The sequence below is a fragment of the Aeromonas mytilicola subsp. aquatica genome (assembly GCF_044336385.1).
Lineage (GTDB): Bacteria > Pseudomonadota > Gammaproteobacteria > Enterobacterales > Aeromonadaceae > Aeromonas > Aeromonas rivipollensis.
Map to the genome: position 1 here is coordinate 1,880,622 of NZ_CP172298.1, position 57,209 is coordinate 1,937,830.

Consider the following 57,209-nt stretch of genomic DNA (forward strand, 5'->3'; position numbering starts at 1 on the left):
GCTTCAACCTGGCGACGGGGCTGCTGCTGAACTCGACCCAGCTCAGGGTCGGCCGCTACCCGGTCGAGCGGGAGGGCGAGGGGCTCGCCATCCTCATCCCATCCCGGGAGGTCAGCCCATGCTCACCCTGACCATGACGGATCGCTATCAGCGGGTACGAACCCTGGCCCCCGGCATGGCGGTCAGCATCACGGTGGCGGCCGCCGCCACCTTCCTGTCCGAACACTACGGCGCCCCCGTGCTGCTGTTCGCCCTGCTGCTCGGCATGGGGCTGAACTTCCTCAGCGCCGAGGGGACCTGCAAGGCGGGCATCGAATTCACCGCGCGCAGCGTGTTGCGGATTGGAGTCGCCCTGCTCGGCATGCGCATCACCCTGGGCCAGATCGCCGAGCTGGGCTGGATGCCGGTGCTGCTGGTGGTCACCCTGGTGGTGGTCACCATCAGCCTCTCTGTGGTGGCGGCCAGGCTGATGGGGTTCCAGCGGCTGTTCGGCATGCTGACCGGGGGGGCGACCGCCATCTGCGGCGCCTCCGCCGCCCTGGCCCTGGCCGCCTCCTTGCCCAATCACCCCCAGAAGGAGCGCGCCACCCTGTTCACCGTGATCGGGGTCTCGGTGCTCTCCACCCTGGCGATGATCCTCTACCCCATGATCGCCCGCTTCTTCGAGCTGACGCCGGTGGAGGCGGGGGTCTTCCTCGGCGCCACCATTCACGACGTGGCCCAGGTGGTGGGGGCCGGCTACAGCATGTCCACCGAGACCGGTGACGTGGCGACCGTGGTCAAGCTGATGCGGGTCGCCATGCTGCTGCCGGTGATCCTGGTGGCCGCCATGATCACCCGCAGGCAGGGGGCGGATCCCGCCTCTGGCAAGCGTCCGCCCCTGCTGCCCCTGTTTGCCGTCGGCTTCCTGGTGCTGGCCTGCATCAACAGCACAGGCTGGGTGCCCGTCCCGTTGCAGGAGGGAGTCAACGGCCTGTCACGCTGGTGCCTGGTCATCGCCATCGCCGCCATCGGCATGAAGACCCAGCTCAAGGAGCTGGCGGCGGTCGGCATCAAACCCATCCTGCTGATGGTGGGGGAGACCGCCTTCCTGGTCGCCCTGGTGCTGACCCTGATGCATTGGGGCATCAAGCCTTAGGAAGCCCATGCATGCCGAATCAAAAAAACAGCCATAAAACGAACGCGCCCCTGTGGCCAACGGACTAGCCAGAGAGCAGAGAGGTAGTTATGAACAAGGTTTATCCCAGCGCCCAGGCCGCCCTGAGCGGCCTGGTGCAGGACGACATCACCATAGCCTCGGGGGGCTTCGGCCTGTGCGGCATCCCCGAGCGGCTCATCGAGGCGCTGAAGGGGAGCGGCAAGGGCGGCTTCACCATCATCAGCAACAACTGCGGGGTGGATGACTTCGGCCTGGGGCCGCTGCTCCACAGCCGCCAGATAAAGAAGATGATCTCCTCCTACGTGGGGGGCAACAAGGAGTTCGAGCGCCAGTACCTCGCGGGGGAACTTGAGCTTGAGTTCACCCCCCAGGGGACGCTTGCCGAGAAGCTGAGGGCTGGCGGCGCCGGCATCCCCGCCTTCTTCACCCGCACCGGTTACGGGACGCTCATCGCCGAGGGCAAGGAGACCCGCCAGTTCGACGGCGAGTGGTATGTGATGGAGCTCGCCTTGACCGCCGACATCGCGCTGATCAAGGGGGCCAAGGCCGACAAGGCGGGCAACCTGATGTTCAACAAGACGGCGCGCAACTTCAATCCGCTCTGTGCCAAGGCGGGGCGGGTCTGCGTCGCCGAGGTGGAGGAGATAGTCGAGGTGGGGGAGCTGGCCCCGGACGAGATCCACCTGCCTGGCATCTATGTGCAGCGGCTGGTCTTGAACCCCGACCCCGAGAAACGCATCGAAGTGCGCACGGTGAGAAGCTGATTGCGCAACGCTCATGCCCTGCAGGGATGTGCCGCGACAGGCACTCCATCCACTTTATTTTGAAATGTGCATCGACCTGTGCACAGTGAGAAAGGACTTATCACATGGCCTGGACCCGTGAAGAGATGGCGCAGCGCGCCGCAAAGGAGCTGCAAGACGGCTTCTACGTCAATCTGGGGATCGGCCTGCCTACCCTGGTGGCCAACTACATCCCGGACGGCATGGAGGTGTGGCTGCAGAGCGAGAACGGCCTGCTCGGCATAGGCCCCTTCCCGAGCGAGGCCGAGCTGGACCCGGATCTCATCAATGCCGGCAAGCAGACCATCACCACACTGCCCGGCAGCAGCTTCTTCGACAGCGCCGAGAGTTTTGCCATGATCCGCGGCGGCCACATCAACCTGGCCCTGCTCGGGGCCATGCAGGTCTCCGAGCGCGGGGATCTCGCGAACTGGATGATCCCGGGCAAGATGGTCAAGGGCATGGGGGGGGCCATGGATCTGGTGGCCGGTGTCAAGCGGGTGGTGGTGCTGATGGAGCACTGCGCCAAGGGGGGCGAGCACAAGATACTGGAGTGGTGCTCCCTGCCGCTGACCGGGGTCGGGGTGGTGGATCGCATCATCAGCGATCTCGCCGTGCTGGACGTGACCCCCGGGGGCCTTCGCCTGGTGGAGCTGGCCCCCGGCATCGAGTTCGAGGCGCTGCAAGCCGCCACCGGCTGCGCCATAGCGCGCTGACGCTTAGCCATCCACGGGGAGGGGCGCTCGCGCACTCCCCGCTATTGTTTCTCGCCATCTACGTCTCTTGCCCCTTGGCTATCCTGCACAGACCCGTCGCCTCCCGCTTGTCTCCATCTCCTGTTCCCTTCGCGGCTTTTCTGTCGCCCGGATCACGGTTCTCAGCTGAACAAGGGCTGTATGGGGTCGGTTGTCGACGAGCGAATCCCGCGCCAGCCGCGGGATGCAGCCGCTGTCACCAAATGAAAAGTGACTGACGTTCAATGGCAAGCGCGCCCCTGGAGCTAGGCCTTACAGTCGGCACTAAGAACACAGAGCGCACTCGGACAAGCGAAACAGGGGGGAGGCAACCGGCCAATGGCCAGCTTGCCAAATCCGGCGAAACGCCCCGGTCAGCGCCATAAAAAAGCCAACGGAAACGGCAACAAAAATAACAAAACGACGACAACACTCGGAGAGACTGTAATGGATTACAAGCACACGAGTCATGGTTGCGGTGCCCTGCGCCTCAGCCTGCTGGCGACGGCCATCGCGGCCGTCCTCATGCCCAGCGTTCAGGCGGTCGAAGTCGACACCCAGAGTGAAGACTGGTCCGTTCGCTTCGACAACACCGGCAAGTTCAACTACGGCATGCGCACCGAGAGTGCCGATGAACGGATGCTTGCCACCCCGAACAACAACGACGGGGACTACAACTTCAAGGATGCCGGCGATACCGTCACCACCCGCTTCGATCTGCTGACCGAGCTGGATGTGGTGAACAAGGGCAACACCGGCTTTCGCATCAGCGCCGCCAGCTGGTATGACTATGCCTACCGCGACGTCGGCGCTGACGAGAACCCCTTCATCAACGGCAACAGCGCCAGCTCCGGCATCGTCGGGCTGCCCCCGGTGGCGGGCAACCGTCATCTGAGCGACTATGCGGATCGCTACTACCATGGCCCCTCCGGCGAGCTGCTCGATGCCTTCGTGTTCCACAACATGGAGGTGGGTGACGAATCCCTGCTCGGGGTCAAGATAGGCCAGCACAACATCTTCTGGGGGGAAACCCTGCTGAGCCCGGTGCACGCCCTCAGCTATGGCCAGTCCGGCCTGGATCTCGCCAAACTTGCGGCATCCCCGGGGACGGAAGCGAAAGAGCTGTTCGTGCCCCGCAACCAGATCTCCGCCTCCTTCACCCTGAACCCGGAGTGGACCTTCGCCGCCCAGTACTTCCTGGACTGGAACGCCGCCCGCCTGCCGGAAGCCGGCACCTATTACGGCAGCTCCGATCTGGTGGGCTTCGGTGCCCAGTCCTTCCTGCTGGGCCACACCGGCGGGCCGGGGCTGGCCGGACCGAGCGGCACCCTCAGCAACATTCGCCGGGGGGATGACCTGGAGCCGGGCAAGCACGGCGACTGGGGCATCATGGCCAAGTGGTCCCCCGAGGCGCTGGATGCGACCCTGGGGGCCTTCTACCGCCGTACCGCCGACATCCTGCCCCAGGCGGTGCTCGATGCCCGTGGCATGACCATTCGCGGGGCGGCGCCCCTGCCGGCCGGGGCCGTGCCCAACCTGCGCCAGTCCATCGCCAACACCAGCTACGCCCTGGCCTATGGCGACGACATCGACATCTTTGGCCTCAGCCTCTCCAAGGATGTGGCCGGGGTGAGCGTCGGCAGCGACCTCAACTATCGCCAGCACATGCCCCTCTCCAGCATCCCGGCCCTGCTCAGTGCTACTGGTCCCGGGGGACTGGCCAACGGCTTCGGGATCCCGGCGCCCGTGCTCGGTCCCCGTCATCCGGACACCGGGGTGATCACCGATGACTCCGATGGCTACAGCGCCACCGGCGATACCCTGCACTGGACCCTCAACGGTCTGATGACCTTCGCGGACACTGCGTTGTTCGACGGCGCCGCCCTGCTCGGGGAGCTCTACTACAGCAACCTGCTGAGCCTGGATGACCACAACAAGGCGCTCTACAAGGGAGAAGATAGCTATCAGGGCATCGACAAGCCCACCCGGGACAACTGGGGGCTGGCGGTCAACTTCACCCCGACCTGGTATCAGGTCCTGCCGGGGGTCGACATGAACATGCCGCTCTCGGTGAACTGGGGGCTGGCGGGCATCTCCCCGGTCCAGGCGGGCGGGGCGAAAGACACCGGCAGCTATGCGGTGGGGCTAGGCGCCACCCTCTACAACCAGTACTTCGTCGATCTGAAATACGTGGACTCCTTTGGCAAGTCTGCCGAGTGCAATGACGGTGCCGTGGACGGCGCCACCCCCAATGCCCTCGATGGGGCCCAGCGCAACACCTGTTATGCCGGTGGTTACGCCTCCTTCTCAGGTGGCGGTGCCACCACGGAAGACAGAGGCGCCATCTACCTGACCCTGAAGACCACTTACTGAGTCACCTCAAGCGACCGAGTCGGAGAACGAGATATGACATTCAACAAGACCATGCTGGCCGCCTCCCTCACCCTGGCCCTCGCAGGCCAGGCACTGGCCGCCGTCTCCAGCAGCGAAGCCGCACAGCTCGGCACCAGTCTGACCCAGGTGGGCGCCGAAGCGGCCGCCAATGCCGATGGCAGCATCCCCGCCTACAGCGGGGGCCTGACCACGCCCCCCGCCGGCTTCAAGGCCGGTGACAGCATGCGCCCGGATCCCTATGCGGGTGAGCAGCCGCTTTTGGTCATCACCGGCAAGAACGCGGCCCAATACCAGGGGGCACTGACAGCCACCACGGCGGAGCTGCTCAAGCGCTTCCCGGACTTCAGGGTGGACCTCTACCCGACCCACCGCAGCGTGGCGCTGCCACAGGCGGTGCTGGACAACACCAGGAAGAACGCGCTCAGCGCCACCACCCTGGCGGGGGGCATGGCGGTGGACAAGGTGCTACCGGGCATTCCCTTCCCTATCCCCAAGAGCGGGGCCGAGGCGATGTGGAACTTCCTGCTGCGCTACCAGGGGGTGAACATCGCCACCAAGTACGACTCCTGGAACGTGGACGCCGCCGGCACGGCGGCCCTCTCCACCACGGGGCAGGCCTTCATCAACTACGCCATCTACGAGGACATGAATAAGCCCATCTCGGCCAAGGACACCTACTACCAGATGAAGCTCCATTACACGGGCCCGGCCCGTCGCGCCGGCGAGGCCATCATGCTGCGCGATGCTGCCAACCCCCTGGAGCAGCCGCGCAAGGCCTGGCAGTACCTGCCTGGCCAGCGCCGGGTCAAGCTGGCACCGAACCTGGCCTACGATACCCCGAATCCGGGCACCTCGGGGGCGGGCACCTATGACGACGTCTTCGTCTTCAACGGGGCGCTGGACAGATTCGACTGGAAGCTGGTGGGCAAGCAGGAAATGATAGTCCCCTACAACACCTATCGGCTGACCTATCAGCCCGATGCCAGGGCGCTGACCACCCCCAACTTCCTGTCACCGGATCACGTGCGCTGGGAGAAGCACAGGGTCTGGGTGGTGGAGGGCAACCTCAAGGCCGGTGAGCGCCACATCTACGCCAAACGCCGCTTCTACCTGGACGAAGACAGCTGGGTGGCGCTGGCCTCCGATCAGTACGACGCCCGTGGTCAGCTCTATCGCGGCTCCTTCGCCTTCCTGAGCCAGAGCTACGACAAGCAGACTCCGGACGCCACCCCCTTCATGATCTATGACCTGGTGGCGGGCACCTACAACATCAATGGTGTGGTGGGCCCCTACGGCGGCATCAAGTACGGTGCCTCCCTGTCCAAGGCGAAGTGGTCGCCGGAGTCCCTGGCTGGCGCCGGGATCCGCTAGCCGTAACAGGAGTCCGGTTCGTCATTGATGAACCGGACTCCTCGATGTTGGCGTCGGGCGCCTTTTGGCATCCCGCCGCCCTCTGAGACAAGGACGTGGTATGGGTTCATTCAAGACGTTGGCGCCATTGATCTGCTGCGCCCTGCTGATGCAAAGCGCAGGGGTGACAGCCGGGCAGGCGACCGATTATGTGGACGTGCTGGACCTGCCGGCCAAGGCGAGCGCCCTGGCCCAGCGCAGCCCCCTGCTGGATCTGACCCGTGCCGGGTCGCGGCTGGTGGCGGTGGGGCAGCGGGGTCACATCCTCTATTCCGACGATGAGGGGCGGCGCTGGCAGCAGGCCAGGGTGCCGGTGAGCTCGGATCTGAACGCCGTCACCTTCCCCACCCCCGAGCAGGGTTGGGCCGTGGGGGGGGATGGGGTGGTGCTGCACAGTCAGGATGGCGGTGCCAGCTGGCAAAAACAGCTGGATGGCCGCCAGATTGGCGGGCTGGTGAGCGCCTTCTATGCCGCCAAGGCCCGTGCCGAGCCGGACAACGAACAGTGGGCTGCGCTGGTGGAAGAGGGCCAGCGCCTGGTGGGGGAGGGGGCCGACAAACCCCTGCTCGACGTCTGGTTTGAGGACGACAAGGTGGGCTACGTGGTCGGGGTCTTCAACCTGATACTGCGCACACAGGATGGCGGCCTGCACTGGACGCCGATGCAGGATCGCACCGACAACCCGGATGGGCTCCATCTCAATGCCATAGCCCCCGCCGGTGACGCCCTCTATCTGGTGGGCGAGCAGGGCCTGCTGCGCAAATGGGAGCCGCAGACGCAGCGCTTCGTCTCACTGCCCAGCCCCTATGACGGCAGCTTCTTCGGCCTTATCGGCCGCCCGGATGAGGTGATCGTCTATGGCCTGCGGGGCCATGTCTATCGCAGCACGGACGGAGGCGAAAACTGGACCCGGCTCGTGAGCCCGCTGCCCATCAGCATCAGCGCCGCTATGCAGGGGGCCGATGGCCAGTTCCGCCTGTTTACCCAGGCCGGCCATATGCTGCTGCAACGGGGCAACGCGCCGCTGACCCTGGCCCCCCTGGCCGAGCCATCGCCGGTGGCGGGCGCCGCCCTGACCGCAGATGGCACCTTGGCGCTGGTGGGCAGCCGCGGGGTGCGCACCCTTGGCGTCAAATAAGGTTTGTCAACGCAGGCCGTCACCGGATGACGGCCCAATAACGATAACGAGGATCCAGACATGGGCCATGTGAAGCAAGATTCGATGCCGGTGATCCGCGAGCTGAGCGCGTTCGACAGGCACTCCGGCAACCTGCTGGAGCGGCTGGTGTTCAACCACAGGGCGCTCTTCATGCTGGTGATGACGCTGGCGACCCTGGTGCTTGGCTACATGGGCGCGACCCGTCTGGCGCTGGCGCCCAGCTTCGAGAAGATGATCCCCCAGAGCCAGCCCTACATCAAAAACTTCCTGGAGAACCGGGACTCCCTGCGTGGCCTCGGCAACTCGGTGCGGGTGGTGGTGGAGAATACCCGGGGGGACATCTTCGACCCCGACTATCTAAGCGTCCTCAAGCGGGTCAATGACGAGCTGTTCCTGACCGAAGGGGTAGACAGGGCCTGGATGAAGTCCCTCTGGAGCCCGGCGGTGCGCTGGACCGAGGTGACCGAGGAGGGCTTCCAGGGCGGGCCCGTGATGCCGGATGCCTATCAGGGATCGGCCTCTGACATCGAGCAGCTGCGCCAGAACATCAACAGAGCCGGCATAGTCGGCAGTCTGGTGGCGAGCGATTTCAAGTCCAGCATGCTGATAGTGCCCCTGCTGGACAAGGCCTCTGTCACCGGCAAGCCCCTCAATTACCATGACTTCTCCCAGCGCATCGAGGCGCTACGCAGCCAGATTGAGTTCGAAGGCGCCCCCCATCAGGCGGGGGAGGAAGGGACGGGCCAGTACAAGATCCGGGTGATCGGCTTTGCCAAGCTGGTCGGCGATCTCATCGACGGCCTCATCCAGGTGATCCTCTTCTTCGCCCTGGCGGTGGCGACTTCGCTCCTCATCATCTTCCTCTACACCCGCTGCGTGCGCAGCACCCTGCTGGTGGTGGGCTGCTCCCTGGTCGCCGTGATCTGGCAGCTCGGCATCATCGCCTGGCTCGGCTACGCCATCGATCCTTACTCTGTGCTGGTGCCCTTCCTCATCTTCGCCATCGGCGTCTCCCACGCGGCCCAGAAGATGAATGGCATCATGCAGGACATCGCCCGCGGCACCCACCGCCAGATAGCGGCGCGCTATACCTTCCGCCGCCTCTTCCTCGCCGGGGTCACGGCGCTGCTGGCCGATGCGGTGGGCTTCGCCGTGCTGATGCTGATCGACATCCCCGTCATCCAGGATCTCGCCATCACCGCCAGCATAGGGGTGGCGGTGCTCATCTTCACCTCGCTGCTGCTGATGCCGGTGGCCCTCTCCTATGTGGGGGTGGGCCGCAAGGCGGCCGAGCGAGCGCTCAAGATAGACACCCACGCCGCCGCCAATCAGGGGTTCGGCAGACTCTGGGCACTGCTGGATCGCTGCACCGAGCGTAAGTGGGCCACAGTGGTGGTGATCCTCGGCCTGGCGATGGGCATAGGCGGCTACCTGGTGAGCCTGCAGCTCAAGATTGGCGATCTGGACAGCGGCGCCCCCGAGCTTCGCGCGGATTCGCGCTACAACAGGGACAACGCCTACATCACCAGCCACTACGCCCTCTCGAGCGATCTCTTTGCGGTCATGATCAAGACGGCGCCAGAGGGGTGTCTCGACTACCAGACCCTGATCCTGGCCGATCGCCTGGGGTGGGAATTGCAGCAGCATCCCGGGGTGCAGGCCACGACCTCGCTGGTCAATGCGGTGCGCCAGATCACCGCCGGCACCTATGAGGGCAACCCCAAGCTCGCCAGCATCCAGCGCAACCAGAACGTGCTGAACTATGCCGCCCAGCAGGCCTCGGTCAACAGCCCCGAGCTGTTCAACACCGACTGCTCCCTGATGCCGGTGATAGCCTACTTGAAAGATCACAAGGCCGAGACCCTGAGCGGCGTGGTGGCCATCGCCGAGCGGTTTGCCCGGGAGAACAGCACGGCGGATCGCCAGTTCCTGCTGGCCGCGGGCAGTGCCGGCATAGAGGCCGCCACCAACATGGTGGTGCACGAGGCCAACCGCACCATGCTGCTCTACGTCTATCTGGCGGTGACTCTGTTCTGCCTCATCACCTTCCGCAGCTGGCGGGCGACCGTGGTGGCGCTGGTGCCCCTGATGCTCACCTCTGTGCTGTGCGAGGCGCTGATGGTATTCATGGGCATAGGCGTCAAGGTGGCGACCCTGCCGGTGATTGCGCTGGGGGTCGGCATAGGGGTGGACTACGCCCTCTACCTGCTGAGCGTGCAGCTGCACCATCAGCGCCAGGGCATGTCACTGGTGGACGCCTATCGCCAGGCCGTGGCCTTCACCGGCCGGGTGGTGGGGCTGGTGGGCATCACCCTGGCCGCCGGTGTGGTGGCCTGGGTCTGGTCCCCCATCAAGTTCCAGGCCGACATGGGCATACTGCTCACCTTCATGTTCCTGTGGAACATGCTGGGTGCCCTGATAGGGGTGCCTGCGCTCTCCTACTTCCTGCTCTCCGGGACGGGGGCTGTGCCTGCCCAGGCGCGGGAGCGGCAGGAGGGGGATGCCAAAGACGGGGTCAAGCCCTGCCGGACCCCGGTGGGGGCCGACGTCAGCTAGCAATAGCCGTGACACAGGGAAAGGAAAAAGAGAAGGGAGGCGCCATGCCTCCCTTCTCTCGTCTGGCGAATGGCGCCAGTAGTCAACCGTAGGCGAGGCCGGCGCGAGCGGGTTGGGCCACCTTGGGCACGCCCTTGTGGCGGGAGCGCCAGGTGGCCGGCGGCATGCCGAACTGGGCGCTGAACCAGCGGGTGAAGGAGCTCGGCATGGAGTAGCCCAGCATGTCGGCGATGTGGCCCAGCGAATAGCCGGAGTTTTGCAGGTAGCGCATCACCAGATCCCGGCGAACGTCGTTGACCAGCTCGCTGAAGGTGGCGCCGCTCTCTTCCAGATGGCGCTGCAGGGTGCGCACGTTCATTCCCAGGGTGCGGGCTATCTGCTCTATGGTGGCGCGCCCCATGGGCAGCAGCAGGTAGATGGCCTTGCGCACGTCCGTCATCAGTGATTGCTGGGTCTCCACCAGCAGGGTGTCGAGGTACTGGCGGGCATGACGGGCCATGGCCTGGTTGGCCAGAGGGTTCGGAATGTCCAGATCGGCGGCCTGGCAGACGATGCCGTTGAACTCGCTGCCAAACTCCAGCTTGCAGCCGAACAGCCGCTTGTGGATGGAGAGATCCGCCGGCGCGTCATGGGTGAAGTTGACGCTGATGGGATGCCAGTTGGCGCCAACCCCGACCTGGGCAGCACAGAAGCGATACATGACGCCGACCGCGAGCTCGGTGGCCTGGCGCGAGGGCATGGGGGCGTCCGTGATGATCTCCTCGCGAATGATCACCGCCTTGCCCGCCTCTTCGATGAAGATGGCCAGGGCATTATTGAACAGGTGAATGTACTGCACTATGACCTGCAAGGCCTCGCGCAGGTTGGGCTGATAGCTCAGCAGCAGGCTGACCTCGCCAAAGTCCGACAGCTGGCGATGCTCCGCCATGCGCAGACCCAGGCTCTGGCAGTTCCCGGTACGGGCGGACAGCTCGAGCAGGTTGACTATGGTGGAGACGGGGATGCGCTGATTGGGCACATCCAGAATGGAGGCGCTGAGGCCGGCTTGCGACAACAGGCTGGGGGTATTGAGGCCCAGTTGGCGGGCGACATCGAGATAGTTGGTGAGGGTGGCGGCTCTGGCAAGGAGGGTCATGATGCAATTCCCATGGCGACAGCTCATCTGCTGGTTGCTTGTTGTTAACTGGTTTTTATCATTTCGTTTACAAATTGGAAAGTGCTTATTAACTGATCTATTAGTCGCAGGTGCCATGTGATGACCTTGCGTGCCAGCCCGTCTCATGGCCTTTCGAGTCCGACGCTCTCCCACTCCGTGGCGCTCATGGCGCCAGGTGACTGTCATATAAAGACAACTCCATGGCATCCAAGGTAAAGCAGTTGGGAGCCTGGCACCTTACTGTGGTCTTGATGTCATCCGGCCGTCGCCGGGTCACCTGAACAGGGGGAGAGAGATGAAGGCATTTCAGCCCGAGGCCACAGTACTGATAGTGCCCGGCCTGCGTGACCATGTGGCGGATCACTGGCAGACCCTGCTCGCCGAGGGGCTTGAGAAGGTGGTGACAGTGCCGCCTTTGACCTCGGACAAGCTGAGCTGCCAGGCCAGGGTCGAGGCCATAACGCAGGCGCTGGCGCGCATCCAGGGCCCGGTGATCCTGGTGGCTCACAGTGCCGGGGTGCTGATGCTGGCTCACTGGGTGGCGCAGCAAGGCGCTGCCCGCCATCGCCACCCCATCCGGGGCGCCCTGCTGGTGACGCCGCCGGATCTGGATGCCAGCTGGCCATCCCATTACCCGAGCCCGGAGGCCATGCAGGCCGGAGGCTGGCACCCGCTGCCCCGCATGAAGCTGCCGTTCCCGAGCCTGGTGGTGATGAGCCACAACGATCCCCTGGCGAGCCCGGCGGCCGTGCGTGCCCTGGCCCAGGACTGGGGGAGCGAGCTGGTGGACGCCGGGGCCGTGGGACACCTCAACCCGGCGAGCGGATTTGGCCCCTGGCCCCAGGCCGAGGCCTTGCTCGGGCGTCTCGACGCCCGCTAACCCCATTGCGAGGGAGGGATGCCTCCCTGCGCCCAGACACGAATCGGAAGGAGTCCGTATGGTGAAGACAAGGATCATACCGCCAGCCCAGGGAGCCCATGCCTATCCCTTGCTGATCAAGAGCCTGCTGCTGTCCGGGGTGCGCCAGCACCCGGGCCGGGAAATCGTCTACGCAGATCGGCTGCGCTATGACTATCGCACCCTCAACCAGCGCATCCAGCGCCTCGCCAACCTGCTGACGGCCTCGGGCATAGGGCCGGGGGACACGGTCGCCCTGCTGGACTGGGACAGCCACCGCTCCCTCGAGTGCTTCTTCGCCGTGCCCATGATAGGCGCCGTGCTGCACACGGTGAACGTGCGCCTCTCGCCGGAGCAGATCGCTTTCACCATGCACCACGCCGAGGATCATCTGGTGCTGGTCCATGACGACTTCCTGCCCATGCTGGAGAGCATTCAGGAGAAGCTGCCCACGGTGCGCGGCTATATCCGGCTGACCGATGGGGAGCAGCCCTCCACCACACTGCCCCTGCTCGGGGAGTACGAGACGCTCTTGGCCGGGGCGGACGACCAGTTCGACTTCCCCGATTTTGACGAGAATTCGGTGGCGACCCTGTTCTACACCACGGGCACCACTGGGGATCCCAAGGGGGTCTACTTCAGCCACCGCCAGCTGGTGCTGCATACCCTCAACGAACTGGGCACCCTGGCGGCCCATGCGGGCCAGTCCCTGCTCTGCTCAGACGACGTCTACATGCCCATCACCCCCATGTTCCACGTCCATGCCTGGGGCGTCCCCTATGTGGCGACCATGCTGGGGGTGAAGCAGGTCTATCCGGGGCGCTACGAGCCGGACAAGCTGGTACGGCTCTATCGCGACGAGGGGGTGAGCTTCTCCCATTGCGTGCCGACCATATTGCAGATGATCCTCGACTGCGAGGAGGCGGCAAAGACCTCCCTTGCGGGCTGGAAGATGTTGCTGGGGGGCAGTGCGCTGCCGCTCGGGCTGGCGACCCAGGCCCATCGACAGGGGATACTGGTGCACGCCGGTTACGGCATGTCGGAGACCTGCCCGCTGCTGTGCGTGGTGCACCTGGCTCCCGAGGAGCTGGCGCTGCCCATGGCCGAGCAACTGCCGCTGCGGATCCGCACCGGCAAGCCCATCGGGCTGGTGGACTTGCGCATCATAGATGAGCAGGGCCGGGCGCTGGCCCACGATGGCCAGACCATGGGGGAGATAGTGGTGCGTGCTCCCTGGCTGGCCCAGGGCTACCTGAAAGAGCCGGGCAAGGGGGCCGAGCTCTGGGAAGGGGGCTGGCTGCACACGGGGGACATGGCCTCCATCACCCCGGACGGCACAGTCGAGATCAAGGATCGCATCAAGGATGTGATCAAGACAGGGGGCGAGTGGATAAGCTCCCTGGCGCTGGAGAGTCTCATCAGCGCTCACTCTTCCGTCCATGCGGTGGCCGTGATCGGGGTGCCGGACCCGCAGTGGGGAGAGCGCCCTTTGGCCCTGGTGGTCGGCAAGGAGGGGGCGCATCTGGATGCGCAGGCCATCAAGGCTCACCTGCAGGGGTTCGTCGACAGCGGTCGCATCAATCGCTGGGCCATACCGCGCCAGATCCGCATAGTGCAGGAGATCCCCAAGACCAGTGTCGGCAAGGTCAACAAGAAGCTGATCCGGGAGCGTGAATGCCATCCGGCGGTGGAGAAGTGAGGCCGCCGTCATAGATCCAGAGGACGGCCTCTCAGTCATCCCCACTGTCTGAGGGGCCTTGTTGGCCGGGCTGCCATGGCTTGACTACGATAACTGAGTTATCACACAAGAGGCGTGCGCCATGAACAGAACCCAGATTCATCTCGTTGATGAAGAGGTGGATTTTCCGTCCAGTGAACAGTTGGTTTCCACCACGGATCTGCAGGGGGTCATTACTTATGCCAATGACCACTTCTGCCGGGTGGCGGGATACAGCAGGGCAGAGATGATAGGCCAGCACCACAACATGGTTCGTCATCCCGACATGCCCAAGGCGGCCTTCGCCGATCTCTGGGGCAAGCTGAAGCAGGGCAAGCCCTGGCGCGGCATGGTGAAGAACCGCTGCAAGGATGGTCGCTACTACTGGGTGGATGCCTATGTCACCCCCATCTTCGAGCAGGGGCGGATAAGCGGCTATCAGTCGGTGCGCAACCGGGCCGAGCCCGGGATGAAGGCCGTCGCCGCCCGTACCTACGGGCGATTGAGGGCGGTGGAGCGGGGGGAGCGCAAGGCGGGACTGAGCCTGCGCCCCGTCCGTCATGGGCTGGCCATCGCCGGGCTCCTGCTGATGCTGGCGGCGAGCGCCTATCTGACGGGGCCCCTGGGGGCCCTGTTCATGCTGCTGCCCCTCTTGTGGCTCGGCCTCCTCTATCGTCACACCCTGATCACCACCCCCCGTTACCTGAGCCAGCTGGGCGAGGAGTACGACAGCCTGACCCGGCTCATCTACTCGGGGGATGAACCCAGCGCCATCGCCGATTTCCACATCAAGCTGCTGCAGGCCAGGATCCGCACCGTGCTCGGGCGGGTGGACGATGCCACCCTCTCCCTGCAGGATCTGGCGGTCCATCTCAAGACCGCCTCCAGCGAGACGAGCGCCGACATCGCCGAGCAGGACATCCAGACCCAGCAGGTGGCGACCGCCATCACTGAGATGGCGGCGACGGCTCACGAGATAGCCCGCAACATCCAGGAGACCGACAACCAGATTGCCCAGGCCAAGGTACATTGCCAGCACACCAATCAGCAGCTGGAGGATACCCAGCACAGGGTCACCGAGCTGGCCACCCAGGCGGAGCACGCCTTCACGGCGGCGGTGGCGCTGGCAGAGGAGTCGGATCGCATCGGGGTCCTGATGAACGAGATCCAGGGGATAGCGGACCAGACCAATCTGCTGGCCCTCAACGCCGCCATAGAGGCAGCCCGGGCGGGAGAGCAGGGACGCGGTTTCGCCGTGGTGGCGGACGAGGTGCGCACCCTCTCAACCCGGACCCACAAGGCGACCGAGCAGATCCAGGGCAGCATAGGGCAGATCCAGCGCACCCTGAATGGCTGGAAGGGGATGATGCAGCAGAATCTGGAGCAGACCCAGTCCTGCGTGACCCTGACCCGGCAGGGCTCACAGAGCCTGCATCAGGTGCTGGCCGAGATAGAGCGGGTGGTGGATCTGTCGACCCAGATCTCGGCGGCGGCGGAGGAGCAGCAGGCGGTGGTGGAGGACATCAGCCGAAACGTCAACGCCATCTCCCAGCACTCCCACACCAACAGCAACAAGATGCACGACATGGATGCCTCGAGCGACATCCTGCTCACCAAGGCGCGCCAGCTCAAATCCCTGGGGCAGACCTTCGGCTGACGCCCGCGTCGAGCAGGCACAAGATGACAACAAGGCCACCCCGGGGTGGCCTTGTTGCATGACGCGTCCTGTGGAGCCGTGGCGCTTAAGCCGCCATCAGCTCGTCTGCTCCGCCAGCGCAATGAAGCCGCCGCTCTTGTCGCAATACATGGCCCTGTCCGCCTGGATGAGCCATTGCTCCGGGCTCCAGCCACTCTGGTAGTGGCTGACCCCTATGCTGATCCCGACCTGCATGGCCTGGCCATTGACCACGAAGGGGGCCCGCATGGCGTGCCGGATCACCTCGGTCACATCCTGCGCCTGGGAGCAACTGTAACCGGGCAGCAGCAGGATGAATTCATCCCCCGCCAGCCGGGCAAAATAGCACTGGTGGCCGATGGCGTCATGGAGCCGGTTGGCCAGCTGGCAGAGGATGGCATCCCCCTGGCTGTGGCCGAAGTTGTCGTTGATGCGCTTGAAGTCATCGAGATCGCAAAACAGCAGGCAGCCGGGATCCTCGAGCTGCACTTGCTCCTGCAACTGCTCCATCAGGCTAAGGCGATTGGGCAGGCCGGTGAGGGGATCTATGCGGGCCAGCTGCAGTATCTCCTGCTCGCGCAACTTGCGCAGTGTCACCTCCCGATTGAGCCGCTTGTTGCTGACCAGCAGATAGAGGGAGAGCAGCAGGATGAGGGCGCCGACCCCCAGGCTCAGCAAGAACCAGGGGCGCCAGAAGATCCACTGCGCTGAAGGGGCCTGATAGAGAAAACGGGTCAGCGGCACCGCCCTCGGGACCAGGCCTATCTCGACCAGCTGCTGCATGATGTGGGCGAAGCGATCCGGATTCATATACCCGATCTCCACATAGAGCGGCTGTATCATCTCCTTGCTCATCTGCAGCTCGTACTCCATGTGGGCCTGACTGCGGTTGACGGCATACTCCTTGCGCAGCAGGTCGATGGCCTCGGTCGGGTGGGCGAGGGCGTAGCGCCACCCCTTGAGGCTGGCGGCCCGAAACTTTGCCACCCGCTCCGGGTTGGTGCGCTCCTCGTTCTGGGTGGTGAACAGGATGTCGCTGTAAAAATCGATGCCGTAATTGCGGGGGTTGATGACGGAGACAGAGACGCCGTGCTCCTCCAGATAGAAGGGCTCGTTGCTGAGATAGGCGTTGAAGATGTCGATCTTGCCGGTGATCAGATCGTCTATGTTGACCGAGGTGGGCACAGGGATGAGCTGGCGTTCGTGCAGCCCCTGATAGTAGAGGGTGGCGAGCAGTTCGGCATCCTGATGGCCGGGAAACATCATGATCCGTTTGCCACGCATGTCCGCAACGGTGAGAATGCCGCTGTCGCGACGGGCCAGGAAGATGGAGGGGGAGTGCTGATAGACGCAGGCGAGCGCCAGCAGGGGTTCGCCATTGACGTAGCTGGTGAGCACCTCTGTGTTGCCGACGCCAAAGTCGGCGCGCCCGCTCAGCACTTCCTGTACCGGGCTTATCCCCTTGCCGCCCGGCCTTATCTCGACATCCAGTCCGGCATCGGCATAGAACCCCTTCGCCTTGGCCATGTGATAGCCCACGAACTGGGGTTGATGCAGCCAGCGCAACTGCAAGACGACCCGATCCGGAGGCTCATGGGGACGGTCACTTGCCAGGACAGGGGAAGCGTAACTGGCGCCAAGCAATAGCAGCCAAAACAAGTATCTCTTCATCCGTGCGATTCTTGTGCTGAGGATCCATGGGGTGGCCAGCAGGCCCGCATTCAACTTGTTAACAAATCACATTCTAAAGGGTTATAGATGTACCGGATACAGTTGCAGCACAAAGATTTCATGGTGATCAACAAGGGCCCAGGCCTTGGCATGCATGACGAGGGCGGTGAGCCCGGGCTCGTCAACCGGCTGCGCACCGAGACCGGATTGACACTCTACCCCGTTCATCGCCTCGACAAGATGACCTCGGGGCTGGTGCTGCTGGCCCGCACCCCGGAGGCGAACCGGGCACTCAGCATGGCCTTTGCCGCCCGGGAGGTGAGCAAGCAGTATCTGGCACTTTCGGATCGCAAGCCGAAGAAGAAGCAGGGCTGGGTCAAGGGGGACATGGAGAAAGGGCGTGGCGGCAGCTGGATGCTGGCCCGCACCCAGGAGAACCCGGCCATCAGCTGGTTCGATTCTGTCTCGGTGCGAGAGGGACTGCGGCTCTATCGCATCAAGCCCCAGACCGGCAAGACCCACCAGATCCGGGTCGCCTTGAAAAGCATTGGCGCCCCCATCCTCGGGGACGATCGCTACGGCGGCACGATCGCCGATCGCGGCTATCTGCACGCCTGGCGCCTGCAGTTTACCCTGGCGGGGGAGGCCTTCGATCTTGTCTGCCCGCCGGATGAGGGGGATCTGTTCCTCCTGCCCGAACTGCACACCGCCATCGCGGGATTGAGCGAATGACAAGCACCCGTGGGGCGCCCGGCCCGGGCTGGATCCTGGCCGACTTTGACGACACCCTGGCGCCGGGGGACAGCCACGCCGGCTTGCTGCGCTTCATCCTGCGCCGGCGCCGCTGGCCACTCCTGCTGCTGCCGGTGATCGCACTGGGTGGCCTGGTGTATCTGGTGCCCCGCCTGCGGCGTCAGGGAATTTCGCTTATCTGGTGGGCCATCACCCTGGGGCTCTCGCCGCTGGGTTGGCGCCAGCTGGTGCGGGCCTATTGCCACACCCGGCCCGGGCTGTTTCGGGAGGCCCGCTCCCTGCTGATGGCCGAAAGGGCGCGCTGCTGGGTCATCTCCGCCAGCCCCCGGGCTTTGGTCCGGGCCCAGCTCCATCGACAACTGCCACGGCTTCCCCATCGCATCACAGGCTCGCGGATGGGCTATCGCCTCGGTGGCCTGGTGCCGCGTTTTTATTGCCACGGCCGGCACAAGATCCAGCCCGAGATCCGCACCCTCAGGGTGACGCTGGCCTTGAGTGACAGCCTGCACGACTTGCCGCTGCTGGCGCTGGGGCAGCAGGCCTGGTTCATCAACCCGACCGCCCGCAGGTTGCAACAGGCCAGGGGCCACCTGCCCCATCTCGAGGTGAAAAACTGGCACCTGTAAGGCAAAGCTGACAGCCCGGCGGAGCGCCGTGGGGCTGTCCGCAAGGCTCAGGCTGCAATGTCACAATCTATTTACATCTTCTGACGGCGGTCCTCGCCAAACTATCTGAAACCCGCCTCTTCTCTTCTGCCCCGCCCCTGCCTCTAATGAAACAAGTTATTAACAATGCCGTCTGGGCTGCCTGTCGAGCCTTGTCGGCGTGACCCGTTTCGTTATCAGTCCATCGCAAGGAGCGCATCATGACGACCTCTTCTTCCCCTTCCCACAGCATCAATCCCCTTGGCACCGATGGGTTCGAATTCGTCGAGTACACGGCCCCGGATCTCAAGGGCATTGCCGCCCTCAAGGCGCTGTTTGTGTCGCTCGGGTTTGCCGAGGTAGCCAGGCACAAGCACAAGCAGTGCTGGCTCTACCGCCAGGGGGACATCAACTTCGTGGTCAATGCCGAGCCCCACTCCCAGGCGGAGCAGTTCGCCAGCCTGCACGGGCCCAGCGTCTGCGGCATGGCATTTCGGGTGAGCGACGCGGGCCGCGCCCAGCAGTACGCCATGGCCAAGGGGGCCAAGCCCTTCGTCGGCAAGATAGGGCCCATGGAGCTCAACATCCCCGCCATCTACGGCATAGGCGAGAGCACCCTCTCCTTTGTGGATCGCTACGGCGAGCAGGGTTCCATCTATGACGTGGACTTCGTCTTCTACCCCGACTGGCAGGCGCGCATGGCCGAAGTGGATGCGGGGCTCTATGAGATCGATCACCTGACCCACAACGTCCATCGCGGCAACATGGACCTCTGGTCCAATTTCTACGAGCGGATCGGCAACTTCCGGGAAATTCGCTACTTCGACATCGAGGGCAAGCTGACCGGGCTGCATTCCCGCGCCATGACGGCCCCCTGCGGCAAGATCCGCATCCCCATCAATGAATCCTCCGACGACAAATCCCAGATAGAGGAGTACCTGCGCCAGTACAAGGGGGAGGGGATACAGCACATAGCCCTGGCCTCCAGCGACATCTACCAGACCATCCGTACCCTGCGTGGTCGCGGCACCGGCTTTATGCCGACCCCGGACACCTACTATGAGAAGGTGAACAGCCGGGTGGCGGGGCATCAGGAGGATCTGGAGGCACTCAAGGCGCTGCGCATCCTGATCGACGGCTCTCCGACCAAGGACGGCATCCTGCTGCAGATCTTCACCGACACCGTCATAGGCCCGGTATTCTTCGAAATCATCCAGCGCAAGGGCAACGAGGGCTTCGGCGAGGGCAACTTCCAGGCACTGTTTGAATCCATTGAACTGGATCAGATCCGTCGTGGGGTGCTGAGCGGGGCCGAGCAGGGCGAGAAGAAGGGGGAGCCGAGCGATGCGTAACGGGATGCGAGCTCGTCGGCCGGTATCTATTTCATGGGAGGTACAGAGCCATGCGTAACTGGATCAGTTTTCCCCACCGGGAGGGGACCCACTCCCGCCAGGCCCACGCCGATCTGCCCGAGCAGGCCATCTACGAGCGCGAGCTGGGGCGCAGCGGCTTCTTCGGCCCCGCCACCCACATGCACCACAAGCATGCCCCCACCGACTGGAGCCACTGGGAGGGGCCGCTGCGGCCGCGGGCGTTTGACTTGAACGGCTTGCAGGAGGAGGTGAGCTCCCTCTCCCCCTGGGTGATGCCGGATCTGCTCAGCAATCCCCACTGCCGCTACCGGATGTGGCGCCTGACCGAGACAATGCCGTTTCTGGTGCGCAACGCCGACGGCGACGAACTGCTCTTCATCCACGAAGGGGGTGGGGACTTCTACTGCGACTACGGCCATCTCACGCTGAAGGATGGGGACTATGTGGTGATCCCCCGTGGCACCATGTGGCGCATCGAGCCCACGGCGCCGCTCTTCATCCTGATGATAGAGGCGACGGAGGACAGCTATCAGCTGCCGGACAAGGGGCTGGTGGGCAACCATGCCATCTTCGATCCAGCGGCGCTGGAGGTGCCCGCCATCAATGAGCGCTTCCTGGCCCAGCAGGACGAAAATCCCTGGTCGCTGCAGGTCAAGCGCCACGATCAGGTCTCTGTCATCACCTGGCCCTTCAACCCCCTGGATGCCCAGGGCTGGCACGGGGATCTCTGCGTGGTGCGCCTCAACTGGCGGGACATCCGCCCCCTGATGAGCCACCGCTACCATCTGCCGCCGTCGGCCCACTCCACCTTCGTGGCGAGCCGCTTCGTCATCTGCACCTTCGTGCCGCGCCCCATAGAGAGCGATCCCGGGGCCCTGCGGGTGCCCTTCTACCACAGCAACGACGACTTTGACGAGGTGCTCTTCTACCACGGCGGGGACTTCTTCAGCCGGGACAACATAGAGCGGGGCATGGTCACCTTCCATCCCGCCGGTTTCACCCACGGCCCCCATCCCAAGGCCTTTGCGGCGGGGCAGGCCCACGCCAAGACCTTCACCGACGAGGTGGCTGTGATGCTCGACACCCGGGATGCCCTCGGGGTCGGCCAGATCTGCGAGGGGATAGAGAATCCCCACTATGTTTCCAGCTGGCAGCGACCAGACGGTACCCCCGGCAAATAAGGAATTCGATATGAAATTGGCAACTTTGAACAATGGCAAGCGCGATGGCGCCCTGGTGGTGGTCAGCCGGGACCTGACTCGGGCGGTGGCCGTGGCCGACATAGCCTCCACCCTGCAAGGAGCGCTGGACGAGTGGAGCGATCTCGCCCCCCGGCTGACCGCCGTCTATCAGGCCCTCAACGACGGTGCCTGCCCAGACACCTTCCCCTTCGATGAGACGGCCTGTCTCTCCCCGCTGCCCCGCGCCTACCAGTGGGCCGACGGCAGCGCCTACGTCAACCACGTGGAGCTGGTGCGCAAGGCGCGCGGCGCCGAGATGCCGGACAGCTTCTGGCACGATCCCCTGATGTATCAGGGGGGCTCCGACAGCTTCCTGGCGCCGCGCGGCCCCATCTGCATGGGGTCTGAGGAGTGGGGCATCGACTTTGAATCTGAAGTGGCCGTCATCACAGACGACGTGCCCATGGGCACCAGCCCGCAGGGGGCAGAGGAGCACGTCAAGCTGCTGATGCTGGTCAACGATGTGAGCCTGCGCAACCTCATTCCCGGGGAGCTCGCCAAGGGCTTTGGCTTCTTCCAGTCCAAACCCTCCAGCGCCTTCTCGCCGGTGGCCATCACCCCGGACGAGCTCGGCGGCGACTGGCAGCAGGGCAAGGTGCATCTGCCCCTGGTGACCCAGCTCAACGGCGCCCTGTTCGGGGAGCCGGATGCGGGGCTGGACATGACCTTCAACTTCTTCGAGCTGATTGCCCACGCGGCCAAGACCAGACCCCTTGGCGCTGGCTGCATCATAGGCTCGGGCACCGTCTCCAACTACGACAGAAGCCGGGGATCCTCCTGCCTCGCCGAGCGGCGGATGCTGGAAATTATCGAGTCAGGTCAAGCCACTACACCCTTTCTGCGCTTTGGTGATACAGTGTCCATCGCGATGCAGGATCGCAATGGGATGAGTCTGTTTGGCACCATTTTGCAACGGGTCACGCAAGGGGGCGCCAGCCAGACGAGCTAGGAAAGCCTGGGCCGGCCAAGGTCGGCAGGCGACACGGCAGGTGGCACACACCTGCCACCATAGGGACATAATATGCTGCAGTTGTTTGGATATTGGCGTTCATCGGCCAGCTTTCGCGTACGTCTGGTGCTGCAACTCAAGGGACTTGGTTATGAGCAGCATCCGGTCAATCTGAGACAGGGTGAGCAGAAAGAGAAGGCCTATCGCCGGGTCAATCCCCAGGGGCTGGTGCCTTTTCTCATCGACGGGGATGTGCAACTGGGTCAGTCGGTGGCCATCATGGAGTACCTCGACGAGACCTATCCGGCCTACCCCCTGATGCCCTCCGCCCCCGAGGAGCGGGCCAGGGTGCGCCAGATAGTCAACATGATCGCCTGCGACACTCACCCCCTCAACAACCTGAGGGTGTTGAACTACCTGGAGCAGGAGCTGGGACAGAGCAAGACGGCGCGCGATGCCTGGTATCGCCACTGGATTGACGAGACCTTCACCGCCCTGGAGCAACTGCTGATGACCACGGCTGGCGTCTATTGCGTGGGCAACGAGGTGACCCTGGCGGACTGCATGCTGGTGCCCCAGGTCTATAACGCCCGCCGCTTCAACATGACGTTGGACGACTACCCCACCATCGCGCGCATCGTCGCCAACTGCGAGCAGTTGCAGGCCTTTATCAAGGCGGCCCCCGCCAATCAGCCGGATGCGCAAGCCTGAGGTTCAATACCCTCAACCAGTGTTAAACAACAAAGGCCCCGCTTCGTCAGCCGACAGTGTGGGGCCTTCTCATCTTGGTCGGCGCTTGTCCCTGGCGCTGACAATGGTCGATAAAGCTGCCGAATGTCGCCTCGTCGTAGCGCTTTCCCTGCTCCAGCAATCCTGTATTGAAGGGCTCCAGCAGCCAGCTCCTGGCATCCAGCACGTAGAAGTGAGGCGCCCCAACATACTCGGGCCCCCGATCCAGGAAGCGGTTTATCTCCTGACACCCGCTGCACCACTCGCCCCTGCAATAGCTGTCCTCTCATAGTCTCTTTCCTGGGGCGTTTTTGTTGCTTCCAAGCCGCCACGAACTCTGTCGCCAAGTGGCAAGAGTGGCGGGTGATATGCGAAAAGCCGGAGCGAAAGCGGAGGGGAACCAAAAAACAAAAGCCCCTCGAAAGGGGCTTGGTTATCTCGCAGTGAAACTGTCCGCTGGGGTTATCAGTAGCTCTGTTGGTGGACGTCCATCACGGCGCGACCGGAGGGGTCGGCCATTTCCTTGAACTTGGCATCCCATTCCAGCGCTGTGGGCGTGGAGCAGGCGACCGACTTGCCATAGGGCACTGTGCGGGCGGCGGACTCCAGCGGGAAGTGCTCGTCGAAGATGGCGCGGTAGTAGTAGGCCTCCTTGGTGAGCGGGGTGTTGATGGGGAAGCGGAATGCGGCCGCCTCGAACATCTGATCCGTCACCTCGGTCTCGACCATGGCCTTGAGACTGTCAATCCAGGAGTAGCCCACGCCGTCGGAGAACTGCTCCTTCTGACGCCATGCCACTTCGTGGGGTAGCAGCTCCTCGAAGGCTTCCCGCAGGATATGCTTCTCGATCTTGCCGTTGCCGCACATCTTGTCGGCAGGCTGCAGGCGCATCGCCACATCCATGAACTCCTTGTCGAGGAAGGGCACGCGACCCTCCACGCCCCAGGCGGCCATGGACTTGTTGGCCCGCAGGCAGTCATACAGGTGCAGGGAGGCCAACTTGCGCACGTTCTCTTCGTGGAATTCCCGGGCGTTCGGCGCCTTGTGGAAGTAGAGGTAACCGCCGAACAGCTCGTCCGAGCCTTCTCCCGAGAGCACCATCTTGATGCCCATCGCCTTGATGTAGCGGGCCATCAGATACATGGGGGTGGAAGCGCGGATGGTGGTGACGTCATAGGTCTCGAGGTGATAGATGACGTCCCGCAGGGCATCTAAGCCTTCCTGCACGGTGAAGTGGATCTGGTGGTGGATGGTGCCGAGGTGATCGGCCACCTTGCGGGCGGCGGCGAGATCTGGCGACCCTTCCAGGCCGACTGCGAAGGAGTGCAGCTGGGGCCACCAGGCTTCGCTCTTGCCATCGTCCTCTACCCGGCGGGCGGCGTAGAGCTTGGTGATGGCGGAGATGACGGAGGAGTCCAGACCGCCGGAGAGCAGCACGCCGTAGGGCACGTCACACATCAGCTGACGCTTGACCGCCGCTTCCAGCGCGGCTTTCAGCTCGGCCTTGCCGCTGACGTTGTGCTCGACCGCACCGTACTCCATCCAGTCCCGTTTGTACCACTGTTTGAGCTCGCCATCCTTGCTCCAGAGGTAATGTCCGGGCGGGAAGGTCTCGACGCTCTTGCACACCGGCACCAGGGCCTTCATCTCGGAGGCGACATAGAAGTTGCCGTGCTCGTCGCGGCCGGTATAGAGGGGGATGATCCCCATGTGGTCACGACCAATCAGGTAGGCATCCTGCTCGGCGTCATAGAGGATGAAGGCAAAGATGCCGTTGAGATCGTCCAGGAAGGCGGGGCCCTTCTCCTTGTAGAGGGCGAGCAGCACCTCGCAGTCGGAATGGGTCTGGAACTTGAAGTCGACCTTGAGGTTCTTCTCGAGTTCCTTGTGGTTGTAGATCTCGCCGTTGACGGCCAATACGTGAGTGCGCTCGGGGTTGTAGAGCGGCTGGGCGCCATTGCCCGGATCGACGATGGCCAGGCGCTCGTGCACCAGAATGGCCTTGTCGGAGCTGTAGACGCCGGACCAGTCAGGCCCGCGGTGACGCAGTCGCTTGGACATCTCCAGGGCCGATTTGCGCAAGGCGGCGGAGTCGGTCTTGATGTCCAGAATGCCGAAAATAGAACACATTGGCGGTAATCCTCTTGATTTTTATATGAGCCCCCCACGTTTGGGCTCGAAATTCCATTTACATTCCTCGCCAATCACAATGCCTAGCGGAAAACCCTTTTGCAAGCGGGAAAACCGCAGAAAATCATGCCGCCAACGTCAAGTCGGCGGGTGAGAATGGTGTCAATAAAGGGCGGGTGCTTGACGTGCGCGTCAGGTCGCGGCGGGTTCGAAGATCACATAGAGCTTGCGGCAGGCCACCAGGGTCTCCCACTCACCGACGAAGCCCGCTGGTATGATGAACTGATCCCCTGGTTTGAGGTGCAACTGGCCCCCCTGGCCGTCGTGGATCCGCGCCTCGCCCTCCAGCAACTGGCAGTATTCGTGCTCTGTGTAGTGCACAGCCCAGCGTCCCGGCTCGCAGGCCCAGAAGCCTACGTGAAACTGCTGGCTGGGGTCCGAGTAGTGGTTCCAGAGGGTCTGGCTCGGGTTGCCGGCCCGGATCCGCTCGGGGGCGGGCATCAGCGGGGTGGGGGATACGGGGTGCTGATCCAGCAGGATCCAGTCGTTCAGGCTCTTCATGGTGCGTCCTTGGGGTGGCGAGGGGAGCGTCCTGCTCCCGTTTAGTTTGTTTAACAATGTTGCGCTTACGTTAAACGATGTGTGCCACCTTGCCAAGGGGGAGCCGATGAGGGGGATCAGACGATATCGATGTCGACCACGGAGTCGAAGATGTGGTTCGGTCTGAACGGCATGCGGTCTATGTCCGCCACCTTGCTCACCCCGGAGAGCACCAGCACCGTCTCGAGGCCGGCCTGGAAGCCCGCCAGTATGTCGGTGCGCAGGTTGTCGCCGATGATGATGGTGTCGTCGGAGTGGGCCTCCATCCGGTTCAGCGCCGCGCGAATGATCCAGGCGCTCGGCTTGCCCACGTAAAACGGCTTCTTGCCGGTCATCCGTTCTATGGGGGCACAGAGCGCGCCGCAGGCCGGGTGCATCATGGGGCCGTGGGTATCGGGGTTGGTGGCGATGAAGCGGGCACCCTGATCCACGAACTTGGCCCCCAGCTGCATCATGGTCCAGTTGTAGTTGCGAGTCTCCCCTACCACCACGAAGTCGGGGTCTATGTCGGTGATGGTGAAGCCGGCCTTGTAGAGCTCGTGGGTCAGGGCCCCTTCGCCTATCACATAGGCCTTCTTGCCATCCTGGCGCTTGAGAAAGTCGGCGGTGCCCATGGCGGAGGTATAGAAGCACTCTTCCGGCACCTCGATCCCGGCGGAGCGGAAGCGGTTTTGCAGATCTTTCTGGGTCTGGGCCGGGTAGTTGGTGAGGAACAGGAGCTTGCTGCCCTGCTCGATCAGGCGGTGAACGAAACGGTCGGCGCCGGGCACCAGATCGTTGTTGTGCAGTATGACGCCGTCGATGTCACAGATGACGCTTTTCTTCATGGAAACTCCTTGTAGGGGGAGGTGGTTGCCAACCTCGAATGTCTTCAATCACTTATGGCTTTTTTGTGCCGCCATTATAAGGCGCTTTGATGACAAGTCTCCCCCGGCGCGCCAGATGGGTGCACAATGACGGCAGAGGGAGGGCGCCGCTGGTGCCTGGACTGCCTGATCCATCAGGCGCTGACGATGGAGCCGTCATCATGGAGAACTTTATTGCCGGCTTGCCCAAGCTGGAGCTGCACCTGCATATCGAGGGCACCCTCGAGCCCGAGCTGATGTTTGCCCTGGCCAGACGCAACGGGGTGACCCTGCCCTGGCCCGACGTGGAGAGCCTGCGGGCCGCATATGAATTCGACTGCCTGCAATCCTTTCTCGATCTCTACTACCTGGGGGCCAGCGTGCTGGTCACCGAGCAGGACTTCTTCGACCTCACCTGGGCCTATCTTGAACGCTGCGCCGCCGACAAGGTGGTGCACGTGGAGATCTTCTTTGACCCCCAGACCCACAGTGCCCGGGGCGTGCCCTTTGCCACCGTGCTCGGCGGCATCGAGCGGGCATTGCAGCAGGGGGAGCGGCAGCTTGGCATCAGCTGGCGGCTCGTCATGAGCTTTTTGCGCCACCTGAGCGAAGAGGATGCCTTCGCCACCCTGCGCGAGGCCGAGCCCTATCTAGCGCGGCTGCACGGGGTCGGCCTCGATTCGGGGGAGCTTGGCAATCCGCCGGCCAAGTTTGCCCGGGTCTTTGCCCGGGCGAGGGAGCTGGGGCTGCCTGTGGTGGCCCACGCGGGGGAGGAGGGGCCGGCCGACTATATCTGGCAGGCGATTCGGGAGCTGGCGGTGCGCCGCATCGATCACGGGGTGCGCTGCGCCGAGGATCCCGAGCTGGTGCGCTACCTGGCCGACACCCGGCTGCCGCTCACCGTCTGCCCCCTCTCCAACGTGCGGCTCAAGGTGTTCGGCACCATGGCGGATCACAATGTGCTGACCCTGCTGGAGCAGGGGCTCTGCGTCACCATCAACTCGGACGATCCCGCCTATTTCGGCGGCTACCTGGGGGCAAATTTCAGGGCCCTGGCCGACGGGCTCGGCGCCACGCGGGAGCAGCTCTGCCGCCTCTCCCTCAATGGGGTGGAGGCGAGCTGGCTGAGTCTTGCCGACAAGGTGAGGCTGACCCAGGAGATCAGGGGCTATGGTGCCTGCCACGGGGTAGCCCTCTACTAGGCATCGGAGGTGCAAATAGCGCGCGCCCGCCGATGAGGGCGGGCGCGCTGGGCTATACCGGTTGCCAGTCTCAGGCAGGCTGCGACGCTGTCTCGGCCTGATAGACGGGGTAGTCGATGAGCCCCTGCTCGCCGCCGCCAAACAGGGTGGCGGGATCATGGGGGGCAAAGGGATAGCCGTGACGCAGCCGGTTCGGCAGATCCGGGTTTGCCACGAAGGGGCGACCGAAGCCAATCAAGTCGGCCCAGCCCGCCTGCAGCGCGGCTCTGGCCCGCTCACCGTCATATTTTCCCGCATAGATGAGGGTGTTGGGGAAGGCATCCCGCAGCCCTTGCTTGAAGCCCTCCGCCATCAGGGGGGCATCGTCCCAGTCCGCCTCGGCGATATGCAGATAGACGATGCCTATTTCCCCCAGCAGTCTGGCGGCGGCCAGATAGGTCTCCTGCGGATTCGCATCCACGGTACCGTTGAGGGTGGTCAGCGGCGCGAGACGCACCCCGACCCGGTCAGGCCCGATCTCGTCACTGACCGCCTCTGTCACCTCTTTCAGGAAGCGCAGCCGGTTCTCCAGGGAGCCGCCGTAGTTGTCGGTGCGGGCGTTGGATTCGGAGTCGAGGAACTGGTTGATGAGGTAGCCGTTGGCGGCGTGCAGTTCTATGCCGTCAAAGCCGGCCTCCATGGCATTGCGGGCGGCCTGGCGGAACTGGCCCACCACGGCGTCTATGTCGGCCTGGGTCATGGCACGGGGAGTGACTGTCTCCACAAAACCGGGGGCGTCGCTGCCGTTGTCGACAAAGACCTTCACCCCTTGCGCCTTGATGGCCGACGAGGAGATGGGCTGGGCGCCGCCTATGTTGTCCGGGTGGGTGACCCGGCCCACGTGCCAGAGCTGGGCAAACATGATACCCCCCTTGGCGTGCACCGCATCGGTCACCAACTTCCAGCCAGCCACCTGCTCGGCGCTGTGGATGCCCGGGGTCCAGGCATAGCCCTTGCCCAGGGGATCTATCTGGGTGCCCTCGCCTATGATGAGGCCGGCGCCCGCGCGCTGGGCGTAATAGGTGGCCATCATGGCGTTGGCCACGTCACCGGGCTGGCTGGCGCGGGAGCGGGTCATGGGCGGCATGACGATGCGATTGGAGAGGTGCAACTGGCCGAGGCGAAGGGGGCAGAACAGGGGATCGTGGTTCATGGTGAATTCCTCGTGTTGGGATGGAGGCGACTCTAGAGGGGATTGTCATTGTGAAAAAGAGGGGTAATTGCAGAAGAGAATTGCCATTGGCACAGCAATGGGCCCGAGGCCATGAAAAAGAGGGCCTTTTGGCCCTCTTTTCAGTGTCGCGGCAGATCAGGCGACGCTGACGCCTATCGGGGTGACCCGCACCCGCTCTATCCGGCGCTCGCTCACCGCCAGCACCTCGAAGCAGAGTTGACCCAGGCGCAGTTGCTGGCCGCTGGTGGGCAGGCTGCCGAAGTGGGAGAGCAGCATGCCCGCGAGGGTCACGTACTCATCGCTCTCGCTCACCAGGCCGTCATGGCCCAGGGTCTGCTCTATCTGGTGGATGTTGGTGCTGCCGTTGATGAGCCAGCTCTCCCCCTCCTGGACTATGTCAGGGGTCTCATCCTCATCCGGCAACTCGCCGACTATGGCCTCCAGCAGATCGTGGTTGGTGACCAGCCCCTGGATGATGCCGAACTCGTCCGCCACCAGAATGAGGCTGCCCCTGGCCTTGCGCAGCTCCGCCAGCAGCCGGATCACGTTGATGGTCTGGGGCACTATGATGGGGTCGTTCTGCTTGGCGAGCTCGGTCAGGGGCTGCCCCTCGTTGAGGGCAAACAGCAGATCCCGTGCCTTCACCACCCCGATGATCTCGTCCAGCTCACCGTCGCAGACCGGGAACAGGCTGTGGGGGGCCCGCTGCAGCAGGGCACGGATCTCGTCCGGGGAGTCATTGACGTCGATCCACTCCATCTCGGCGCGGGGTGTCATTATGGTGCGGATGGAGCGCTCGGCGAGCGACAGTACCCCGGTCACCATGTAGCGCTCCTCTTCCCCGAAGCTGATGGGGCGGGGGGCATCCTGCTCCTCTTCCTCATCCTGCTGCGGGTGCTGGTTGGCCCGGCTGCCTCCCATCAGTTTGAAGATGGCAGCCGTGGTGCGCTCGCGCAGGGGCTGCCTGGATTCGTGGCGCTGGGCACTGCGCTGGGCGAGCTGGTTGAAGAACTCGATGAGCACAGAGAAGCCGATGGCCGCATAGAGATAGCCCTTGGGAATGTGGAAGCCGAAGCCCTCCGCCACCAGGCTGAAGCCTATCATCAGCAGGAAGCTCAGGCAGAGCACCACCACTGTGGGATGGGCGTTGACGAAGCGGGTCAGGGGCTTGGAGGCGATCACCATCACCACCATGGCGATGGTCACGGCCGCCATCATGACGCCCAGGTGTTCCACCATGCCGACCGCTGTGATGATGGAGTCCAGGGAGAAGACGGCATCCAGCACCAGGATCTGGGCGATCACCACCCCGAATCCGGCATAGACACCGGCCGGGCCCTGCTCCTCCGGCTTGGCCTCCAGCCGCTCATGCAGCTCTGAGGTGGCCTTGAACAGCAGGAAGAGGCCGCCGCCCATCAGGATGAGATCCCGACCCGAGAAGGGGTGATCCCAGATGTGCAGTATGGGGGTCGTGAGAGTCACGAGCCAGGACATCACGCTCAGCAGGGCGAGGCGCATGATCAGGGCCAGTGAGAGGCCGATGAGTCGGGCCTTGTCCCGCTGGGCAGGGGGCAGCTTCTTCACCAGGATGGCGATGAAGACCAGGTTGTCTATCCCGAGCACTATCTCGAGGATGATCAGGGTGAACAGACCGACCCAGATAGACGGGTCCAGCAAGAATTCCATTAGGATGACCTCAATAAAAACAGACGCAGTGGATGTCGGTCACGGCAAGGGGCCGTGGCAGGGCAAGGCTCGGGTGTTTTCAGAGGCGCTGGTTGAGCAGGTACAGATAGGTTTTGATGGGGAAAAACGAAGGGCTACTTCGGGGGTTGTCCATGATGGGCAATAAAACCTCGGGTCAAAAGTGAGCCCTGATGATAACGGCTATCGCCGATTTGGCAAGCGCCGGGCGCACAAGTGGTGGCGGAGCATCGGGTCTAAGGGGGCGCCTGCGCTGCTGGTCGGCCCATGGAGAGTCTCTCGCCATATGGATGAGGACAGGCATAAGACGCAGGCGCTGTATATATCCGCACCTGGCCAAAGTGTAACAACCTATTTCAGGTACCTGTCATTTGGTGCTTGTTTTAATAAATGTCAGCTCATTTGGTTATATAAGGGGCGCGAACAGGTAGCGGCTGTTTTTGGGGGGCGGCGGCAGGGGGAGGTTATTTGAAGGGAGGCTGATGCCTAAATATAAAGATTCGAACCTGAAGACAGGGGCGTTGGCGTCTCAATATAAAGAGTTTTACATGAAGACAGGGAGGCATTGCCTCCCTGTCGGTCAATCCCGTCATGTCACGGGGATCTCATATTGAAGGGTGCGAAACCCCTCATTGGCCCGTGTAGGCGGCGCCCTGAACATGACCCTTCTTGTCACTGAGACAGGACCAGGGAGCATCGGCACCCGGCACCTTGATGGTGACGCCGACCCCGGCTTCGGAGTCCATCACGTCAGTCACCTGAAGCTGAGCCTGGGGCACGTTCGTCTTCTCGGAGACTGCCTTCAGACAGGCTTTCTCCGCAGGGCTGGCAGGGCTTGCCGAGGCCGCAGGCGCTGCGGATGTGGCTGCGGGCTGACAGACGCCCGAGCCTTGCTTGCTGTTGTAGGAGACATCGTACTGGCCCCCGGTGTTGCTGATGGAGAGGGTGACACCCGCGCCCTTGGCCTCATAGAAGTTGTCGTTGAACTTCTTGAGCTTGGCCTCCTTGCCATTGATATAAACGGGGCCACCCTCATCGCTGTGCATCTGGATCTTACCCGGGCACTCGTAATTAAGCTGGGGAAGGGCAGCACTGGCCGTGCCCGCCATGGTCAATGCAAATACTGTGATCAACACCTTTTTCATGGGACTTACCTTAACTGTTTAACAAAGTGGAATAAGTGTATTTGTTTTTATTGTTTGGTGGATAACAACATCACTGTATTTCGGCGCGCAGTCTGCCGTTTGTCCTTGGCGAAAATAAATAGCTGGCCTACTTAATTTTAGCAACGAAATTTTCGTAACTTTTTGTGCTGCTGAAAATGGTTATTGATTCAAGGGACTCGACAAACGGTTTTCCCTGTAAATAGTTTAAAGATTAAAAAAACAGAGCAATAACGGGCAGGAGAGGGGCAGCGAGAGTGACGTAGGAGAAAGTAGCTGGCGGGTTGCCGGAGGCCCTGTTTGGGACATTTGTCACGCGGGGCGACGGGGCCCCGCGTTGCATCAGGATGGCAAGCGCCGGATCAGAGCCAGCGTTTCTCGCGGGTGAAGCAGACCGAGAGCCAGGCATCCCCCAGGGTATCGCCGAGGCGGGACCAGAGCTCCTGGCGCAGGGCATCCTGGCGCTCTATGGGCCACTCCTGATCCGGGGCCACCAGTATGTTTAATTCCAGATCGAAGCGGCGGCCGCTTTTCGCCAGATGGCTGTAGCACTCTATGCCATGGCGCTGGCGCAGGGCGTCTATCTCGCGCTCGACCCGCGCCGAGACATCCCCCTTGGGGGCGATTTTCAACACTTCCCGCAGGTTGCGGCCGAGCACCTTGATGGGGATCAGGGTGGCGCACAGGGCGAGCAGGGTGACCAGCAGGGGGTCTATGTAGCGGTTGTAGTGGCCGTAGCCGAGGGCGTCGAGCCCGATGGCGACCACGAAGCCGATGAGCAGGGTGGCGCTGAGCAGGGTGTCGACCAGCCACTCCTTGGAGTCGACCCGCACCAGTTCGGAGTCGATACGTTCGGCGACGCCCGCCTCGATCCGGTAGATGATGGCGCAGAAGAAGGTGCAGACGGCGGCGTAGATGAGGGCGTGGCCGAGATCTATCTCTCGTCCCCCTTCCAGCAGGGAGGTGATGCCGCTATGGAAGGCGCCGAGGCAGAGCAGCAGTATGATGGTGCCGTTGATGACGTTGGTGATGGGCTCGAAGTGGGCGTAGCCATACTGGAAGCGCGCGTCTGAGGGGCGGGTCACCAGGTAGGCGGTGATGAGTCCAAGGCCCGTCATGCCCATGCTGAACAGGGTGAAGATGCCATCGAGCATGATGGCGTTGGAGCCGACGAAGAGACCATAGCCGATCCCGAAGATGGCGAAGCTGATGCAGCCGAACAGTGACAGGGTCAGGGCCTGTTTCTCGGTGCGAACCAGCGTACTGATAACATGGCTGTAATGAGCCATAAAAGTCCTCCTTTCAAATGGTGAAGATTGAACGCGCAAGCGGTTTTCTAGCTGATATACTGCCCGCTCACATGTGAGCGGACTGGCCCCATGGCTCTAAAACAAGAGCGCCCCGAAGAGGCGGAAGGCCAGTCGTTGTCGCCGGAATGCCGGCATCAAGCAAAGGATGGGAACAAGGATTCATGATCCCGAGACTCGATTACCAGGACAGTTTGTCACCTACAACCCTGCAGTTTCTTGAGTTGCTGGCGCGATCAGCATTTCGTGGTGATATCGAAAAGTCTTATGCAAGCCGGTTGGCGATGGCGACGGATAACAGCGTCTATCAGGTAGTACCTCAGGCGGTTCTCTATCCGCGCAGCGCGGATGATATTGCGGTGATGCTCAAGCTGGCTCAGGGGCCAGAGTACGCCACCTTGAGTTTCTTCCCTCGCGGCGGCGGCACCGGCACCAATGGCCAGTCCCTGGGCGGCGGCATTATCGTCGATCTCTCGCGCCATATGAACCAGATCCTGGAAATTAATCTGGAGCAGGGCTGGGTGCGCGCCCAGGCCGGGGTGGTGAAGGATCAGCTCAACGCCTACCTCAAACCCCACGGCTACTTCTTCTCGCCGGATCTCTCCACCTCCAACCGCGCCACCCTGGGCGGCATGGTCAACACAGATGCCTCGGGGCAGGGGTCACTCGTCTACGGCAAGACCTCGGATCACGTGCTCGGCCTCAAAGCCGTGCTGGAAAACGGCGACATCATGGCGACCGAGCCGGTGAACGGCCAGCGCCTGGCAGACAAGCTGGCCCTCGAGAGCCGCGAGGGGGAGATCTACCGCACCCTCTATCGCATAGGCCGCGAGCGGCGCGCCGACATAGAGGCGACCTTCCCCAAGCTCAACCGCTTTTTGACCGGTTACGATCTCAAGCATCTTTATATTCCCGAGAGCGATACCCTGGATGTGAGCCGGGTGCTGTGCGGCTCTGAAGGGTCGCTGGGCTTCATCACAGAGGCTCGCCTCAACATCACCCCCATTCCGCGCTACCGCACCCTGGTCAACGTCAAGTACGACAGCTTCCCATCCGCCCTGCGCAATGCCCCCTTTATGGTGGAGGCTCACGCCCTGTCGGTGGAGACGGTGGACTCCCGGGTGCTGGGGCTTGCTCGCGCCGACATCATCTGGCATTCGGTCAAAGAGTTCATTCAGGAGGTGCCCGGCAAGGACTTGCAGGGGCTCAACATAGTCGAGTTTGCCGACACCGACGAAGCCGAGCACAAGGCCAAGGTGGCCGAGCTGTGCCGCCGTATCGACGGCCTGCTGGCCAAGGGGGAGGCGGGCATCATCGGCTATCAGGTGTGCAGCCACCTGCCGAGCATCGAGACCATCTACGGCATGCGCAAGAAGTCGGTGGGGTTGCTCGGCAACGCCGAGGGGCGCAAGAAGCCGGTGGCCTTCACCGAAGACACCGCCGTGCCGCCGGAGTCACTCGCGGACTTTATCATGGAGTTTCGTGCCTTGCTGGACGGCCACGGCCTCGACTACGGCATGTTTGGCCACGTGGATGCGGGGGTGCTGCACGTGCGCCCGGCGCTGGACTTGTGCGACCCCGAGCAGGAGGTGCTGCTGCGGCGCATCTCCGATCAGGTGGTGGCGCTCACCGCCAAATATGGCGGCCTGATGTGGGGGGAGCACGGCAAGGGTTTCCGCTCCGAATACAGCCCCGCCTTCTTCGGTGAGCTGTGGGAGGAGCTGCAGCGGGTCAAGGGGGCCTTCGATCCCGCCAACCGCATCAACCCGGGCAAGATCTGCATCCCTTATGGCAGCGGCGCCGAGCTGGTCTCGGTGGACGGGCCCAAGCGCGGCAAGTTTGACCGCCAGATCCCGATCGCGGTGCGGGAGAGCTACACCCGCGCCATGGACTGCAACGGCAACGGCCTCTGCTTCACTTTCGAGACCGACTCCCCCATGTGCCCCTCGGTCAAGATAAGCCGCGACCGCCGCCACTCTCCCAAGGGGCGGGCCGGGCTGATGCGCGAATGGCTGCGCCAGCTGGCGGAGCAGGGCTTCGACCCGCTCGCGCAAGAGGTGGCCCTGCAAAGCGGCGGTTTGTCTATCAAGGCCATCATCGACAAGACGCGCAACACCCTGGCCCGTGCCCGCGGCCAGTATGACTTCTCCCACGAGGTGATGGAGGCGATGGAGGGGTGCCTGGCCTGCAAGGCATGCACCAGCCAGTGCCCCATCAAGGTGGACGTGCCCACCTTCCGCGCCCGCTTCATGCAGCTCTACCACAGCCGCTATCTGCGCGGCCCCAAGGATTACTTCGTCGGCACCGTCGAAGCTTACGCCCCGCTGCTCGCCAAGGCCCCCAAGCTGGTCAACTTCTTCCTGGAGAAAGAGTGGGCCCAGAAGGCGACCGAGAAGAGCATCGGCATGGTGGATGTGCCGCTTCTGAGCATCCCCACCCTGGCCGAGGAGCTGCGTGATCACAAGGCCCGCTATTTCGATCTGCCGGGCCTCGAGGCCATGAGCCCAGAGCAGCGCCGACAAGTGGTGCTCATAGTGCAGGATCCATTTACCAGCTATTACGACGCCCCCGTGGTGCGGGATCTGGTGAGGCTCGCCAGCAAGCTGGGCTATCAGCCCTACCTGCTGCCCTTCAAGCCGAACGGCAAGCCCCAGCACGTGAAGGGGTTCCTGCGCGCCTTCGCCCGCACCGCCGCGAGCGGCGCCCAGTTCCTCAACAAGATGGCGGCGCTGGGCATCCCCATGGTGGGGGTGGATCCCTCCCTGGTGCTCTGTTATCGCGACGAGTATGTGAAAGCCCTGGGCCCCGCCCGCGGCGACTTCCAGGTGTTGCTGCCCCAGGAGTGGCTGCTCTCTCTTCCGGCCCCGCAAGTCAGGACCGCAGCGAAAGAGCCGGAGCAGGCCGAGCCCTGGTATCTGTTTGCCCACTGCACCGAGAAGACCGCCAAGCCCTCGACCCACGGCGACTGGGGCACCTTGTTCCAGCGTTTTGGGGCCAGCTTGCGGCCTGTGTCTGTGGGCTGCTGCGGCATGGCCGGCACCTATGGCCACGACGCCAAACAGGTCGACAATTCCAAGGGGATCTATGGCCTCAGCTGGGCCGAGCCCCTGGCACGACTGCCCAAGGATCGTTGTCTGGCCACAGGTTACTCGTGCCGCAGCCAGGTCAAGCGGATGGAGGGGGAGAAACTCAAGCATCCGCTGCAGGCGCTGCTGGAACTGCTCTGATGCTGCGCTTCCCCAAGCGGTTTCGGGTGCCGCAAGCCTATCGGCACCCGGACTTTCTGCTGCTGCCTGCCAGTCCGAGCCAGGCGGTGGTGGAGTTCGTTGCCATGCTGCGTGAGCGGGAGCAGTTGCATCGGCTGTTTCGCCCGGATGATGTCTGGCCCTCGGCCCAGTTCAGCCTGAGTCAGCACGAGGCCGATCTGGAGTGGCAGTGCTCGGAGTTTCTCGCCAAGCGCTCCTTTGCCTATGGCCTCTGGAGCCCGGAGCGGGAGCCCGAGTTCTGGGGTGGGGTCTATCTCTACCCTTCGGTGCTGCCTGAGGTGGAGGTGGAGCTCTTCTTCTGGAAGGTGGCCGAGGCTCCCCTCGCTGACGCCGTGCTGGAGGCCGAGCTGCGCGCCTGGCTGGGCAAGGTGTGGCACTGGCATCACCCGCGCCTGCCGGGGCGTGAGCTGCCCTGGGCCGAGTGGCCCGGGGTGACCTACCCCTGGTGATGCAAGGTACTTGTCAAGATGCCCCGGTTCGGGGCATCTTTTTTCTTCTTCGCCGACACGGCTCGTGTCCAACCCATTGATCACATAAGGAGTCTGCTCGCCATGAGTCAAGAAAATACCCCCATCTGGCGCAAGCCCATGAGCCTCGAAGGGCTCAATGCCAGCTCCCGCAACACCCTGATGGCCCACCTTGGCATCCTCTATACCGCCTTTGGGTCCGACTGGCTCGAGGCCAGCATGCCGGTGGATCACCGCACTCATCAGCCCCTCGGCATGCTGCACGGCGGCGCCTCTGTGGTGCTGGCGGAGACGCTGGGGTCGCTGGCCGCCAATATGGCAGTGGGGCCAGATAGCTACTGTGTGGGGCTGGAGGTGAATGCCAACCATCTGCGGGCCAAACGGGAAGGGGTGGTGACAGGGTGTTGCGCGCCGTTGCATCTGGGAGCGACGACCCAGGTGTGGCAGATTGAAATCCGGGACGAACGTGGGCGTTTATTGTGCACCAGCAGACTGACCATGGCGGTGCTCAAACACAAGCGGGACAAGGACTCCGGCGAGGAGTGATCTGCAATAACGCACCATGGGTGCAAAATAAGCAAGCCATAGTCGCGAGATCCCTCTATAATTGCCAACGTCTTGAGAGGCTTATCACATTTTTCAAGACAGCAGAACAAAGTGGCGCTATAATCGCCGCCTTTTTGCTATTCCGCGGTGTTAGCCGCCTGCCTTAATCTGGAAGAATCTATGTCTGATACCGAACAACTGCCCCTTTTTAGTGAGCTTGGACTGGCCGCGCCTGTATTGAAAGCGCTGCAAGACGTGGGCTATGAGCGCCCGTCACCGATCCAGGCCGCAGCAATTCCCCACCTGATGGCGGGACACGATCTGCTGGGGCAGGCGCAAACCGGTACAGGGAAGACCGCTGCTTTTGCCTTGCCTCTGTTGTCTCGTCTGGAAGCTGGTAACCGTAACACTCAGATTTTGGTGCTGGCACCGACCCGTGAGCTGGCGCTGCAAGTTGCCGAGGCGTGCCAACGTTACGCCAAGCACATGCCTGACTTCCATGTCCTGCCCATCTACGGTGGTTCCTCTTACGAAACCCAGACCCGCGCCTTGCGCCGTGGTGCCCAGGTGGTCGTCGGTACCCCGGGTCGTGTGATGGATCTGATCCGTCGCAAGAACCTGGACCTCTCCGGCCTGAAAGCCCTGGTACTGGACGAAGCCGATGAAATGCTGCGTATGGGCTTCATCGACGACGTGGACTGGATCATGGAACAGTGCCCGGCCACCCGTCAGGTTGCCCTGTTCTCTGCCACCATGCCGGACCAGATCCGTCGTGTTGCCCAGAAGCACCTGAAGCAGCCGAAAGAGATCAAGATCATCACCAAGACGTCCACTGCACCGACCATCCGCCAGCGCTACTGGCAGGTAACCGGTCTGCACAAGCTGGACGCCATGACCCGTCTGCTGGAAGTCGAGCCGTACGAAGCCGTACTGGTCTTCGTGCGCACCAAGAATGCCGCCGAAGAGCTGGCTGGCAAGCTGGCCGCCCGTGGCCACGCCTGTGAAGCCCTGCACGGTGACATCCCGCAGAAGCTGCGTGAGCGTACCGTCGACAAGCTGCGTCAAGGCCAGCTGGACATCCTGATCGCCACCGACGTCGTCGCCCGTGGTCTGGACGTCGAGCGCATCACTCACGTGGTGAACTACGACATTCCTTACGACACCGAATCCTACGTTCACCGTATCGGCCGTACCGGTCGTGCCGGTCGTAAAGGCGAAGCCATCCTGTTCGTGGCTCCCCGCGAGCGCCGCATGCTGCGCGCTATCGAGCACGCCACTCGTCAGGCCATCGAGCCGATGAAGATGCCGAGCACCGAGGACATCAACCAGCACCGCATGACCAAGTTCAAGGAGCGCATCCGGGAAACCATGATGGGCGAAGAGCTTGAGATCTACGTGAACTTGGTGAACGAGCTGATCGAAGAAGATTCTGCCGATCCGCTGGAGCTGGCTGCCGCCCTGGCCAAGCTGGTGCAGGGTGACCAACCGCTGCTGCTGGATGACTCCATCACTGAACCGGCAAGCGACCGTGCTGGCCGTGAGTTCGAGCGCCGTGACTTCGGTGATCGTGCTCCCCGTGATTTCGGTGACCGTGGCGATCGTCCTGCCCGTCGCATGCCGTCCCTGGAGCCGCGCCCGCTCAAAGACAATCCTGACGTAGAGATGGAGCGTTACCGCGTAGACGTGGGTGCCCATCACGGCGTCAAGCCGGGCCAGATCGTGGGCGCCATCGCCAACGAAGCGAACATCGAGAGCCGTTTCATCGGCAACATCGACATCGCCGATGACTTCTCCACCGTCGATCTGCCCAAGGGCATGACAGCCGATGTGCTGGAAGTGATCAAGAAGGCCCGTGTCTGCCAGCGTCCGCTGCAGATCACTCGCTACACCGAGGTGCCGGCTGGCAGCAACACCGCCCCCCGTCCGCCCCGCAGCGATCGTCCCTTCAACAAGGACCGCCGTCCCAGCGGTGACCGTCCGTTCAACAAGAGCGGGGAGCGCCGTGAAGGTGGCTTCAACAAGGATCGCAAGTTCGGTGGCAACAAGCGCCGCGACAGCTAAGTCCAGACCTGATTGATGAAAGGCCGCTCCATGAGCGGCCTTTTTTTGTGCGCCTCGTTCGGACAGGCCAATCGCTCAAGACACCGAGGAGGATGGCAAGCTGCCAACCCGTGGAGTGCGGTCGAGGGGGCGGGATGTTACCTTGTGCCACTGGATGCCGGCGGCGCAAGGTGAGACGCCGCCGGGCGGTGACGGGCAGGGGAGAGACGAATGGATAGATTGGGGGTGATGGAGGTCTTCGTGCTGGCGGTGGAAACCGGCTCCTTCTCGGCGGTGGGGCGACGGCTGGGGCTGGGTCAACCCACTGTCTCCAAGCTGATTGCCCAGCTGGAGGAGCGTCTTGGCAGCCGCCTGCTGCTGCGCTCGACCCGTGGTCTGGCCCCCACCGAGGCGGGGGAGGCCTATTATAGGCGCGCCAGGGAGATATTGGCGCAGGTCAACGAGGCCGACGCCATGGTGCAGCAGTGCCGGGCTGGCCTGAGTGGCCGCCTGCGGGTGAGCGCGCCCGTCACCTTCGCCCGCCTGCACATCATCCCGCACCTGTCGAATTTTCTCAGGGAGCACCCCGGGCTGGAGCTCGAGATCCTGCTGGATGATAGCAACGTCGATCTCATCTCGGCCGGCATCGATGTCGCCTTGCGGCTCGGGGAGCAGGCGGATTCGGCGCTGGTGGCCCGTCGTCTCTCCCGCTGCGAGATGCGGGTGCTGGGCACCCCGGCCTACTTTGCTGCCAAAGGCATGCCAGCCTCCCCCCAGGGGTTGCAGGATCACGATCTGGTGCTCTACAGCCCCAAGCCCGGCATGGGGCAGCAGTGGCTGTTTTGCCGGGGCGACGAACGGATTGCGGTGCGACGTCGGGGACGGTTGACGCTCTCGGCCGCCGAGGGGATGCGGGCTGCCGTGCTGGCGGGGCTCGGGCTCGGCATCGCCTCCGAGTGGATGTTCGCCCCCGAGCTTGCCCAGGGGGAGGTGGTGGTGGCGCTGCCGGGGTGGCAATTGCCGACGCTGGAGCTCTGGACCCTGCTGCCGGCAGGTCGCGAACTCAGCGCCAAGGCGCGCGCCTTCCTGACCTTCGTGGCCGGGCTGCCCAGCGTGGGGCAGGGGTCGGAGCATGCTGGGGGGGAATAGGTGTTATGGCGGGGCGCCTGCTACTGCCGCCCCGTGTCCCTGGGTAGGCTGTGCTCATCCAGCCCGTGCCTGCACGGGGTTTATTCATCTATGAGGATGGCATCATGAGTTCATCAATCTCCACCGAGCGGGCCGCCATGGCGAGCAGCACGCCCGGCCCCGCCCTTGTCTTTGCCATGGCCCTCTCCTGCGGTCTGGCGGTCGCCAACATCTATTACAACCAGCCCATGCTGGCGGTGATGGCGCAGGATTTTCCCGGCCAATCCGCCATCCCCCTGATCGCCATGCTGACCCAGCTCGGTTATGCGGCCGGCCTGTTGCTGCTGGTGCCGCTCGGGGATGTCGTCGAGCGTCGCTGGCTCATTCTGGGGCAGTTCGTATTGATTGCATTGGCCTCCACCATGGCGGCCATGGCCACGGGGCCGACCATGTTGATGCTGGCCTCAGTTCTGCTCGGGATAGGCGCCACGGCGGCCCAGCAGATAGTGCCGGTGGCGGCCACCCTGGCCGAACCGGCCAGGCGAGGGGCCGTGGTCGGCAGCGTGATGAGCGGCCTGCTCGGCGGCATCCTGCTCAGCCGTACGTTGGCGGGCCTTGTCACCGCCTATGGAAGCTGGCGCGCCATGTTCTGGCTCGGGGTGCCGCTGGCCCTGCTGGGGGGCCTGCTGATGGCCCGGATGATCCCGCTGGGGTTGCCTCGCTCCACCCTGAGCTATGCCCGCCTGCTGCACTCCCTCATCGGCTTGTGGCGCCAAGAGCCCGCCTTGCGCCGCGCCACCTTGACCCAGGCCTTGCTGTTTGCCTCCTTCAGTGCCTTCTGGACTGTGTTGGCCTTCTACCTCGCCGATCCCGCCTACGGACTCGGGGCCGAGATCGCTGGGCTGTTCGGGGTGATCGGCGTGGCGGGGGTGGTGGCTGCCCCGCTGGCAGGACGGATGGCCGACAGGCTGGGAGCAAGGCCAGTGGTGCTGGTGGGCACCCTGCTGGCGGTGCTGGCCTGGATCCTGTTCGAGACATGGCTCTCCCTGGTCGGGCTGGCGCTCGGGGTCATCTTGCTGGATCTGGGTGTGCAGAGTGCGCTCGTCGCCCATCAGCAGCACATTTATGGCCTGAGAGCCGAGGCGAGGGGGCGGGTCAATACCCTCTTCATGACGGGCATGTTCCTGGGAGGTACGCTCGGCTCAAGCCTGGCCATGCTGGCCTGGCAGCAGGGGAGCTGGGTCGGTGTGGGTTGGGTGGGCCTCGCGCTGGCGCTGATGGCCTGCTTGACCGCCCTCGCCAGGAAGCGGAGTCTGCAACCGGCCTCCTGAGACGAGTGCCAGAGACAATAAAGGCGACCCTGGGGTCGCCTTTCATCTGCCTGCGTGGTGCCGTGTCAGAGCACCATGGCGGCTATCCAGCCGAAGATAATGAGCGGGATGTTGTAGTGGATGAAGGTGGGCACCACGCTGTCCCAGATGTGGTCGTGCTGGCCATCGGCGTTGAGGCCCGAGGTGGGGCCCAGCGTCGAGTCGGAGGCAGGGGAGCCTGCATCCCCCAGTGCACCTGCGGTGCCGACCAGGGCTATGGTCGCCATGGGGGAGAAGCCGAGGTGGATGCACAGGGGCACATAGATGGTGGCGATGATGGGCACTGTGGAGAAGGAGGAACCTATCCCCATGGTGATGAGCAGGCCCACCAGCAGCATCAGGAAGGCGGCCAGCCCCTTGTGGCCCGCCATCATGCCGGAGACGGACTGCACCAGGCTTTCCACCCCGTGGGTCTCCTTCATCACGGCGGCGAAGCCGGCGGCGGAGATCATGATGAAGCCGATGAGGGACATCATGCGCACGCCCTGGGTGAAGGCATCCTGGCTCTCGCGAAACTTGATGACGCCACCGCAGGTGAAGATGATGAAACCGGCGAGGGCCCCCAGCACTATGCTGTTGGTCATCAGCTGCAGCCCCAGGGCGACGGCGATGGCCAGCAGGGCGACCCAGATATGGCTAAGGTTCAGTTCGACGGTTTCCGGCTCGGCGGCCAGGATCTTCTCCAGATCATACTGGCGCGGCTTGCGGTAGGTGATGAACACGGCCACCAGCAGCCCGATGAACATGCCAAGCACCGGAATGGCCATCGCCAGCGGCAGCTGGCTGAACTCGACCGCCACCCCGTTGTCGATCAGGTTCTTGGCCAGGATGTTGTTGAGGAAGATGCCACCAAAACCTACCGGCAACAGCATGTAGGTCGCGGTCAGGCCGAAGGTGATGACGCAGGCCACCTGGCGGCGATCTATCTGCATCTGGGCCATGACGTGCAACAGCGGCGGGATAAGGATTGGAATGAAGGCGATGTGGACCGGGATCAGGTTCTGGGAGGAGATGGAGACCCCCAGTACCGAGGTGAGCAGCAGGCTCTTGACCCAGAGGATGCGGGACGAACTGGCATCCTTGCCGAGCTGGCTGATCACCTTGCGGGCCAGCAAGTCGGTGATCCCGGAGCGGGAGATGGCCACCGCGAAGGCCCCCAGCATGGCGTAGGAGAGGGCGATTTCTGCGCCGCCACCCAGTCCGCCGGTGAAGGTGCTGAGGGTCTGTTCGAGGGAGAGGCCGCCGAGCAGGCCGCCGACGATGGCGCCGATGGCGAGAGAGACCACCACATTGATCCGCAGCAGGCTGAGCACCAGCATCAGCGCCACCGCGATAACAACAGGATTCATTTGATTTCCTTATAGATTGTGTTGCTGTCTGTCGGGGGAAAGTCAGCTAGTTTGCGAAAAACGTGACAAATGTCGAGAAAAAAAACGGCAAAATGGCCTCTTCACGGCATTCCTGCCGAGCTAATCCAGCGCTGTCGGGATGGAATGCTGAAAACGGTGCTGGATGACCCTGTTTATGCCGTTCTGGTCAAACCAGATGCCCGGCGGTGGCTCCCCTTACGACCTCATGGAAAGAGGCTGCCAAGGCAGCCTCTTTCTCATGCCCCAATGGCACTACTGGGGGTTGTCATCGGCGGGCACGTCCTCTGGATTGGCCAGGGGCCAACCCCCCAGGCTCTTCCAGCGGTTGACGATATGACAGAACAGCTCGGTGGTGCGCTCGGTGTCATAGAGGGCGGAGTGGGCCTCTTTGTTGTCAAAGGGGATGTTCGCACTCTGACATGCCTTGGCCAGCACCGTCTGCCCCAGGGCCAGGCCCGAGAGGGCCGCGGTGTCGAAGGTGGCGAAGGGGTGGAACGGATTGCGCTTGAGACCGGCCCGCTCGGCGGCGGCCATCACGAAGCCGTGATCGAAGGTGGCGTTGTGGGCCACTATGATGGCCCGGCTGCAGTCGCTCTCCTTCATGCCCTTGCGCACCCCCTTGAAGATCTCGGTGAGTGCTTCCTTCTCGTCCACGGCGCCGCGCAGTGGATTGAAGGGGTCTATGCCGGTGAACTCCAGGGCGGCCTTCTCCAGATTGGCCCCTTCGAATGGCGCCACATGAAAATGGAAGATCTGATCGGGCATGAGCCAGCCCTGCTCATCCATCTTGAGGGTATAGGCGGCGATCTCCAGCAGGGCATCGGTCTTGGCATTGAATCCGGCGGTTTCAACATCGATGACGACGGGGTAAAAGCCACGAAAACGGCCCTTGAGGGTGTGAACGGCGTCGGTCATGGTATCTCGGTCGGCGTGAAAGGAGGCGGCATTATGGCAAAAAAGCCGGCCCTTGTCCCTCCTGCGCCGCCATGAGTACATCAACCGCTTCTATTGTCAGCAGTTGCGCCGGCCATGGGGCTTGGCGCAGACATTGATGACAATGATTTTCTGGAGGGGCGGGATCGCTGGCGACACCCATGGCGACGACGAGCCGATGGCGCCTGCCGCCCCTTGCGTGTTTTGCCCTAAAGCTTGGCTTGCCACTGCCGATAGTTAATCCGAGATAGTATGGAGGGCAAGCCGTTGAATGCTTGGGTGTTAGGGTTGATCAGCATATCCGTGAGTATGCAGTTGCAGGCGGGAGTGACCGAGTTCGGTGCCGGCCTGGATCAATCCGTCTGGCGGTTGACCTCGGATACCCAGGTGGAGTGCCGTCTCGAACACCCCATTCCCCGCTGGGGCACGGGCGCCTTCGTCAGCCGGGCGGGTCGCAAGATCAATCTGGACTTCGAGCTGAAGGGGCAGCGGCCGCAGGCCAGGACCCAGACGGTGAGCCTCGGGATCATGCCTCCCAACTGGCGCCCCGGTGTCTCCGGACGCCAGATAAGCCAGTTGCAGTTTTATCAACAGTTTGACGGCCTGGTGGCGGGGCAAACCGCCTGGACCATGCTGGACGAGCTGGAGGGGGGGCGCATGCCCACCTTCCAGTACAGAGACTGGTATCGCCAGGACAGGCCGGTGCGGGTGTCGCTCTCCTCGGTCAACTTCAGGGTCAAGTACCAGGCCTTCATGGATTGCCTGAGTGGCCTCTTGCCCTACAGCTTCAACGACATCGCCTTCAGCGTGCTCTCCTATGACAAGAACAGCGATCAGCTGTCGCCAGCCTCCAGGCGGCGGCTGGCGCTGATCGGCGATTACGTGAAGGCGGACAAGAGCATAGATGTGGTGGTGATCGACGCCTACAGCGACAGCTACGGCGGGCGCTGGCCCAATCAGAAGCTCTCCGAGAAACGGGCAGATGCCATCAAGCAGGTGTTTGTGGATCTCGGCATCGAGGAGGGCAAGATCTCGGTGGAGGGACACGGCGAGAAACAACACGTGGCCTCCAACGAGACGGACACGGGCCGAGCCAAGAACCGGCGGGTAGTGATCAACATGGGGCGTAACGGCACCATCTAAAGTGAAGGGGGCCGTACGTCCTTGCTCATCTGAAACGGGGCAGGGGCCAGGTCCAGGCTGCTGCGGCTCATTATCCCGATCACAGAGATAAAAAAATGCCAGTCGGCTGGGCCGACTGGCATTTTTTTCAAGGGTTCGCGACTTACTTGGCCAGCTTATTTAGCCAAAGAATCCGGCAGGTTTTCGCGGATCTTGCCGAGCATCTCTTTCAGGACGCGCGGGTTGGCAACCACTATGTTGCCGGAGTTTTCGTAGTTGTGACCACCCACGAAGTCGGTGACTATGGCACCGGCTTCCTTGGCCAGCAGCTCACCTGCGGCTGTTTCCCAGGGCTTCAGGCCGATTTCCCAGAAACCGTCGATGCGGCCGGCGGCCACATAGGCCAGATCCAGCGCAGGGCAGCCGGCGCGGCGGATATCGGCACATTCGATGAACATGCTCTGGAACATCTTCAGGTACGGCTCGATGTGGTGCTTCTGCTTGAACGGGAAACCGGTGGCCAGTACGGTGCCAGCCATCTCTTTGGCCTTGCCGACACGGATGCGGTAGCCGTTCAGCTGGGCGCCGTTGCCACGGGTGCTGGTAAACAGCTCGTCACGAATGGGATCGTAAACGACGGCTTGTTCGGTCTTGCCCTTGACGCGCAGGGCGATGGAGACGGCAAAGTGCGGAATGCCCTTGACCAGGTTGGTCGTGCCATCCAGTGGGTCGATGATCCATTGGTAATCCGGATTGGTACCGGTAATCTCACCAGACTCTTCAGCCACTATGCTGTGTTCCGGGTAAGACTTCTTGATGGTGTGAATGATGGCCGCTTCGGCTTCACGGTCAACGTTGGTCACGAAGTCGTGGCTGCCTTTTTGGATAGCCTCGATGTTCTCGGGCTGGGAGAAGGCTTTTACTACAACTTGACCGGCGTTGCGCGCAGCGCGCACGGCGATATTCAGCATCGGATGCATAGGTTCACCACTGGATGTTAAAGAACGGGGGATAAAAGGACGCGGTATCTTACCAAGATATTCTGGAATAGCAACCATGGTACCCGCATTCGGTCATGGCGGGAGCTGGCAGATCTGACGGCTCCAATAAAGACCTGTTATCGGCTAGTCTTATCGCGACAGCCGGTTAACAGGCTGTGGTGAGCATAGGGACATGAGCCATGAATCTGTCATTAGTCAGTCAAAAACCGTCGGCAGCGACGACATTGGGGGTGCTGGCCGCACTGTGTGCCGCCAGCGGATACGGGGACTACTTCACCGAGGTGAGGGTCGCACAACCGGATAGGTGGCAACCGTCGAAGGAGGAGGCGGCCATCTTGCTGCTGGAAGAGGATGATGCGGCATGGCCGGAGCCGGTCTGGCCCGCCAGCGGCATTGCCCTGGGCTTGCCCGTGCTGCCCCTGCTGGTGCATCGACAATATGACAGCCCTCCCCAGGGGCCGGATGTCAGGGACCCGCGCTTTTACTTCGTTTCCAATGGCATAGTGCTGGATGAAACTGAACTCGCGGATCCCGCCTGCAGCCTGGTCCTGCAGAGCAAGTTAGAGTCCTATTTCCCGCTTCTCTCCCGCCTCATCCTGCTGCGTCAGCGTCAACCCCTGGTGCTGTGCAGCTGATTGTTACCCCCCTTCTTTGGGCTGTTCAAGCGGCGCAATATTTGTCATAACAGACCGATATTGCGCCGCTTGTCTGTTGTCCCCCGTGGGGATGGGAAGCGGCCCGCTGTGTTCCCGTCAACGGAGGTGAGATGAAGGTCTATGAGTTGAAACGTGCCCCCAATGCCCGCCGGGTCAGGATGTTTCTGGCGGAGAAGGGGGTCGAGATGACCTATCAGCAAGTGGATCTGGGGGCAGGGGAGAACCTTGAACCCGCATTTCTGGCCAAGAACCCGGCGGGGCGCATTCCTGTGCTCGAACTCGATGATGGCACCTGTCTCAGTGAGACTGTGGCCATCTGCCGCTACTTCGAGGAGCTCAACCCCGAGCCCAACCTGTTTGGCAACACGGCGCTGGAGCGCGCCACCATAGAGATGTGGAGCCGTATCGTCGAATTCAATCTCTGGCTGCCCACCGGCATGGCGTTTCGTCACATCACCGGCTTTTACCAGGATCGCGAGACCGTCTTCCCCGAGTGGGGGGAGGAGTGCAAGCAGCAGGCCCTGGCATGGTTTGCCAGGCTCGATGCCCGTCTTGCCGAGGTGCCCTATGTGGCAGGAGATCGCTTCACCATCGCCGACATCCTGGCCCTGTGCACCATCGACTTTGGCAAGGTCGTCGGTCTTCGCATCGCCCCGCACCAGCATTATTTGCAGGCCTGGCATGAGCGGGTGAGCGCCCGTCCCAGCGCCCAGGCCTGATCATTACGTTTGAATGTCCAAGGAGTCCAAGATGATAGATTTGTACACAGCCGCCACGCCCAATGGGTTCAAGGTGTCGATCGCCCTCGAGGAGCTGGGCTTGCCTTACAAGGTGATCCCGCTGGATTTCTCGACCATGGAGCAGAAGAAGCCCGAGTTTCTGGCCATCAACCCCAATGGCCGCATCCCTGCCATCGTCGATCGGGATAACGGTGACTTCGCCGTGTTCGAATCCGGCGCTATCCTGCTCTACCTGGCGGAGAAAACCGGCAAGCTGCTGCCGCAAGATCCCAAGCGCCGCTCCCAGGCCATCCAGTGGCTGATGTTCCAGATGGGCGGCGTCGGCCCCATGATGGGGCAGGCCAACGTCTTCTACCGCTACTTCCCCGAGAAGATCCTGGCGGCCATAGAGCGCTACCAGAAGGAGGGGCGCCGTCTGTTCGAGGTGCTGGACGGTCACCTGGCACATCATGAGTACCTGGCCGACGAGTACAGCATCGCCGACATCGCCACCTGGCCCTGGGTGCGGATCTATGACTGGAGTGGCATCTCAATCGAGGGTCTGCCGCATCTGCAGGCCTGGATGGCGCGCATGGAGGCCAAGCCCGCCTGCCAGAAGGGCATCACCATACCGCCGCGCAACGAAAGCCCCGAGGATCAGGTCAAGCGGGCGCAGCAGATGGTGACTCGCTAGCATGATGACGATGGCCCGATGACGGGCCATCTCTTCTTATGATCGCCGCCCCATTGCCTGCCCTTCACGCCTGCTGTGCCTCTCACCTGCTCCCTCCTTTCTTCTTTTAAATAAGCCATTTATCAAAAATGAAAAGTCATTCATTCCGATTAATTGTTATGTTATAACGCCAGATATTGGTTGGTAATCATTATCGTTTGGATGGAATGGATGACAAAAATACACAGCTGTTCGGGATGGTGCGCACTGGCACTGCTGGTGGGGATGAATGCCGCTCACGGCAAGCCGCTGGCCATGGTGGGGCCCTGGGAGATCCACAGTGTCGATCCCGCCAGCAACGGGGTCTTCTTTACCCGCATGCAGGTGGCGGAGACTCTGGTAGAGGTCGACAGCCAGGGTAATCTGCAACCCGGACTCGCCAGCCAGTGGTCAAGCTCCGGGGATGGTTTGCAATGGCGATTCACCCTGCGCCCCGGGGCCCGCTTTCACGATGGCAGCGAGGTGAGCGCCGAGCAGGCCGCCTTTGCCCTGCAGCAGGCCAGGCGCAAGCCCGGCGTCATGACCAGCGCCCCCATAGCGTCCATTGAGGCCCACGAGGGGGCTCTGCTGGTCACCCTCACCGGCCCCTTCGCCCCCCTGGCCGCCGTGCTGGCTCACCCCAGTACCCAGATCCTGGCGAAGAATGCCTATGACGCCAAGGGGGAGGTGACCCAGGTCATCGGCTCAGGCCCCTATCGCATCATACGGTTGCAGCAGCCCCAGCGGATAGAGACAGTGCGTTTCGATGGCTGGCAGGGCCCCCAGCCTGCCATCTCGCAGGTGAGCTACCTGACGGTGGGCCGTGCCGAGAGCCGCACCCTGATGGCCGAGAGCGGTCAGGCCGACATCGCCTGGGGGCTGGATCCGGTCAGCATCCGCCGCTTGCAGCAGGCGCCCCGGGTCGCCATCGCCTCCGTCACCCTGCCGCGCACCATACAGCTCAAGCTCAATGGGGCCGATCCTCTTCTGAAGGATCCAGCGGTGCGCCGCGCCCTCAGTCTCGCCATCGATCGCAGTGGCATGGCGGCGGCCCTGCTGCGGGATCCCGAGATGGCGGCGACCCAGCTCTTCCCTCCCACCCTGGGGGAGTGGCATCAACCCGGGCTGACCCCGCTCGCCTATGACGTCAAGGCAGCTCAGGCGGCCTTGGCGGCGGCAGGCTGGCTGTTGGGGGCGGATGGCGTGCTGCACAAGGGGGAGGAGCGTTTCGCCCTGACCCTGCGCACCTTCCCGGATCGCCCGGAATTGCCCCTGCTGGCCACGGCACTGCAGGCGCAGTGGAAGGCGGTGGGGGTGGATCTCAAGGTGGCGGTGGGCAACTCGAGCGAGATCCCGGCCGGTCATCAGGATGGCTCGCTCCAGCTCGGCCTCTATGCCCGCAACTATGCCCTGGTGCCGGATCCCCTGGTCACCCTGTTGGGGGATCTGGCCCCCGCCGGTGCCGACTGGGGGGTGATGAACTGGCAATCCCCGACCATGGAGCAAACACTGGCCCGCCTTGGCAAGGAGACCCTGCCCGCCGGGGAGGCCGCGGCACTGCGCCGTGACATCGCCACCACCCTGCAGCAGGAGTTGCCGATCCTGCCCATCGCCTGGTATCGCCAGAGCGCGGCAGTCAGCCGTGAGTTGAAGGGCTTTGAGCTGGATCCCCAGGAGCGCAGCTACCGTCTGGACATGCTGACATGGAGCGCACAATGACAGCGACGCCCTTCTCCGCCGTCATGGGGATCCTGGGTCAGCGGCTGGTGCAGGCGCTGATGGTGGCCCTGCTGGTGGCCGGGCTCTGCTTTCTGATGGTGCAATCCCTGCCCGGGGACCTCGCCTTTCGCATCGCCGCGGGACGCTATGGCTATGACTATGTCACCGCCGAGGCCGCCAATGCGGTGCGCAGCGAGCTGGGGCTGGCCGGTTCGGCCCTCTCCCGCTTCGCTGACTGGCTGGGGGCCCTGCTGCAGGGGGATCTCGGCAGCTCCCTGGTGACGGGGGCGCCTGTGGCAAGGGAAGTGGCTCACCACCTGGGGGCCACCCTGTCCCTGGCGGTGGCCGCCGTGGCCCTGGCCCTGGTGGTGGCGCTGCCGCTCGGCAGTCTGAGCGCCCTGCGCCCCGGGGGATGGTGCGATCGCCTGACCCTGGGCTGGAGCGTGCTGATGCGTGCGCTGCCTCCCTTCCTGCTCGGCCTGGTGCTCATGGTGCTGCTCTCGGTGGAGCTGGGCTGGGTCAGCGCCGCCGGTCACGGGGAGGGGAGCAACCTGCTGCTGCCCGCCCTCACCCTGGGGCTGGGGCTCTCGGGGGTACTCTCCCGGGTGGTGCGCGAGAGCGTGCTCACAGTGGTGCAGTCCGGCTATTACCGCTTCGCCCTGACCAAGGGGCTCTCGCCCGCCCGGGTCTTCAGGCGTCACGGCCTGCGCAACAGCGGGGTCGGCGTCATCGCCTATACCGGCGTGCAACTGGTGCTGCTGATCGAAGGGGTAGTGGTGGTGGAGAGCCTGTTCGCCTGGCCCGGCATCGGCCATGCCCTGGTGCACGCCATCTTCTGGCGCGACATCCCCATGGTGCAGGGAACCGTGCTGGTGCTGGCGGCGCTCTTCGTGCTGCTCAATACCCTGACGGATCTGCTCTGTCACGCCATCGATCCCCGCGGTCCCAAGGAGTCCTGATCATGTCTTTCTCTGTCAAGGCAGGAGCAAGCCTGCTCCTGCTGGTGGTGCTGTTTGCCCTGCTGGGCCCAATGCTCTGGCCTGATCCCGCCGCCCAGGATCTGGCGCAGTTCCTGGCCGAGCCCTCCTGGCAGGAGCCGCTCGGGCGCGATCAGATGGGCCGCAGCCTGATGGCGCGGCTCGCGGCGGCGACTCGGCTCTCCCTGCTGCTGGGGATGCTGTGTGTCCTGACGGCAGCCCTGCTGGGATCCTTGCTGGGCTGGCTCTCCGCCTGGCGCGGTGGCTGGGTTGACGGCCTGCTGCGCAGCCTGGCCGACGGTGTGCTGGCCCTGCCGAGCCTGCTGCTGGTGCTGCTCTTCTCCGCCGTGGCACAGGGGGGCTTCGCCATCCTCTATCTCGGGCTGGCCATGGCCCAGTGGGTGGAGTACTACCGCGTGGTGCGGGCCCGCAGCCGGGCGCTGCTTGCCTCGCCCCAGGTGGAGGCATCCCGCCTGCTGGGCTTTGGCAACGGCCACATAGTGCGCCGTCACCTCTGGCCCGAGCTGGCCCCCCAGCTGCTGACCATGATGGCCTTTGGCCTCGCCGGGGCCATCCTGACCCTCTCGACCCTGGGCTTCGTCGGGGTGGGCATCCAGCCGCCCACCCCGGAGCTTGGCCTGATGATGACGGAGGTGCTGCCCCACTATCAGGAGGCGCCCCGCCTGCTGCTGGCTCCCATACTGGTGATGGGAATGATGCTGCTGGCCCTGGTGCTGCTCAATCAGAAGGGCACTCTTCACACCCCATCCCCACAAGGAGTCACCCCATGACGACCATTCATATCAAGGGCCTGCAGGTGGATGACGGCCGGCAGACCCTGTTGCAGGCGCTGGATCTCACCCTGCTCCCCGGCTCCGCTTTGACCCTGATAGGGGAGAGCGGCTCGGGCAAATCCCTGCTGGCCCATGCCCTGATGGGGACCCTGCCCGCTCCCCTGAGCGGCCGGGGTGAGATGGCGATGGGCGGCCGGCGCCACAGCCTGGCGGACCCCCAGGCCCTGCGCGTCCTCTGGGGGCGGGAGCTGGCCATGCTGCCCCAGGAGCCTGTGCTGGCGCTGGACCCCACCATGGGGCTGCTGCCCCAGGTGGAGGAGGGCTGGCTGGCGGGAGGCAAGGAGGCGCGCTCGCGGGCGCGGGACGCCCTGGCGCGGCTCGGGCTCGCCGGGCGGGAGCGCCACTTCCCGCACCAGCTCTCCGGGGGTATGGCCCAGCGCGCCGCCTTTGCCGCCGCCACCCTGGGGCAGGCCCGTTTGCTCATCGCCGACGAGCCCACCAAGGGGCTCGACAGCCGGGCCAGCGCCAGGCTGCAAACATTGCTGCAGGGCTATCTGACCGAGGGGCGCCACCTGCTGACCATCACCCATGATCTCTCCCTGGCCCGGGCGCTGGGGGGCTGGGTGCTGGTGGTCAAGGGGGGTGAGATAGTGGAGCAGGGGCCCGTCGAGCAGGTGCTGCACACGCCTTCCCATGCCTACAGCCGCGCCCTGCTGGCGGCAGAGCCGTCCGCCTGGCCCGAGGCGGTGCATCCCCCGACCGGCGACTGGTTGCTCAGGGGCGAGGGGCTGACCATGGGGTATGGCGAACAGACCCTGTTCGAGGGGCTGGATCTGCCACTGGCACAAGGGGAGCGGCTCGCCATCATGGCGCCGAGCGGCGCGGGCAAGAGCACCCTCGGCAATGTGCTGCTGGGGTTGCAGCGCCCGCTGGGAGGGCGGGTATTGCGCCAGGGGGGCATAGCCCCCCACCGCTGGCAGAAGCTCTATCAGGATCCGGTGCTGGCCTTCGCCAGCCGGGTGCGCCTCGCCACCCAGTTTGACGATCTGCTGCGCCTGCACAGGCTGCCCCGCCAGCCCCTCACCGACTATCTGGCGAGGCTAGGCCTCGATGAGCGGCTGCTGACCCGGCTGCCGAGCCAGGTGTCGGGGGGAGAGCTGCAACGGCTGTCGCTGATCCGGGCCCTGTTGCTGCGCCCCGTGCTGCTCTTTGCCGATGAGCCCAGCTCCCGGCTCGATCCCCTGAGCCAGCAGCAGACCATCGCCTGCCTGCTAGGGGCGCTGGGGGAGATAGGCTGCGCCCTGCTGCTGGTGACCCATGACGAGGCGCTGGCGGGCAAGGTCGCCAGCCGCTGCCTGCGACTGGGGGCGGCAGGCGCACCCGAGCAGGGGCTGGCGCCCACCGGGTTGAGGCGGGTGGGCTAAGGGGAGCGAGGCGCCTGGGCACAGGCGTCCCGCTCCCTTTCGATGTCAGTTCGACGGGGCCGCTGGCCCCGTCACATTAGAAAAACTTGGGAAAGCAGATTATAAAGATTCGTTCGTTTTTTGTGACATGAATCACTAAGATCACCGCAAGCCAAAGAGCGTCCTGCTCCTGGCGGGTGCGGGTCCTCCGCCTTGCGTTTCACCTTTGATCGACCCTGTTTATTGGATCCCCTCTGCGGTTTTCTGCCAGAGGCGGGCAGCTTTTCGATGATTTTTCGGGACTGAGATATGTATCGGCACAGTTTTTATCCGCTGTTTTTCCTGACAATTCTGATGGTCGCCGTGGGCCAGATGACCCAGACCCTCTATGTGCCCTCCATTCCCATGATGGCGGGGGACTTTCATGTGGCCTCCGGCCAGTTGCAGGCGGTGATGGCCTGCTACCTGATCCCGTACGGCCTCTCCCAGTTCGTCTACGGTCCGCTGTCTGATCGCATCGGCCGCCGCCCCGTGCTGCTTATCGGCATGATGGTGTTTCTGGTGGGCACCCTGACCATTCAGCTGATCCCGCACTTTGCCGCCCTGCTGGCCGGCAGCTTCATCCAGGGGCTGGGCACGGGGGCCGGTGGTGCCATGAGCCGGACAGTGATGCGGGATCGCTACAGCGGCGCCGAGCTCAACCGCGCCAACAGCCTGGTGAGCATGGGGGTGATCTTCTCCCCTCTGCTGGCACCCGTACTGGGGGGCTGGCTGACCGAGCTGTTCAACTGGCGCGCCGGCTACTGGTTCCTGTTCGGCTTCGGCGCCCTGACCACCCTGGCCCTGCTGGCCTGGTTTGGCGAGACCCTGCCGGCGAGCGCCCGTCAGCAGCCACTGCGGGTCGGCGCCGCCTACCGCCACGTGCTCGGCAACCCTCGCTTCCAGGGTAACCTGCTCTGCCTGATGGCGACCTTCGCCGGACTCGCGGTATTCGAGGCGGCGGCCGGGGTGCTGCTCGGCGACGTACTCAAACTGAGCGCCCGCACAGTGAGCGTGCTGTTCGTGTTGCCGCTGCCCGGCTACCTGTTTGGCGCCTGGCTCTCCGCCCGCTTGAGCTTCCGGCTGAGTCAGGGCAAGCTGATGCGCCTTGGCATCGCCTTCCTGGGGCTGGGGGCCCTCATCATACTGGTGCCAGGCCTGTTCGGGCTGGTGAGTGCTGCCTCTCTGGTGGGCGGCGCGGCCGTCTACTTCATCGGCAGCGGCATCCTCTACCCGACCGCCACTTCCTGCGCCATCGAGCCCTTCCCGGGTCAGGCGGGCACCGCCGGGGCCATCCTGGGAGGCATGCAGAACCTGGGGGCGGGTGTCGTCACCCTGCTGGCCGCCAGCTTCCCCATGGAAGGGCAGCTGACCCTGGGGGCCATCATGGTGGTGATGGTGCTGATCGTGGCCTTGAGCTTCCTCTGGCTGCGCCACCATGGCTCCCCCCACGAGCAGATGGCCGTCTGAGTGCATCCAGGTCAGGTGAAGAGCCCGCCCTCGTCGGCGGGCTTTTTATTGTCCGGCACCTGAAGGGGAGGGCCGCCCGCCGGTTTGCGGCGGGGCTGCCTTCCGCCATGGCGGGTCAGGAGAGCGGCTGCCAGCGTCCATCGGCGGCGTGGCTGGCCAGGCTGGTCTCGATGAAGCGCATCCCCGCCACCCCGTCTTCCACAGTGGTGAGCGCCAGGCTCTCGGGGGGCGGCGCCTCCCCGGCCGCCAGGGCGTGGATCTGCAAGGCCGCGTCCGTATAGAGCTGGGCAAAGGCCTCCAGATAACCCTCGGGATGACCGGCGGGTACCCGGCTGGCATGGGCCGCCGCCGGGCTTGCCACCCGGCCCCGGGTCAGCCGCTGGCTGGTGCCGCCAATGGGGGTAAGCCAGAGCTCATTGGGTGCCTCCTGGCGGAAGATCAGGCTGGCTTTATCGCCATAGAGGCGGATCTGCAACCGGTTCTCCTCGCCGCTGGCGACCTGGCTGGCGTTGAGCGATCCGCGCATCCCCTGGGAGTAGCGCAACCAGACCTGCAGATGATCGTCCACCTGGCGCCCCGGCACGAAGCTGTGCAGTTCGGCAGCGATCTCATTTGGCAACTGCCCGGTGATGAAGGCCGCCAGCTGGTAGGCGTGGGTGCCGATGTCGCCGAGGCAACCGGCTCGCCCGGCGCGGGCCGGATCGGCCCGCCAGTCAGCCTGTTTGTTCTGACCCGGGGGGATGGGGTTGGCGAGCCAATCTTGCAGGTATTCCACCTGAACGTAGCGCAGCTCGCCGAGCTCACCGGCGGCGACCAGCTGGCGGGCGTGGCGCACCATGGGGTAGCCCGAATAGGTGTGGGTCAGGGCAAACAGCCGCCGCTGCTGGCGGGCGAGGCGGGCGAGTTCCTCCCCCTCGGCCAGGGTCAGCGCCAGCGGCTTGTCGCAGATAACGTGAATGCCGGCTTCGAGAAAGGCTGTCGCCACCGGGGCGTGCAGGTGGTTGGGGGTGGTGATGGCCACCACCTCTATGCCGTCGGGTCTGGCCGCCTCGGCTTGGGCCATCCGGGCGTAATCCTCGTAGGCGCGGGCCGGATCCAGCCCGAGGACGAGGGCGCTCGCCCGGGCATTGGCGGGATCGGCGGAGAGGGCGGCGGCGAGCAGCTCATAGTGATCGTCCATGCGGGCCGCCAGTCGATGCACGGCGCCGATGAAGGCTCCCTGGCCGCCGCCGACCATGCCCAGACGCAGTCGTCTTTTCATTTATTCTCTCCCATCTTGCCGCCCGAACTGCCGCTCAGGTCATCGCCGAGGCCAAGCAGGCTTCTGATCGCCTCCCGCGCCAGGCCGCTGCCGGCGAAGTCATCGAAGGGGCGCTCGGCGACCCGGATAATATGATTGCGGATGAAGTCGGCCCCCTCGGCGGCGCCATCCTCCGGGTGCTTGAGGGCGCACTCCCACTCCAGCACGGCCCAGCCGGGGTAGTCGTACTGGGCGAGCTTGCTGAAGATGGCGCCAAAGTCTATCTGGCCATCCCCCAGGGAGCGAAAGCGTCCCGCCCGCCCGAGCCAGGGAGCATAGCCCCCATAGACCCCCTGGCGTCCCGAGGGCCTGAATTCGGCATCCTTCACGTGAAAGGCGCGCACCCGCTCGTGATAGAGGTCGAGGAAGGCGAGGTAATCGAGCTGCTGCAGCAGCATGTGGCTGGGGTCGTAGAGCACGTTGACGCGGGGATGATCGCCGGTTGCCTCGAGGAAGCGCTCCAGCGTGGCGCCATCGAACAAGTCCTCCCCCGGGTGCAGCTCGTAGCAGACGTCCACCCCGGCCTCGTCAAAGGCATTGAGCAGAGGGAGCCAGCGGCGGGCCAGCTCGGCGAAGGCCTCCTCGACGAGGCCGGCGGGCCGCTGGGGCCAGGGGTAGAGATAGGGCCAGGCGAGGGCGCCTGAGAAGGTGACGTGGGCGTTGAGGCCAAGCCTTCGGGAGGCAATGGCCGCCGCCTTGAGCTGATCGGCCGCCCACTGGGTGCGGGCGGCGGGCTTGCCGCGCAGCGCCGGGGGGGCGAAGCCATCGAACAGGCTGTCATAGGCGGGATGGACGGCCAGCAGCTGGCCCTGCAGGTGGGTGGAGAGCTCTGTGATGACCAGCCCCCGCTCGGCCAGCAGGCCGCTTATCTCGTCGCAATAGTCCTGGCTGGCCGCCGCCCGGGTCAGATCGAACAGGCGCGGGTCCGTCGGCAGTTGCAGGCCGCGAAAGCCGAGGCCGGCGGCCCAGTCCGCCAGGCCGGTGAGGGTATCGAATGGCGGCTGCTCCCCCAT

48 protein-coding genes (2 of these 48 cut by a window edge) are annotated in these 57,209 nt (G+C 63.8%); 33 read left to right on the top strand and 15 right to left on the bottom strand.

Annotated elements, in window-relative coordinates; all coding sequences use genetic code 11:
* From ACFWHB_RS08735 to ACFWHB_RS08770, 8 genes are all read left to right on the top strand, one after another.
* Positions 1-131: the final stretch of a DsbA family protein gene (locus ACFWHB_RS08735; RefSeq protein ID WP_395949969.1), read on the top strand. 853 nt of this gene lie to the left of the window's left edge; only the last 131 of its 984 coding nucleotides appear in the window; its start codon lies beyond the left edge, outside the window; the stop codon is at positions 129-131.
* Entirely contained in the window at positions 119-1,138 is a 1,020-nt protein-coding gene (locus ACFWHB_RS08740) for a YeiH family protein (protein ID WP_106886510.1), read from the top strand. Before ACFWHB_RS08735 ends, ACFWHB_RS08740 begins: the two co-directional genes overlap by 13 nt.
* Positions 1,139-1,227: 89 nt before the next feature.
* Entirely contained in the window at positions 1,228-1,923 is a 696-nt protein-coding gene (locus tag ACFWHB_RS08745; protein WP_395949970.1) for a CoA transferase subunit A, read from the top strand.
* Positions 1,924-2,027: 104 nt separating this feature from the next.
* Entirely contained in the window at positions 2,028-2,657 is a 630-nt protein-coding gene (locus ACFWHB_RS08750; protein ID WP_395949971.1) for a CoA transferase subunit B, read from the top strand.
* Positions 2,658-3,122: 465 nt separating this feature from the next.
* Positions 3,123-5,048, top strand: a complete 1,926-nt coding sequence (locus ACFWHB_RS08755; protein WP_395949972.1) for a DUF1302 domain-containing protein — start codon at positions 3,123-3,125, stop codon at positions 5,046-5,048.
* Positions 5,049-5,081: 33 nt separating this feature from the next.
* Positions 5,082-6,440, top strand: a complete 1,359-nt coding sequence (locus ACFWHB_RS08760) for a DUF1329 domain-containing protein (RefSeq protein WP_163137254.1) — start codon at positions 5,082-5,084, stop codon at positions 6,438-6,440.
* 100 nt (positions 6,441-6,540) lie between these two features.
* Entirely contained in the window at positions 6,541-7,617 is a 1,077-nt protein-coding gene (locus ACFWHB_RS08765) for a YCF48-related protein (protein ID WP_395949973.1), read from the top strand.
* A 60-nt stretch (positions 7,618-7,677) separates the two neighbouring features.
* Positions 7,678-10,194 (top strand): efflux RND transporter permease subunit, encoded by a 2,517-nt coding sequence (locus ACFWHB_RS08770; RefSeq protein WP_395949974.1) that lies wholly within the window; start codon positions 7,678-7,680, stop codon positions 10,192-10,194.
* A gap of 82 nt (positions 10,195-10,276) precedes the next feature.
* On the opposite strand, the gene ACFWHB_RS08775 is transcribed toward ACFWHB_RS08770, so the two are convergent.
* Entirely contained in the window at positions 10,277-11,329 is a 1,053-nt protein-coding gene (locus ACFWHB_RS08775; protein WP_106887921.1) for an AraC family transcriptional regulator, read from the bottom strand.
* 316 nt (positions 11,330-11,645) lie between these two features.
* Here ACFWHB_RS08775 and ACFWHB_RS08780 point away from each other — a divergent pair, with 316 nt between their 5' ends.
* The 3 genes from ACFWHB_RS08780 to ACFWHB_RS08790 all read left to right on the top strand — a co-directional run bounded on the left by ACFWHB_RS08780 (position 11,646) and on the right by ACFWHB_RS08790 (position 15,622).
* Complete coding sequence (locus ACFWHB_RS08780; RefSeq protein WP_163148659.1) at positions 11,646-12,230, top strand: RBBP9/YdeN family alpha/beta hydrolase; 585 nt, start codon at positions 11,646-11,648, stop codon at positions 12,228-12,230.
* 58 nt (positions 12,231-12,288) lie between these two features.
* Positions 12,289-13,947, top strand: a complete 1,659-nt coding sequence (locus ACFWHB_RS08785) for a fatty acid--CoA ligase (RefSeq protein WP_395949975.1) — start codon at positions 12,289-12,291, stop codon at positions 13,945-13,947.
* Between the two features lie 121 nt (positions 13,948-14,068).
* Positions 14,069-15,622, top strand: a complete 1,554-nt coding sequence (locus ACFWHB_RS08790) for a methyl-accepting chemotaxis protein (protein ID WP_234676257.1) — start codon at positions 14,069-14,071, stop codon at positions 15,620-15,622.
* A 96-nt stretch (positions 15,623-15,718) separates the two neighbouring features.
* On the opposite strand, the gene ACFWHB_RS08795 is transcribed toward ACFWHB_RS08790, so the two are convergent.
* A complete protein-coding gene (locus ACFWHB_RS08795; protein ID WP_106886519.1) occupies positions 15,719-17,311 on the bottom strand; it encodes a GGDEF domain-containing protein in 1,593 nt (530 codons plus the stop codon).
* 87 nt (positions 17,312-17,398) lie between these two features.
* On the opposite strand from ACFWHB_RS08795, the gene ACFWHB_RS08800 reads away from it, so the two are divergent.
* The 6 genes from ACFWHB_RS08800 (at position 17,399) to maiA (ending at position 22,982) form a co-directional block, all read left to right on the top strand.
* Positions 17,399-18,043, top strand: coding sequence for a TIGR01621 family pseudouridine synthase (locus ACFWHB_RS08800; RefSeq protein ID WP_290071226.1), 645 nt, complete (start codon positions 17,399-17,401; stop codon positions 18,041-18,043).
* Positions 18,040-18,690, top strand: a complete 651-nt coding sequence (locus ACFWHB_RS08805) for a haloacid dehalogenase-like hydrolase (protein WP_395949976.1) — start codon at positions 18,040-18,042, stop codon at positions 18,688-18,690. Before ACFWHB_RS08800 ends, ACFWHB_RS08805 begins: the two co-directional genes overlap by 4 nt.
* A gap of 236 nt (positions 18,691-18,926) precedes the next feature.
* Positions 18,927-20,060: a 4-hydroxyphenylpyruvate dioxygenase gene (gene hppD / locus ACFWHB_RS08810; RefSeq protein ID WP_395950188.1), complete on the top strand. Its 1,134-nt coding sequence runs from the start codon at positions 18,927-18,929 to the stop codon at positions 20,058-20,060.
* Between the two features lie 50 nt (positions 20,061-20,110).
* Positions 20,111-21,262 (top strand): homogentisate 1,2-dioxygenase, encoded by a 1,152-nt coding sequence (locus ACFWHB_RS08815; protein ID WP_395949977.1) that lies wholly within the window; start codon positions 20,111-20,113, stop codon positions 21,260-21,262.
* Positions 21,263-21,272: 10 nt separating this feature from the next.
* Positions 21,273-22,271 (top strand): fumarylacetoacetate hydrolase family protein, encoded by a 999-nt coding sequence (locus tag ACFWHB_RS08820; RefSeq protein ID WP_395949978.1) that lies wholly within the window; start codon positions 21,273-21,275, stop codon positions 22,269-22,271.
* Positions 22,272-22,343: 72 nt separating this feature from the next.
* A complete protein-coding gene (gene maiA / locus ACFWHB_RS08825; protein ID WP_163157160.1) occupies positions 22,344-22,982 on the top strand; it encodes a maleylacetoacetate isomerase in 639 nt (212 codons plus the stop codon).
* 46 nt (positions 22,983-23,028) lie between these two features.
* On the opposite strand, the gene ACFWHB_RS08830 is transcribed toward maiA, so the two are convergent.
* From ACFWHB_RS08830 to ACFWHB_RS08845, 4 genes are all read right to left on the bottom strand, one after another.
* Entirely contained in the window at positions 23,029-23,187 is a 159-nt protein-coding gene (locus ACFWHB_RS08830; RefSeq protein ID WP_395949979.1) for a hypothetical protein, read from the bottom strand.
* A 278-nt stretch (positions 23,188-23,465) separates the two neighbouring features.
* A complete protein-coding gene (asnB, locus tag ACFWHB_RS08835) occupies positions 23,466-25,130 on the bottom strand; it encodes an asparagine synthase B (RefSeq protein ID WP_395949980.1) in 1,665 nt (554 codons plus the stop codon).
* A gap of 192 nt (positions 25,131-25,322) precedes the next feature.
* On the bottom strand, positions 25,323-25,691 hold the full coding sequence (locus ACFWHB_RS08840) for a cupin domain-containing protein (protein WP_395949981.1): 369 nt from the start codon (positions 25,689-25,691) through the stop codon (positions 25,323-25,325).
* 116 nt (positions 25,692-25,807) lie between these two features.
* Complete coding sequence (locus tag ACFWHB_RS08845; RefSeq protein WP_106886529.1) at positions 25,808-26,557, bottom strand: HAD-IIA family hydrolase; 750 nt, start codon at positions 26,555-26,557, stop codon at positions 25,808-25,810.
* Between the two features lie 200 nt (positions 26,558-26,757).
* On the opposite strand from ACFWHB_RS08845, the gene ACFWHB_RS08850 reads away from it, so the two are divergent.
* Entirely contained in the window at positions 26,758-27,777 is a 1,020-nt protein-coding gene (locus tag ACFWHB_RS08850) for an adenosine deaminase (protein ID WP_395949982.1), read from the top strand.
* A gap of 70 nt (positions 27,778-27,847) precedes the next feature.
* Here ACFWHB_RS08850 and ACFWHB_RS08855 read toward each other — a convergent pair whose 3' ends face one another.
* The 4 genes from ACFWHB_RS08855 to ACFWHB_RS08870 form a co-directional block, all read right to left on the bottom strand.
* Positions 27,848-28,969: an alkene reductase gene (locus ACFWHB_RS08855; protein WP_303808039.1), complete on the bottom strand. Its 1,122-nt coding sequence runs from the start codon at positions 28,967-28,969 to the stop codon at positions 27,848-27,850.
* 156 nt (positions 28,970-29,125) lie between these two features.
* On the bottom strand, positions 29,126-30,676 hold the full coding sequence (locus ACFWHB_RS08860) for a TerC family protein (protein WP_395949983.1): 1,551 nt from the start codon (positions 30,674-30,676) through the stop codon (positions 29,126-29,128).
* A 647-nt stretch (positions 30,677-31,323) separates the two neighbouring features.
* On the bottom strand, positions 31,324-31,839 hold the full coding sequence (locus tag ACFWHB_RS08865; RefSeq protein ID WP_139746274.1) for a hypothetical protein: 516 nt from the start codon (positions 31,837-31,839) through the stop codon (positions 31,324-31,326).
* A gap of 380 nt (positions 31,840-32,219) precedes the next feature.
* Positions 32,220-33,146: a cation diffusion facilitator family transporter gene (locus tag ACFWHB_RS08870; protein ID WP_395949984.1), complete on the bottom strand. Its 927-nt coding sequence runs from the start codon at positions 33,144-33,146 to the stop codon at positions 32,220-32,222.
* A gap of 182 nt (positions 33,147-33,328) precedes the next feature.
* On the opposite strand from ACFWHB_RS08870, the gene ACFWHB_RS08875 reads away from it, so the two are divergent.
* The 6 genes from ACFWHB_RS08875 to ACFWHB_RS08900 all read left to right on the top strand — a co-directional run bounded on the left by ACFWHB_RS08875 (position 33,329) and on the right by ACFWHB_RS08900 (position 41,942).
* A complete protein-coding gene (locus ACFWHB_RS08875) occupies positions 33,329-36,391 on the top strand; it encodes a D-2-hydroxyglutarate dehydrogenase YdiJ (protein ID WP_395949985.1) in 3,063 nt (1,020 codons plus the stop codon).
* A complete protein-coding gene (locus ACFWHB_RS08880; RefSeq protein WP_163137438.1) occupies positions 36,391-36,879 on the top strand; it encodes a hypothetical protein in 489 nt (162 codons plus the stop codon). Before ACFWHB_RS08875 ends, ACFWHB_RS08880 begins: the two co-directional genes overlap by 1 nt.
* A gap of 102 nt (positions 36,880-36,981) precedes the next feature.
* Entirely contained in the window at positions 36,982-37,443 is a 462-nt protein-coding gene (locus ACFWHB_RS08885) for a hotdog fold thioesterase (protein ID WP_395949986.1), read from the top strand.
* Between the two features lie 180 nt (positions 37,444-37,623).
* Complete coding sequence (locus ACFWHB_RS08890) at positions 37,624-39,504, top strand: DEAD/DEAH box helicase (RefSeq protein ID WP_162520224.1); 1,881 nt, start codon at positions 37,624-37,626, stop codon at positions 39,502-39,504.
* 210 nt (positions 39,505-39,714) lie between these two features.
* Positions 39,715-40,632 (top strand): LysR family transcriptional regulator, encoded by a 918-nt coding sequence (locus tag ACFWHB_RS08895; RefSeq protein ID WP_395949987.1) that lies wholly within the window; start codon positions 39,715-39,717, stop codon positions 40,630-40,632.
* Between the two features lie 104 nt (positions 40,633-40,736).
* Entirely contained in the window at positions 40,737-41,942 is a 1,206-nt protein-coding gene (locus tag ACFWHB_RS08900; RefSeq protein WP_395949988.1) for an MFS transporter, read from the top strand.
* A gap of 65 nt (positions 41,943-42,007) precedes the next feature.
* On the opposite strand, the gene ACFWHB_RS08905 is transcribed toward ACFWHB_RS08900, so the two are convergent.
* Both ACFWHB_RS08905 and rnt read right to left on the bottom strand, forming a co-directional pair.
* Positions 42,008-43,330: a Na+/H+ antiporter family protein gene (locus ACFWHB_RS08905; protein WP_234676288.1), complete on the bottom strand. Its 1,323-nt coding sequence runs from the start codon at positions 43,328-43,330 to the stop codon at positions 42,008-42,010.
* Positions 43,331-43,603: 273 nt separating this feature from the next.
* The gene (rnt, locus tag ACFWHB_RS08910; protein WP_167402244.1) at positions 43,604-44,266 is read right to left on the bottom strand and encodes a ribonuclease T; all 663 of its coding nucleotides are present in this window, start codon (positions 44,264-44,266) and stop codon (positions 43,604-43,606) included.
* A gap of 285 nt (positions 44,267-44,551) precedes the next feature.
* Between rnt and ACFWHB_RS08915 the strand changes: the two genes are divergently transcribed.
* Positions 44,552-45,427: a flagellar protein MotY gene (locus tag ACFWHB_RS08915; protein WP_395949989.1), complete on the top strand. Its 876-nt coding sequence runs from the start codon at positions 44,552-44,554 to the stop codon at positions 45,425-45,427.
* Between the two features lie 155 nt (positions 45,428-45,582).
* Here ACFWHB_RS08915 and suhB read toward each other — a convergent pair whose 3' ends face one another.
* On the bottom strand, positions 45,583-46,386 hold the full coding sequence (gene suhB / locus ACFWHB_RS08920) for an inositol-1-monophosphatase (protein WP_106886543.1): 804 nt from the start codon (positions 46,384-46,386) through the stop codon (positions 45,583-45,585).
* 200 nt (positions 46,387-46,586) lie between these two features.
* Here suhB and ACFWHB_RS08925 point away from each other — a divergent pair, with 200 nt between their 5' ends.
* The 8 genes from ACFWHB_RS08925 (at position 46,587) to emrD (ending at position 54,896) form a co-directional block, all read left to right on the top strand.
* On the top strand, positions 46,587-47,042 hold the full coding sequence (locus ACFWHB_RS08925) for a hypothetical protein (protein ID WP_395949990.1): 456 nt from the start codon (positions 46,587-46,589) through the stop codon (positions 47,040-47,042).
* Between the two features lie 131 nt (positions 47,043-47,173).
* Positions 47,174-47,782, top strand: coding sequence for a glutathione S-transferase family protein (locus ACFWHB_RS08930; protein ID WP_395949991.1), 609 nt, complete (start codon positions 47,174-47,176; stop codon positions 47,780-47,782).
* Between the two features lie 31 nt (positions 47,783-47,813).
* Positions 47,814-48,476, top strand: a complete 663-nt coding sequence (locus ACFWHB_RS08935) for a glutathione S-transferase family protein (RefSeq protein ID WP_395949993.1) — start codon at positions 47,814-47,816, stop codon at positions 48,474-48,476.
* Between the two features lie 210 nt (positions 48,477-48,686).
* Complete coding sequence (locus tag ACFWHB_RS08940; RefSeq protein WP_395949994.1) at positions 48,687-50,213, top strand: ABC transporter substrate-binding protein; 1,527 nt, start codon at positions 48,687-48,689, stop codon at positions 50,211-50,213.
* The gene (locus ACFWHB_RS08945) at positions 50,210-51,172 is read left to right on the top strand and encodes an ABC transporter permease (RefSeq protein ID WP_395949995.1); all 963 of its coding nucleotides are present in this window, start codon (positions 50,210-50,212) and stop codon (positions 51,170-51,172) included. The genes ACFWHB_RS08940 and ACFWHB_RS08945 overlap by 4 nt, the downstream gene beginning before the upstream one ends.
* A gap of 2 nt (positions 51,173-51,174) precedes the next feature.
* On the top strand, positions 51,175-51,981 hold the full coding sequence (locus ACFWHB_RS08950) for an ABC transporter permease (RefSeq protein WP_395949996.1): 807 nt from the start codon (positions 51,175-51,177) through the stop codon (positions 51,979-51,981).
* Positions 51,978-53,408, top strand: coding sequence for an ABC transporter ATP-binding protein (locus tag ACFWHB_RS08955; RefSeq protein ID WP_395949997.1), 1,431 nt, complete (start codon positions 51,978-51,980; stop codon positions 53,406-53,408). Before ACFWHB_RS08950 ends, ACFWHB_RS08955 begins: the two co-directional genes overlap by 4 nt.
* 288 nt (positions 53,409-53,696) lie before the next feature.
* On the top strand, positions 53,697-54,896 hold the full coding sequence (gene emrD, locus ACFWHB_RS08960) for a multidrug efflux MFS transporter EmrD (protein ID WP_111913213.1): 1,200 nt from the start codon (positions 53,697-53,699) through the stop codon (positions 54,894-54,896).
* 115 nt (positions 54,897-55,011) lie between these two features.
* Here emrD and ACFWHB_RS08965 read toward each other — a convergent pair whose 3' ends face one another.
* Together ACFWHB_RS08965 and ACFWHB_RS08970 are read right to left on the bottom strand one after the other, a co-directional pair.
* The gene (locus tag ACFWHB_RS08965) at positions 55,012-56,157 is read right to left on the bottom strand and encodes a Gfo/Idh/MocA family protein (protein WP_395949998.1); all 1,146 of its coding nucleotides are present in this window, start codon (positions 56,155-56,157) and stop codon (positions 55,012-55,014) included.
* On the bottom strand, positions 56,154-57,209 hold the 3' portion of the coding sequence (locus tag ACFWHB_RS08970) for a sugar phosphate isomerase/epimerase family protein (RefSeq protein WP_262110700.1). The gene runs 42 nt beyond the window's last position; 1,056 of the gene's 1,098 nt are visible here — the last part of the coding sequence; the start codon falls outside the window, past its right edge; it ends in the stop codon at positions 56,154-56,156. The genes ACFWHB_RS08965 and ACFWHB_RS08970 overlap by 4 nt, the downstream gene beginning before the upstream one ends.

Excerpts from the sequence above, each read along its gene's own strand:
- ACFWHB_RS08965 (WP_395949998.1), bottom strand. The coding sequence starts at position 56,157 with ATGAAAAGACGACTGCGTCTGGGCATGGTCGGCGGCGGCCAGGGAGCC.
- ACFWHB_RS08775 (WP_106887921.1), bottom strand. The coding sequence starts at position 11,329 with ATGACCCTCCTTGCCAGAGCCGCCACCCTCACCAACTATCTCGATGTC.
- ACFWHB_RS08900 (WP_395949988.1), top strand. The coding sequence starts at position 40,737 with ATGAGTTCATCAATCTCCACCGAGCGGGCCGCCATGGCGAGCAGCACG.
- ACFWHB_RS08905 (WP_234676288.1), bottom strand. The coding sequence starts at position 43,330 with ATGAATCCTGTTGTTATCGCGGTGGCGCTGATGCTGGTGCTCAGCCTG.
- ACFWHB_RS08755 (WP_395949972.1), top strand. The coding sequence starts at position 3,123 with ATGGATTACAAGCACACGAGTCATGGTTGCGGTGCCCTGCGCCTCAGC.
- ACFWHB_RS08770 (WP_395949974.1), top strand. The coding sequence starts at position 7,678 with ATGGGCCATGTGAAGCAAGATTCGATGCCGGTGATCCGCGAGCTGAGC.
- ACFWHB_RS08945 (WP_395949995.1), top strand. The coding sequence starts at position 50,210 with ATGACAGCGACGCCCTTCTCCGCCGTCATGGGGATCCTGGGTCAGCGG.
- emrD (WP_111913213.1), top strand. The coding sequence starts at position 53,697 with ATGTATCGGCACAGTTTTTATCCGCTGTTTTTCCTGACAATTCTGATG.
- ACFWHB_RS08855 (WP_303808039.1), bottom strand. The coding sequence starts at position 28,969 with ATGAACCACGATCCCCTGTTCTGCCCCCTTCGCCTCGGCCAGTTGCAC.
- ACFWHB_RS08870 (WP_395949984.1), bottom strand. The coding sequence starts at position 33,146 with ATGGCTCATTACAGCCATGTTATCAGTACGCTGGTTCGCACCGAGAAA.
- rnt (WP_167402244.1), bottom strand. The coding sequence starts at position 44,266 with ATGACCGACGCCGTTCACACCCTCAAGGGCCGTTTTCGTGGCTTTTAC.
- suhB (WP_106886543.1), bottom strand. The coding sequence starts at position 46,386 with ATGCATCCGATGCTGAATATCGCCGTGCGCGCTGCGCGCAACGCCGGT.
- ACFWHB_RS08885 (WP_395949986.1), top strand. The coding sequence starts at position 36,982 with ATGAGTCAAGAAAATACCCCCATCTGGCGCAAGCCCATGAGCCTCGAA.
- ACFWHB_RS08745 (WP_395949970.1), top strand. The coding sequence starts at position 1,228 with ATGAACAAGGTTTATCCCAGCGCCCAGGCCGCCCTGAGCGGCCTGGTG.
- ACFWHB_RS08780 (WP_163148659.1), top strand. The coding sequence starts at position 11,646 with ATGAAGGCATTTCAGCCCGAGGCCACAGTACTGATAGTGCCCGGCCTG.
- ACFWHB_RS08760 (WP_163137254.1), top strand. The coding sequence starts at position 5,082 with ATGACATTCAACAAGACCATGCTGGCCGCCTCCCTCACCCTGGCCCTC.
- ACFWHB_RS08890 (WP_162520224.1), top strand. The coding sequence starts at position 37,624 with ATGTCTGATACCGAACAACTGCCCCTTTTTAGTGAGCTTGGACTGGCC.
- ACFWHB_RS08820 (WP_395949978.1), top strand. The coding sequence starts at position 21,273 with ATGAAATTGGCAACTTTGAACAATGGCAAGCGCGATGGCGCCCTGGTG.
- ACFWHB_RS08880 (WP_163137438.1), top strand. The coding sequence starts at position 36,391 with ATGCTGCGCTTCCCCAAGCGGTTTCGGGTGCCGCAAGCCTATCGGCAC.
- ACFWHB_RS08765 (WP_395949973.1), top strand. The coding sequence starts at position 6,541 with ATGGGTTCATTCAAGACGTTGGCGCCATTGATCTGCTGCGCCCTGCTG.
- ACFWHB_RS08865 (WP_139746274.1), bottom strand. The coding sequence starts at position 31,839 with ATGAAAAAGGTGTTGATCACAGTATTTGCATTGACCATGGCGGGCACG.
- ACFWHB_RS08750 (WP_395949971.1), top strand. The coding sequence starts at position 2,028 with ATGGCCTGGACCCGTGAAGAGATGGCGCAGCGCGCCGCAAAGGAGCTG.
- ACFWHB_RS08875 (WP_395949985.1), top strand. The coding sequence starts at position 33,329 with ATGATCCCGAGACTCGATTACCAGGACAGTTTGTCACCTACAACCCTG.
- ACFWHB_RS08925 (WP_395949990.1), top strand. The coding sequence starts at position 46,587 with ATGAATCTGTCATTAGTCAGTCAAAAACCGTCGGCAGCGACGACATTG.
- ACFWHB_RS08930 (WP_395949991.1), top strand. The coding sequence starts at position 47,174 with ATGAAGGTCTATGAGTTGAAACGTGCCCCCAATGCCCGCCGGGTCAGG.
- ACFWHB_RS08955 (WP_395949997.1), top strand. The coding sequence starts at position 51,978 with ATGACGACCATTCATATCAAGGGCCTGCAGGTGGATGACGGCCGGCAG.
- asnB (WP_395949980.1), bottom strand. The coding sequence starts at position 25,130 with ATGTGTTCTATTTTCGGCATTCTGGACATCAAGACCGACTCCGCCGCC.
- ACFWHB_RS08790 (WP_234676257.1), top strand. The coding sequence starts at position 14,069 with ATGAACAGAACCCAGATTCATCTCGTTGATGAAGAGGTGGATTTTCCG.
- ACFWHB_RS08860 (WP_395949983.1), bottom strand. The coding sequence starts at position 30,676 with ATGGAATTCTTGCTGGACCCGTCTATCTGGGTCGGTCTGTTCACCCTG.
- ACFWHB_RS08850 (WP_395949982.1), top strand. The coding sequence starts at position 26,758 with ATGGAGAACTTTATTGCCGGCTTGCCCAAGCTGGAGCTGCACCTGCAT.
- ACFWHB_RS08795 (WP_106886519.1), bottom strand. The coding sequence starts at position 17,311 with ATGAAGAGATACTTGTTTTGGCTGCTATTGCTTGGCGCCAGTTACGCT.
- maiA (WP_163157160.1), top strand. The coding sequence starts at position 22,344 with ATGCTGCAGTTGTTTGGATATTGGCGTTCATCGGCCAGCTTTCGCGTA.
- ACFWHB_RS08845 (WP_106886529.1), bottom strand. The coding sequence starts at position 26,557 with ATGAAGAAAAGCGTCATCTGTGACATCGACGGCGTCATACTGCACAAC.
- ACFWHB_RS08815 (WP_395949977.1), top strand. The coding sequence starts at position 20,111 with ATGCGTAACTGGATCAGTTTTCCCCACCGGGAGGGGACCCACTCCCGC.
- ACFWHB_RS08805 (WP_395949976.1), top strand. The coding sequence starts at position 18,040 with ATGACAAGCACCCGTGGGGCGCCCGGCCCGGGCTGGATCCTGGCCGAC.
- ACFWHB_RS08840 (WP_395949981.1), bottom strand. The coding sequence starts at position 25,691 with ATGAAGAGCCTGAACGACTGGATCCTGCTGGATCAGCACCCCGTATCC.
- ACFWHB_RS08895 (WP_395949987.1), top strand. The coding sequence starts at position 39,715 with ATGGATAGATTGGGGGTGATGGAGGTCTTCGTGCTGGCGGTGGAAACC.
- ACFWHB_RS08940 (WP_395949994.1), top strand. The coding sequence starts at position 48,687 with ATGACAAAAATACACAGCTGTTCGGGATGGTGCGCACTGGCACTGCTG.
- ACFWHB_RS08935 (WP_395949993.1), top strand. The coding sequence starts at position 47,814 with ATGATAGATTTGTACACAGCCGCCACGCCCAATGGGTTCAAGGTGTCG.
- ACFWHB_RS08740 (WP_106886510.1), top strand. The coding sequence starts at position 119 with ATGCTCACCCTGACCATGACGGATCGCTATCAGCGGGTACGAACCCTG.
- ACFWHB_RS08800 (WP_290071226.1), top strand. The coding sequence starts at position 17,399 with ATGTACCGGATACAGTTGCAGCACAAAGATTTCATGGTGATCAACAAG.
- ACFWHB_RS08950 (WP_395949996.1), top strand. The coding sequence starts at position 51,175 with ATGTCTTTCTCTGTCAAGGCAGGAGCAAGCCTGCTCCTGCTGGTGGTG.
- ACFWHB_RS08785 (WP_395949975.1), top strand. The coding sequence starts at position 12,289 with ATGGTGAAGACAAGGATCATACCGCCAGCCCAGGGAGCCCATGCCTAT.